The following is a 55,331-nucleotide window of genomic DNA, read 5'->3' on the forward strand; positions in this document are numbered from 1 at the left end:
ACAGGTCGTTGGCGGTGGCGAGCAGATCGTGCCGCTTGCTCACGAAGGTCGCGAGCGTCGGCCGGGTGGCAAACAGCGAGCCCCTTTTCGAAAGCTCCAGCAGGTCGAAATTCCTGATCGCCCCGGAGGCGTTGCCGAACGACACCCACAGGCCGAGCGGCTTCAGGCAGTCGAGCGAAGCGGGATAGGTCGCCTGGCCGATGCCGTCATAGACCACGTCGCACAATTTGCCGGAGGTGATCTCCTTGACCCGGTGCACGAAATCCTCGTCGCGATAGAGGATGACGTGGTCGCAGCCATGGGCGCGGGCAAGCTCGGCCTTGGCCTTCGATCCCACGGTGCCGATGACGGTGGCGCCCAGCTGGCGCGCCCACTGGCACAGGATGAGGCCGACGCCGCCGGCGGCGGCCTGAACCAGGATCACGTCGCCCGGCTTCACATGGTGCGTGCGCTTGACCAGATACTGCGCGGTCATGCCCTTCAGCATCATGGCCGCGGCGGTGTGGTCGTCGATGGCGGCGGGCAGGTGCACCAGCATGGCGGCGGGGATGTTGCGCAGCTCGGCATAGGCCCCCGGCGCCATGGCATAGGCGACGCGGTCGCCGGCATGGAAGCCGTCCACCTGGGGGCCGACCGCCTCCACCACGCCCGCGCCCTCGCTGCCCGGCACGAACGGCAGCTGCGGCGCCTTGTAGAGGCCGGTGCGGAAATAGACGTCGATGAAATTGAGGCCGATGGCGGTCTGCCGGATCTGGACCTCGCCGGGTCCGGGCGCGGGAACGGCGACCTCCTCGTAAGCGAGGACTTCGGGGCCTCCCGTCTGGTGAACCCTTACCGCGTGGACCATGGCGCTCGGCTCCCTATCCGCCTTGAAGGCCAGGGATAATAGGGCCGAGCGAGGCGCCCGCAAGCGCCGTCACCGCCCGCCCGAAATGTTGAGCACCGCGCCCGTCACATAGGACGCCGCCTCCGACAGCAGCCAGAGGATGGCGCGCGCCACCTCGTCCGGGGTGCCGGGGCGGCCGAGCGGGATGCTGGGCGCGAGCCGCGCCAGCCGGTCCGGCTGGCCGCTGCGCGCATGGATGCCGGTCTCGATCAGACCCGGCGCCACGGCGTTCACCCGCACCCCCTCTTTGCCCAGCTCGCGCGCGAGGCCCACGGTCAGGCTGTCGATCGCCCCCTTGGAGGCGGCGTACCAGACATATTCACCCGGCGCGCCGAGCCGGGCCGCCATGGAGGAGACGTTGACGATCGCCCCGCCCGCGCCGCCGTAAGCGGGGGAGATGCGCCGCACCGCCGCCTGCGCCACCAGCAGCGCGCCGGTGACGTTGAGGTCGAGCACGCGGGCGAGCTCGGCCGGCGCGATGTCGGCGAACCGGCTGGCCGGGCCGGTGATGCCGGCATTGTTCACCAGATGGGTGAGGCGGCCGAGCCGCGCGTCGATCTGCGCGAACAGGCGCTCCACCTCGTCGGCGCGCGCGACGTCGGCCTTGAACAGCGCCACCTCGGCGCCGGCGGCGCGGGCGGCGGCGGCGGTCTCCTCCGCCTCCTTGTCCGCCGAGGCGTAGTTGAGGGCGATCCGGTAGCCCTCCTGCGCCGCCAGGCGGACGGTGGCGGCACCGATTCCCCGGCTCGCGCCGGTCACCAGCAGCACGCGATCTGCCATTCGATCCTCCCTGTCGTTCCTCTCCGGCAGGCCGTCACATCCGGGTCCTGCGGGCCTCCCTGCGCCGGCGGCGGCGCCCCGATGCCGCCACGTTCAGCACCTCCACCGTCACCGAGAAGGCCATGGCGGCATAGATGTAGCCCTTGGGCACATGGACGCCGAAGCCGTCGGCGACCAGCGTCACGCCGATCAGCACCAGGAAGGCGAGCGCCAGCATCTTGGTGGTGGGGTGGGAGGCGATGAAGGTGCTCAGCGGCCCGGACGACACGAACATGATCGCCACGGCGATGACCACCGCCAGGACCATGATCTCCACGTGCTCGGCCATGCCGATGGCGGTGAGGATGGAATCCACCGAGAACACGATGTCGATGATGACGATCTGCCCCACGAGGAGGAAGAAGCTGCGGGTGGCGCGCTCGGCGACGCCCATCTCCTCGTCGAGTTCGTCCTCGCCCTCCACCGCCGAATGCATCTCGTGCGTCGCCTTGGCGATCAGGAAGCCGCCGCCGGCGATGAGGATGAGGTCGCGCCAGGAGAAGCCGTAGCCGAAGGCGGAGAACAGCGGCTCCTTCAGGCCGATGAGCCAGGACAGCGCGAACAGGAGCCCGATCCGCATGACGAGCGCGGCGGAAAGGCCGATCTGCCGCGCCCTGAGCGCCATGGCGGGCGGCAGGCCCTGCACCAGCAGCGAGATGAAGACCACGTTGTCGATGCCGAGCACGATCTCCATGGCCGTGAGCGTCACGAGCGCCGCCCAGGCCTCCGGCGAAGCGATCCAATCCATCTGCGACCCCCTGATGTCCCGGCATTTTCCGCGCTTCCGGTCCGTCAGCAAGCGAACTTTCGGCCCCCGCCGCCCTGCGGGGGCTGGGTCAACCGGCCACGCGACCGCACGCACGGTCTGGCCTATCATGGAGCGACGCCGCCGGACCCGCTCCGGCGGCAGGCGGAACCTGGGAGAGGCGCATGGGCGAGCGGACGAGCTTCGACGTGGCGGTGGTGGGCGCAGGACCGGCGGGGCTCGCGCTGGCGCTCGGCCTCGCGCGCGGGGGCGTCTCGACCGCGCTCGTCACCGGGCCGGAACGCGGGGTGGACCACCGCACCACCGCGCTGCTGGACGGCTCGGTGCGCATCCTCGCGCAGTTCGGGGTCTGGGAGGCGGTCGCGGCCAAGGCGGCGCCGCTGCGGGACCTGCGCATCGTCGACGCCACCCGGCGCCTGGTGCGCGCGCCGGAGGTGAACTTCCGCTCGGCGGAGATCGACCTTCCCGCCTTCGGCTACAACGTGGCCAATGACGACCTGCGGCTCGCCCTGCGCGCCGCCGCGGAGGCCGAGCCGGCGCTCACGCTGTTGCGCACCTCGCTCGCCGACCTCGCGGTCGGCGACGCGGCGGCGCAGCTTTCGCTTACCGACGGCGGCGCGGTTTGCGCCCGGCTCGTGGCGGCGGCGGACGGGCGCGCCTCGCGGGTGCGGGAGGCCTGCGGCATCGCCATGCGCAAGCGCGACTATCCGCAGGTGGCCTTCACCGCCACCGTGCGCCATGCGCGGCCGCACGAGGACACCTCCACCGAATTCCACACCGAGAGCGGCCCGTTCACTTTGGTGCCGCTGCCGGGAAACCGCTCCTCCATCGTCTGCGTGGTGGGCGACCGGGAGGCGGTGCGCCTCATGGGCCTGCCGGACGCGGCGCTGGCGCGGGAGCTGGAGGCGCGCTGCTTCTCGCTGCTCGGCGCGTTCGAGATGGAGGAGGGCCGCGGCGCCTTCCCGCTGGCGGCCGAGACCGCCCGCAGGCTGGTCGCCCCGCGCGTGGCGCTGACCGCCGAGGCGGCGCACATCATGCCGCCCATCGGCGCGCAGGGGCTCAATCTCGGCCTGCGCGACGCCGCGGCGCTGGTGGAGATCGCCGTCGAGGCGGTGGCGCGCGGGCGCGATCCGGGCGAAGAGGCGCCGCTCGCCCGCTTTGAGGCCGCCCGCCGCCGCGACATCGACGCGCGCATGGCCGCGGTGGACCTGCTCAACCGCTCGCTGCTCTCCGAATTCCTGCCGGTGCAGAGCATGCGCGGCTTCGGCCTCTATCTGCTCGACCGGGTGGGGCCGCTGCGGCGCGCGGTGATGCGCCTCGGCGTCGGCGCCCGCGCGGCGTGAAACGCCCTTTCCGCCGTCACAGCTTTCCCTGCCGTCGCCCTCCGGCTTGACTGGAGGGCCCACGGACGGCGGCGCGCCCAGCCGGCGCAGTGGATGCTCCGGTCAAGCCGGAGCATGACGGCGGTTTTCAGGGGCTACCGTTCTCCTCTATCCCGCCGTCTCCGCCCTCGCGCCGTCGCCCTCCGGCTTGACCGGAGGGCCCATCGGCGGCGGGGGCCGGCGCTGCCTCAGGGGAACAAATCGAGCGGGATCAGCTGCTCGCGCAGCAGATAGAGCATGCCCGTCACCGTCACCACCGAGGCGAGCGTGCCCACCAGGACCGCGGCGGAGGCCTCCTCCACATAGATGTGGTACTGGCGCGCCAGCACGAAGCAGTTGAGCGCCGGCGGCAGCGCCGCCATCAGCAGCAACGTCTGGGTCCATGCGGGCGAGAAGCCGCCGAAGATGGACAGCGACACCAAAGCGATGGCCGGATGCACCAGGAGCTTGAGGCCGAGCAGCGGACCGAGCTCCACGGGCATGCGCTTCAGCGGCCGCAGCGCCACCGTCACGCCGAGCGTGAACAGCGCGCAGGGCGCGGCGGCGTTCTTCAGGAAGTCCAGCATCTTGGCGATGGCCGCCGGCTCCTGGAACTTGATCGCGGCGGCCAGCACCCCGAGCAAGGTGGCGATGTTGAACGGGTGGGTGAGCACCCGCTTCACGATGATGCCGAAGGTGGCCAGGAGGCTCTCGTGCTGGCCGCCGCGCATGGCCATCAGCAGCGGCACCAGCGTGAAGAAGAACACGCTGTCGCAGGCGAAAATCAGCGCCGCCGGCGTCGCCGCCCCCTGGCCGAGCGCCGCCAGCGTGAGGCCCGGGCCCATATATCCCACGTTCGCATAGGCGCCGACCGTGGTGGCGATGGCCGCCTCGCCCACATTGCCCCTGCGGAAGAACAGGCCGAGCGCCAAGGCGATGGCGGCGCAGGTGGTGGTGGAGGCGATGACGGCGAGGATGAAGGCGCCGTTGGCCAGCTCCTCGAACGGGGTCTGGGCGACGATGCGGTAGAACAGCGCCGGCAGCGCCACATAGATGATGAAGAAGGACAGCCAGGCGAGCCCCGCCTCCGGCAGCTTCACCACCCGGCCGCAGAAATAGCCGAGGAAAATCAGGCCGAAGAACGGAAAGGCGAGGCCGATGAGGTCGGTCACGGGCGGTCCTGGTGCGGGAGGCCGGCGGCGCGGGCGGGTGGCGGGACGCTAGCCGCCCGGCCGGCCGATGAAAAGCGCGCCGGCGGAATGGCTCTGCCCGCGCTCATGCGCGGCCGGGCGCCCGAGACGAACGGCCTTACCGTCCGCACCCCCTTTCATCACCGCCGTCATCCCCCGGCTTGTCCGGGGGATCCACCGGCGCACATGCGCTGGCGGTGGCCGTCCGGGCGGCGCGGCGTCCCGTGGTGGATGCCCCGGACAAGCCGGGGCATGACGGGGCGCGAGGCGCGCCGTCGTCGGCATTGAGCGCAGGCCCCGCCGTTCGCGCCCCTCTCCCCTCGCGGGAGAGGGGCGGGGTGAGGGGTTCCACGCCGCGCGGAACACCGCCGCGCGGAGCCGCGCCCTACTTCAGCTTCTCCACCAATGCGAGGCCGCCCATATAGGCCTTCAGCGCCTCGGGGACGGCGATGGCGCCGTTTTCCTGCTGGTAGGTCTCCATCACCGCCACCAAAGCGCGGCCCACCGCCACGCCCGAGCCGTTGAGCGTGTGGACGAAGCGCGGGCCTTTGCCCTCCGCCGGCCGGTAGCGGGCATTCATGCGGCGCGCCTGGAAGTCGCCGCACACCGAGCAGGAGGAGATTTCGCGGTAGGCCCCCTGTCCCGGCAGCCAGACCTCGATGTCGTAGGTCTTCTGCGAGGCAAAGCCCATGTCGCCGGTGCACAGCGTGACCACGCGGTAGGCGAGATCCAGCTTCTTGAGCACCGCCTCGGCGCAGGCGAGCATGCGCTCGTGCTCCTCGGCTGACTTCTCCGGCGTGGTGATGGAGACCAGCTCCACCTTGGTGAACTGGTGCTGGCGGATCATGCCGCGCGTGTCCCGCCCGGCCGCGCCGGCTTCCGCGCGGAAGCAGGGGGTGCAGGCGGTGAGGCGCAGGGGGAGTTCTTCCTCGGAGAGGATGGACTCGCGGACGAGGTTGGTCAGCGGGACTTCGGCGGTGGGGATGAGCCAGAAAGGAATATCATGTTCGATAGGCTCGTTTGGATCGCGATCCGCTAGCACCGAAGCTCCGCCCATCCATTCGTCGACCGCATTCCGCATGAATTGAAGAGCCGCCGAGCGAACTTTCGGCGTATCGATCAGTCGGCCATCTTTCGAGCGTTCGAACTGCGCGTTCAAAGCAAACTGCTTCATCGCGCCCTGCATAACGAGGGTCACGTCGTCAATCGTGGCCCCTTTTTTTGTCTTGAACTGATCCTCCCGAAACTTCGGCAATTGCGCCGTCCCGAACATCGCCTCATCCCGCACCAGCAGCGGCGGGTTCACCTCCATGTAGCCGTGCTCGCTCGTGTGCACGTCCAGGAAGAACTGCCCCAGCGCCCGCTCCAGCCGTGCCAGCGGCCCCTTGTTCACGACGAAGCGCGCGCCGGAGAGCTTGGCGGCGGTCTCGAAATCCATCTGGCCGAGCGCCTCGCCGAGCTCAAAATGCTGCTTCGGCGTGAAACCCATGCTCTCGGCAGTCTTCTTGGTGCCGAACCGATGGTCCTCTCGCTCCACGTTGTCGTGCTCGTCCTTGCCGTCCGGCACGTCGGGAAGCGGCACGTTGGGGATGGCGGCGAGCTCGGCCTCCAGCACGGCGTCGATGCGCTTCACCTCGGCTTCCAGCGCCGGCACGTCCTCCTTGAGCTTGGCCACCTCGGCCATGAGGGCGGACGCCTTGGCCTCGTCCTTCTGCGCCTTGGCCTGGCCGATCTCCTTGGAGGCGGCGTTGCGGCGCGCCAGAAGGCCTTCGAGCTTCGTGAGGGTGGCCCGGCGCTCCTCGTCGAGGCCCATGAGCTTGGCCACCAGCGCCTCGCCGGCCGCCTTCGCCTCGGCGGACCCGCCGCCGCGCCGCGCCAGCGCGGCGATGAGGACCTGCGGCTCCTCGCGGATCCATTTGATGTCGTGCATGAGACGCTCCGCCGTGGCCTTTCGGGGGCCGATGAGGCGGCGCGGCGCCCCCACCACCGTCATGCTCCGGCTTGACCGGAGCATCCATCGCGCCGCCGAGCGCCGGCTCGCACGGATGCGTGGATCCCCCGGTCAAGCCGGGGGATGACGGGCGGAAGGAGGAGCCCCGCGCCCAAAAAACCAATGATCCGGAAAGGCCCGCCGCCGGTCAGCTGGCCGAGGACGCGGCGTCCGCCGCGTTGCGCGCCGCCTCTTCCGCCGCCCGCCGCCGCTCGACGATGCCCACCAGATAGACCGACACCTCGTAGAGAAGCAGCGTCGGCAGGGCAAGGGAGAGCTGGCTGATGACGTCCGGCGGGGTGAGCACGGCGGCGGCCACGAACACGCCGACGATGGCGTAGCGCCGCGCCTTGCGCAGCATGTCCTGCGTCACGATGCCGATGCGCGCGAGCAGCGTCAGCACCACCGGAAGCTGGAAGCAGATGCCGAAGGCGAGGATCAAAGTGGTGATGAGCGAAAGATATTCCGACACCTTCGGCAGCAGCGAAATTTCCGCCTGCCCCTCGCCGCCCACCTGCTGCATGCCCAGGAAGTAGGACATGGCGAGCGGCATGGCGATGAAATAGACGAAGGCGGCGCCGATCAGGAAGCAGATGGGGGTGGCGATGAGATAGGGCCGGAAGGCGTTCTTCTCGTGCTTGTAGAGGCCGGGCGCCACGAACATGTAGAGCTGGGTCGCCACCACGGGAAACGAGATGAACGCCGCCCCGAACATGCCGAGCTTGATCTGGGTGAACAGGAATTCCTGCGGCGCCGTATAGATCAGCTTCACCCCCGGCGCGAAGCCCGAGGCGAACTCGTAGGGCCAGAGCAAGATGTTGTAGATCTGCTTGGCGAAGGTGAAGCACAGGAAGAAGGCGATGAGGAACGCCACCGCCGACTTGATCAGCCGCGCGCGCAGCTCGATCAAATGCTCGATGAGCGGGGCCTTCGAGGCGTCGATTTCGTCTTCCTCGCTCATGAGGCGCTCTTGTTGGCCTCGGGCGCGGGCGCGGCCTCAGGCGTCGGCGGATCGAAGATGGGCGGCGCGAGCGGCTCGGCGGCGGGCGGCGCCACGAGCCCGGCCGGGGCCGGCGCGGCGCTGGCGCCGGCAACCGGCTCCTCCGGCCGCGGCGCGGACGGCTCGGCTTTGCTGCCGCCCTCCACCGTGGAGCGGATCTCCTCGCGGATGGATTTCAGCGGGTCGAACATCTCCGCGCTCGCCAGGGTCGTGCGGGCGCTGTCGGTGACGTCGGAAATCTCCTTGCGCATGTCGGCGAGGTCCGCCTCGCGCAAAGCTTCCTGGAACTGGCCCTGGAACTCGCCGGCCATGCGGCGCAGCTTGGTCACGGTCTTGCCCACGGTGCGCAGGACCGTGGGCAGCTCATGCGGGCCGATCACGATCAGCGCCACGATGCCGATGAGCATCAGCTCCGACCAGCCGATTTCGAACATATGCGCGCCAAGCCGACGGCGGAGCCGCCGCCCTCCTCAAGGGGTTGTGGTGGGCCGGCCTGAGATCAGACGGGCTTCTTCTCGGCCTCGGGGGCGCTCGCGGTCTGGTGCGGGATCGGGCGCGGAGCCTCGGGCGGGGCGGCCGTCTTCGCCGGCTCGTCGTCCTCAGCCATGCCCTTCTTGAAGGATTTGATGCCCTTCGCCACGTCACCCATGAGGTCGGAGATCTTGCCCCGGCCGAACAGGAGGAGCACCACGGCCAGCACTATGATCCAGTGCCAGATGCTCAACGAACCCATTTACCGTCCTCCAGATTGTCTTTTTGCCCGGCGCGCGGCGCCGGGGCATGCGTGGGGCGAAGACTAGGCGTCGGTCGCGGCGAAAACAAGGACCTCGGCCGGATCGGCGGCAACGCCCACCTCCTGGCCCCGCGCCGCCTCGCCCGCGTCCCTCAGCCGGGCGACGACCGGGCGGGGGATGCCCTCCACCATCACTTCCACGAGATCGAGCTCGCCGAGAAAGCGCCGGTCGAGGATCCGCCCCGGCCGGCCGCAGCCGCGCGGGCCGATGCGGATGCCCGCCGGCCGCACCACGGCCACCACCGGCCCGTCCGGCACGCCGGGCGGCACGGCAAAGGTGCCGAGCGCGGTCTCCACCCGCCCGCCCGCGGCGATGCCAGGCACCTCGTTGGTCTCGCAGAAGAACCGCGCCACGTTGAGGTCGGCGGGGCCGCGGTAGAGCTCGGCCGGCGGCCCCACCTGCACCAGCTCGCCCTTGCGCACCAGCGCGATGCGGTCGGCAAGGCGCATCGCCTCCTCGGGGTCGTGGGTGACGACGATCGAGGTCGCCTTGGCGTCGCGCAGCACGGCGAGGGTATCGGCGCGGACCTGGTCGCGCAGGCGCCGATCGAGGCCGGAGAACGGCTCGTCCAGCAGAAGGATTCCGGGCCGGGGCGCCATGGCGCGGGCGAGCGCGACGCGCTGCTGCTGGCCGCCGGACAATTCGTGCGGATAAGCGAGCGCCACCTCCTCGAGGTCCACCCGCGCGAGCGCGCGCCGCGCCTCGGCGCGGGCATCCGCGCGCGGCAGGGCGCCGAGCCCGAACATCACGTTTTCGAGGTTCGTGAGGTGCGGGAACAGCGCAAAATCCTGGAACACCAGGCCGACGCCGCGCTGTTCCGGCGGCACGAAGGTGGTGCGCGACGCGATCTCCCGGCCGTCCAGCAGGATGCGGCCGCTATCCGGCCGCTCGATGCCGGCGGCGAGCCGCAGCAGCGAGGTCTTGCCGCAGCCCGAATGGCCGAGCAGGCAGACCACCTCCCCCGGCGCGATGTCGAGCGAGACGTTCCGCACCGCCGGAACGCCGCCGTAGGACAGGCTGACATCCTCGAAGGCGAGCCGGTTGGGGATCGCGGCGGGGGTGCGGGCGCGCACGCCCAGGCTCGCGCGCGCGCTCACCCTTCCCCGTCCTCCTCTTGGTCGCCGGTCTCGTCTTCGTCGGAGGGCGGCGGCGTCAAGGCGAAGTCCAGCGGCTCGTTCTCCAGCGCCTCCTCGTCCTCGTGGAGCTGGGGGTCGTCCGACGGCAGCGGGATGGCGAAGCCGGCGGGCAGGCGGCCGTCCATGAGGCCGGCGCCCTTCATCTCGTCGAGGCCCGGCAGGTCCTGCACCTGATCGAGGCCGAACTGCACCAGGAAAGCGGGCGTGGTGCCGTAGGTGACCGGCCGGCCGGGCGCCTTGCGGCGGCCGCGCAGGCGTATCCAGCCGGTCTCCAGCAGCACGTCCAGCGTGCCCTTGGAGGTGGAGACGCCGCGAATCTCCTCGATCTCCGCGCGGGTCACCGGCTGGTGGTAGGCGACGATGGCGAGCACCTCGATCGCGGCGCGCGAGAGCCGGCGCGGCTCCGGCGCGCGGGCCGCCACCACGGGGGCGAGGTCCGGCGCGGTGCGCAGCATGAAGCCGCCCGCCGCCTTCACGAGGTTCACGCCGCGCCGCGCATAATCCGCCTGGAGCGCGTCCATCAGCGCGCCGATGTCCGCCTCCTTGGGCAGATGGGCGGAAAGGCTCGCCGCGTCCAGCGGCACCGAGGAGGTGAACAGCAGCGCCTCGACCACGCGCAAATCGCGCACGAACGCCACCGCGCGCTCGTCGTCCGGACGCACGTCGAACAGGTCGATGCGCGGGGCGGCCTTGTTCATGCGCCCTCCCCGGCCGGCCCGCTTTCGGCACGATGCGGCCGCAGCCAGAGCGGCGCGAAGGGCGCGTCCTGGCGGATGTCCAGCATGCCCTCGCGCACCATCTCGAGGCTCGCCGAGAAGCTGGAGGCGAGCGCGGAGGCGCGCTCGGCGGGCTCGGCGACATAGTCGAGGAGGAATTGGTCGAGCCGCATCCAGTCGTCGACGTCGGCACGGCCGATCAGCCGTTCCAGCCGCTCGCGCGCCTCGGCCAGCGACCAGACCGCGCGCGTCTTGAACGTGACATGGGAGAGCGCCCTCACCTGGCGCTGGCGGGCATAAGCGGAGAGCAAATCGTAGAGCGTCGCGGTGTAGCTCACCGGGCCGCGCGGCAGGTCCTTCGTCTCCGGCAGCGCCCGGGCGAGCACGTCGCGTCCCATCTGCGGGCGCGCCATGAGGTCTTCCGCGGCCCGGCGGATGCGCTCCAGATGCCGCAGGCGCCGGGCGAAGGCGTCGGCCAGCTCCTGCGCGCTCGGGCCGTCCTCCTTCGGCGGCGCCGGCAGCAGCAGCCGCGACTTGAGGTAAGCAAGCCAGGCCGCCATCACGAGATAATCGGCGGCAAGCTCCAGCCGGCCGCGCCGCGCCGCCTCGATGAAGGCGAGATACTGATCCGCCAAAGCCAGGATGGAGATGCGGGTGAGGTCCACCTTCTGCGTGCGGGCGAGCGCCAGAAGCAGGTCGAGCGGCCCCTCGAAGCCGTCGACATCCACCACGAAGGCGCCCTCCCCGCCTTTGGGAAGCTCGTCCTCGGCAAAGCTCGGCGCCGCGTCAACGGCCATGGCTCGTCATGCCTCCCGCGAGAGCAGATGCTGCACCTCGGCGCGCAGCGCCGCAACATCTCGAGGCTCGGCCTTTCGGCGCAGCGCCAGCGCCCGGTCGGCCCGCTGCGCGGCCGGCCCCGACAGAGCGGGCGAGACCGACGCCACCTCCGCCATCTCCGCCAGCACGCCGTTGCAGTGGAGCAGCATGTCGCAGCCGGCGGCGAGCGCCGCACGCCCGCGCTCGGCGAGGCTCCCGGCGAGCGCGCCCATGGAAAGGTCGTCGCTCATCAGCAGGCCGGAAAAGCCGATGTCGCGGCGGATCACCTCGCCGATCATCACCGGCGAGGTGGTGGCGGGATGGTCCGGATCGATGTCGCGATAGACCACGTGGGCGGTCATGGCGAGCGGCAGATCGGCGAGCGCGCGGAAGGCGGCGAAGTCCTCCCGCTCGAGCACCCCGCGCGGCGCCGCCACCACCGGCAGGCGCTCGTGGCTGTCGGCGGGCGCGCGGCCATGGCCGGGAATGTGCTTGACCACCGGCAGGACCCCGCCGTCGAGCAGCCCCTCGGCGGCGGCGCGGGCGAGCGCGGCCACCTTCTGCGGCGTCTCGCCATAGGCCCGGTTGCCGATGATGCCGTGCCCGTCGGGATGGCGCAGGTCCGCCACCGGCAGGCAGTCCACATCGATGCCGAGCGCGGAAAGGTCGCCGGCCATGGCGCGCGAATTGAGCCGCACCGCGGTCAGCGCCGCCGCCGCGTCGCGCGCATAGAGGTCGCCGAACACTTCCGCCGGGGGATATTCGGGCCAGAACGGCGGCCGCAGACGCTGCACCCGTCCCCCCTCCTGGTCGATCAGCACCGGCGCCGCGCGTCCCACCGCCGCCCGCAGCGCGTCCACCAAGGCGCGCACCTGCGCCGGGTCCTCGACGTTGCGGGCGAACAGGATGAAGCCCCAGGGATCGGCCTCGGCAAAGAAGGCGCGCTCCTGCGGCGTGATGCGGGCCCCGGCGCAACCGGAGATGAAGGCGCGGACAGTCATGGCTTGCCCCTATAAGCGGCCTCGCGCCCCGTCAAGCCGCTGGCTCGGCACGGACGGGCCGGACACAAGAAAACGGCCGGGCAAGCCCGGCCGTCCCAGATGCGCGTCGTGCGGCGCAGGAAATCAGGCGCGGCTCACAGGCCGGCCACGTAGCGGCTCGGGTCCACCGGCTGGTTGCCCTTGCGGATCTCGAAATGCAGCTGCGGGGTGGAGACGTTGCCGCTCTGCCCGGCCTTGGCGATCACCTGGCCGCGGCGCACCTGGTCGCCGCGCTTCACGTCGATCTCGCTGGCATGGGCATAGGCGGTGACGTAGCCGTCGGAATGCTTGATCAGCACCAGGTTGCCGAAGCCCTTCAGCTCGTTGCCGGCATAAGCGACGACGCCGTCCTCGGCGGCGCGCACCGCGGTGCCCTCGGGCACGGCGAAGTTCACGCCGTCATTGTGGGTGCCGCCCGGCTTGGGGCCATAGCCGGCGATCACGCGGCCGCGCACCGGGGCGCGGAATTGCGGGCCGGAGCCGGCGGCGCGCGGCGCGTCGTCGGCGTCGGTGACCTGGGTCAATTTGGCGGCGGTCTCGACCTTGGCGTCCGCCTTCGGGGCGGCGGCGACCGGCGGCGCGGGCGCCGCAGTGACGGGGGCGGTCTTGGCGGCGACCTTGGGATCGGCCGGCTTGGGCTGGGCGGTGGCCACCTGCGCCGGCTTGGCGACCGGTGCCGGAGCCGGAGCGGTCGCACGGGGCGCGGACGGGGGTGCCGCCTGGGCGACGCTGGAGCGGGGCGGAATGGTCAGCCTCTGCCCTGTGCGCACGGTCATGCCGGGCGCGATGCCGTTGGCGGCGCCAAGCTGCTCGGGGCTGACGCCGTAGGTGCGGGCGACCGACCCCAGCGTCTCGCCGGCCTGGACCATATGGGTCCCCGGCTGCGCCGGCGCCGCGCCATAGCTCGGAGCGCCGCTATAGGACGGCGCGCCGTAGAGCGGCTGGCTTCCCGAGGCGGAGGCATAGGACGAAGGCGAGCCCTGGCCGGGCGGAGGCAGCGGGCTCGCGACCACGGCGCCGGACGGCGCGGCGGGACGCAGCGAGCCGGTCACTTCCGGGGCCGGCTGTCCACCATAGGGCGCAACGCCCGTCCCCATGGGGGCGCCGGTCTCGGCGGCAAAGCGGTTGGTGTCGGAACTGCACCCGGCGACGGCGCCGGACACGAGCCCGACCACCGCCAATCGCACCAGGACATTGCGCCCGAAAGTCTCGTTGGAGCTACGCATGTGATCGAACTCGCACGCAACAGAACATGACCCGCACTAAAGGGCCGCAGCCGTAAACGGCGGCTTAAGTCCGGGGCGCGGAAGCCCGATCTTGCAAGGTTCTGCTGGCGCGTGGCGAAATTGCAACAGCGCGGTCTTCCGGTAGGGGCGCCGCCTCCGGCACGCCTACGGGCCGGCTCAGCCGCCGCGTTCGGAACGGCTGAAATTGCTGAGATGGCCTTCGCGCGCCGCCTGGGCGCGGGCCGACTGGACGATGGCGCGGCTCTTGCCTTCGGGGGCGATGCGCGAGAGCAGGCGCTCCATCCGCGTGCCGCCGCAGGCCGGGCAGGCGGGCGTGTCGGAAGCCCCCATCAGCAGCTCGCTGGCCTTGTCGCAATCCTGACAATGATAGGTGTAGAGCGGCATCCCGGCCTCGCCCGTCCATTCGTGGAAATCGACTGTTCCGCCAGAGGTTTGCGGCACCGGCGCGGGATCTTTCCCAGGCCCTGCGCCGCCGGTCCGGCGGGCTTGGCCCGGTCAATGCACGATCCTTGCCAGCGGCCGGCCGCGCCCGCCCGCCGCACGGGCACGCGCCGATCAACCGGGAGGAATCCAATGTTCACGCGCGTCTGCAGGCTGGAGACCATCCCCGAGGGCGGCATGCGGCTCGTGATCGCCGCCAGCCGGCACGTCATCCTGGCCTGGCCCGACGATGGCGTGCTGCGCGCCTTCCAGGGGGTGTGCCCCCATTCCGGCACGCCCCTGGCCGAGGCGGAATTCGACGGCACGGTGCTCACCTGCCCCAGCCACTTCTGGACCTGGGACCTGAATTCCGGAGCCCCGATCGAGCCCCGCGAGAGCGCCCTCGCCGAATATCCGGTGAAGGTGGAGGACGGGATCGTCTATGTGGACGCGGAGGCGACCGCCCCACTCTTCGCCCCGCCGTGAGGCTGCGGTGACCTCGGCCCCGCGCCGGCCCGCGACCGGCGCCCCTTCCCGTTCGCCCCGCCGGACGTGATGGATTTTTCGAGGCGGAGCCAGCGCCGCGGCCCCCGGCCATAGGCGCTTTGGGGCATAGTTGCGGACGCGGCCAGCGGGCGGCCCCCGTGAGGGCCGCAGGAGAGGAGTTCCGAGCTTGAGCACAGACGTCGCCATCATCGTCGGCGCCGGGCCCGGCCTCAGCGCCGCCCTCGCCCGCCGCCTGGCGCGGGAGGGCTTCCGCCTCGCCCTCGTCGCCCGGAACGTGGAGAAGCTCGAGCCGCTTGTCGCCAGCCTGTCGGCGCAGACCAAGGTGGTGGCGCTCGCGGCCGACGCCGCCGACCCGGTGCGGATCGAGGACGCCTTTGCGCGGGCTGAAGGGGCGCTCGGCACGCCGGACCTGGCGGTGTTCAACGCCGCCCAGCGCCTCCGCGGGCCGATCGAGGACCTCGACCCGGCAGCGGTGATGGCCGCCTACCAGGCCGGCGCCTTCGCCGGCTTTCTCACCGCCCAGGCGGCGGCGCGGCGCATGCTCGGGCGCGGCTCCGGCACCATCCTGTTCACCGGCGCCACCGCCTCGGTGAAGGCGATGCCGCAATCCACCCCCTTCGCCATGGCCAAGTTCGCGCTGCGCGCCTTGGCGCAGGGCCTGGCGCGCGAATTGGGCCCGCGCGGCATCCATGTGGCGCATGTCCTCATCGACGGCGGCATCGCCTCGTCCTGGGCGCGGCCGGGGGATGCCGGGCCGCCCGACAAGTGGCTCGATCCGGACGCCATCGCCGCGAGCTATCTCGCCTTGCACCGCCAGCATCGTTCGGCCTGGACCGCCGAGATGGACCTGCGCCCCTGGGTCGAGACCTTCTGAGCGGGCCTGCCGCCGCACCCCGAAGCCACAATTTGCCCTGCCGGAGCGGCATTGTGCCTGCCGCCGGCGCATGGCATCCTCCCGGCGGTTCGGGGAGGTTCGCGATTGCCGCCATCCAAGGTTACAGGCCGCCAGATCAAGGCGGGACGCGCACTGCTCGGCTGGAAGCGCAAGGAACTCGCCACCCGCGCCGGCCTTGCTGAAGCGGAGGTGCGGGCCGCCGAGGCAGACGATGCGCCCCATGATCCCCTCGCGCTCACGCGCAGCCGCCTCGCCGACACCCTGGCGGACGCCGGCATCGCCTTCACCAATGGCGGGGCGTTCGGCGTGATGCTGCGGCCGCGGTCCGAGGGCCTTCGCCCCGAGGACCTCAACGCCTCCAACGACGACTGACCCGGGACGGGATCTCCACCATGATCTTGCACAATTTCGCCGCGCGCCACTGGATCGTCGTGGCCGCCATCCTGGTGGTCGCGGTGCTCGCCTATCTCGGCAGCTGGTCCTGACACCAGCATGCTCCGCGCGGTCGGCGACGCCGCGCCTGGCGGGGCGCCGCCGCGCCCTCGCCATGCCTTGCCCCTGGCCGATCAGCCGGCGTCGCTCTCCTGCGCCGCCTTGATGGACAGCACCGCATAGGCCCCCACCAGGGCGAGCTCGGCCATGGTGAAGATGAGGATGCGCGTCATCCCGGCGGGCGCCCAGGCGCCGAGCATCACCTGCGTCAACGTGGCGATCAGCCAGAGCACCACCGCCCAGCCCGCGCGCAGCCACAGCCCCACCCCGGCGATGGGATCGATGATGGCGGCCCAGATCACCGCCGCCTGCGCCGCCATGGGCATGGCCTCGAACCGGGACGGCGTGGCTTCGCCGATGCCGAGAATCACCGCCCAGTGGATCACCCCCTCGAGCAGCAGGAAGGCCGCCACCGCGCGCAGGAACAGGAACAGCCGCCGCCGCCAGGGCGGCAGGCTCTCCAGCGTGGCGCGGGCGCTGGCGTCGATCGGCTCGTACTGGCTCATGTGCCCGGCACCAGAAGTTCGAGTTCGTCATCCACCGGGGCGAAATGGGCGGCGATGACGTCGGGGTCCACCTCGGCCAGCGTCGCGGGGCGCCAGCGCGGGGCGTGGTCGCGGTCGATCAGCGCGGCGCGCACGCCCTCGTAGAAATCGTGGCCGACGGCGACCCGGCTCACCGCACGGTATTCCAGCTTCAGGCAGCCGGCGAGGTCGAGCGCCGGGCCGCGCCGGATCTGCTCCATGGCGATGGAGAGCGAGGTGGGCGACTTGGTGCGGATGTCGGCCGCCGTCGCGGCGGCAAATTCCCCGTCCGGCCCGCCGAAGGCCGCCGCCTCGTCCAGCGCCGCCAGGATCGAAGGCACGTCCGGGCGCGAGAAGGCTGCGGCGATGAAGGCGCGCCGCTCGGCGAGCGGGCCGGGGCCGGGATCGATGCGGTGATCGGCGATGGTGCGCTCCACCTCGCTGCCGGCGACGAGCGCCTCCTCCAGCGCCGGGAAGGCGGCGGAGGGCACCACGTCGGTGGCGAGGCCCACCGCATGGGCGTCGGCGGCGCGGATGCGCGCGCCGGTGAGCGCGAGATAGGTGCCGAACGCCCCCGGAAGGCGCGGCAGCACGTGGGTGCCGCCCACGTCCGGGAACAGGCCGATCCCCACCTCCGGCATGGCGAAGAGATAGCGGTCCCCCGCCACCCGGTGCGCGCCATGGGCCGAGATGCCGAAGCCGCCGCCCATGCAGATGCCGTCGATCAGCGAGACATAGGGCTTGGGGAAGCCGCCGATATAGTGGTTGAGAACATATTCCTCGCGCCAGAAGGCGAGCGCGTCGGCGACCCGGCCGCTGCTGCCGGCGTCGCTGAGCCAGCGCACGTCGCCGCCGGCGCAGAACGCCTTCTCCCCTGCCCCCTTGATGACGACGCGGGTGATGGCGGGGTCGGCCGCCCATCGGCGCAGGCGCGGCAGCATCTCCCGCACCATGGGCAGGGTCAGCGCGTTGAGCGCCTTCGGCCGGTTGAGCGTGATGACGCCTGCGACGCCCTTCTCCTCCAGGATGACCTCGGGCTCCATGGCGTTTGCGCCCCCCTCTTCGCATCTGTCCGGATTTGCCCGGCGACCGCGCCGCAGGACACGGCGGCGATGGGCAAGCCGAGCGTTATGCTCGGCGCGCGCCAGCGTCAACGTGTTGCCGCCGCGCCACCCTCGCGAGGACGCGCCGCAGGCGCTATAAAGGCGCGGCGGCGCCCCGGCGCCGCGCGCCACGAGCCGGGTGGAAGCGCCCGCGCGAAAGCCGGCCGCGCCAGCAGCGGCCGCCGGAAAGACCGATCATGCCCATGACCACGCCCCGCATCCGCCCCGCCGCCGAGATCGCCCCAGCGCCCGAGCGCCCGGTCCATCGGCTCGATCTTTCCGTGCGCATGCGCCGCAACCGCAAGGCCGACTGGTCGCGCCGCCTGGTGCGCGAGAACACGCTCACCGTCGACGACCTGATCTGGCCGCTCTTCGTCATGGACGGCCGGGCGACCCGCACCCCCATCGCCTCCATGCCGGGCATCGAGCGCCTCACGGTGGACGAGGCGGTGCGCGCGGCCGAGGGGGCGGCGAAGCTGAAGATTCCGGCGCTCGCCATCTTCCCCTATGTGGACCCGGCCCGGCGCGACGCCATGGGCTCGGAGGCGCTGAACGGCGAGAACGTGGTGTGCCGGGCGCTCGCCGCCATCAAGGCCGAGGTGCCGGACATCGGCCTCATCACCGACGTGGCGCTCGACCCCTTCACGAGCCACGGCCATGACGGCCTCCTGGAGGACGGGCGCATCCTCAACGACGCCACCGTGGACGTGCTGGTGCGCCAGGCCATCACCCAGGCGGCCGCGGGCGCCGACGTGATCGCCCCCTCCGACATGATGGACGGGCGCGTCGGCGCGATCCGCGCCGGGCTCGACGCCGCCGGCTTCGAGGATGTGCAGATCATGTCCTATGCGGCGAAGTACGCCTCCGCCTTCTACGGCCCGTTCCGCGACGCCATCGGCACCGCCAAGACGCTGACCGGCGACAAGCGCACCTACCAGATGGACCCCGGCAACGGCGCCGAGGCGCTGCGCGAGGCGGCGCTCGACGTGGCGGAAGGCGCCGACATGCTGATGGTGAAGCCGGGCCTGCCCTATCTCGACATCGTCTGGCGCGTGAAGGAGGCGTTCGGCCTGCCCACCTACGCCTATCAGGTGTCCGGCGAATACGCGATGATCGAGGGCGCCGCCCGCAACGGCTGGGTGGAGGGCGAGCGGATCATGCTGGAGAGCCTGATGGCGTTCAAGCGCGCCGGCGCCGACGGCATTCTCACCTATTTCGCGCCGCGCGTGGCGGAGCGGCTGAAGGCGGGTTAGGGGCGGTTCCCCGGCCAAGCGACGGCGCAGCCGGAGCGCCGAGCCGGGGTCCAGGGGAAATTCCGGCGCAGCCGGCAATCCCAACATCCCTCCGCCTGCGGCGGGAGTTGCCGCCTGCGGCGAACCCCTTGCGCTGGGCCCCGGCTCTCCTTCCGCTGACGCTTCAGTCGGCCGGGGCACGGGGGTGCGACCGTTCCCAGCCGAGCGCCGGCACCAACGGTGCCGTTCCCCGGCCCAGCGCAAGCGAAGCTTGAGCCTCGTTCCCCCGGCCAAGCGACACCGAAGGTGGAGCATTGTTCCCCGGCCCAGCGACGGCGCAGCCGGAGCGCCGAGCCGGGGTCCAGGGGAGGCTCCGGCGCAGCCGGCGATCCCAACATACCTCCGCCGGCGGCGGGAGCTGCCGCCTCCTGCGCACCCCTTGCGCTGGGCCCCGGCTCTCCTTGCACTGACGCTTCAGTCGGCCGGGGCGCGCGGGTGCGCTCAGGCGAGCGCCTTCAGCGCCGCCTTGCCGGCATAGCGCGCCTCGTTGCCGAGCTCCTGCTCGATGCGCAGCAGCTGGTTGTACTTGGCGGTGCGGTCGGCGCGGGCGAGCGAGCCGGTCTTGATCTGCCCGCAATTGGTCGCCACCGCGAGGTCGGCGATGGTCGCGTCCTCGGTCTCGCCGGAGCGGTGGGACATCACCGCGCGATAGCCCGCTTTGTGGGCCATCTCCACCGCGTCGAGGGTCTCGGTCAGCGTGCCGATCTGGTTCACCTTGACGAGGATCGCGTTGCCCACCCCGTCCTTGATGCCGCGCGAGAGGCGCGCCACGTTGGTGACGAACAGGTCGTCGCCCACCAGCTGGCACTTCGGACCGATCGCGTCCGTGAGCCGCTTCCAGCCCGCCCAGTCGTCCTCGGCCATGCCGTCTTCGATGGTGACGATGGGGTAGCGGGACACGAGGTCGGCGAGATAGGCCACCTGCTCCTCGAGGGAGCGCGTCTTCCCTTCGCCCTCATAATGGTAGGCGCCGTCCTTGAAGAACTCGGTGGCGGCGCAGTCGAGGCCGAGAAAGATGTCCTCGCCCGGCGTGAAGCCGGCCTTCTCGATCGCGGTCATGACGAAGTCGAGCGCCGCGTCGGCGGTGGGCAGGTTCGGCGCGAAGCCGCCCTCGTCGCCCACATTGGTGTTGTGGCCGGCGGCCTTCAGCCCCTTCTTCAGGGTGTGGAACACCTCGGCGCCCCAGCGCAGGCCTTCCGCGAAGGACGGCGCGCCGGCGGGCAGGATCATGAATTCCTGGAAGTCGATGGGGTTGTCCGCATGGGCGCCGCCATTGATGATGTTCATCATCGGCACCGGCAGCACCCGGGCATTGACGCCGCCCACATAGCGGTAGAGCGGCAGGTCGGAGGCCACCGCCGCCGCCTTGGCCACCGCCAGCGACACGCCGAGGATGGCGTTGGCGCCGAGGCGCGCTTTGTTCGGCGTGCCGTCGAGGCCGATCAGCACGGTGTCGATATGCGCCTGGTCCTCGGCCTCGTAGCCGCCGATGGCGTCGAAGATCTCGCCGTTGACGGCCTCCACCGCCTTCTCGACCCCCTTGCCGAGATAGCGCTCCGCATCGCCGTCGCGCAGCTCCACCGCCTCATGGGCGCCGGTGGAGGCGCCGGAGGGCACCGCCGCACGGCCGAAGGAGCCGTCCTCCAGCACCACGTCCACCTCCACCGTAGGGTTGCCGCGGCTGTCGAGGATTTCCCGGCCGATGATGTCGACGATGGCGGTCATGAAGCGGTCCTTCCCTGATCTCCTGCGTGCGCCGAGGGCGCACGCGGCTTCCCCGTGGCGTCCGCCTGCCGCGCGCGGCACGCCCGCCCCCGGGCGCGCCGCTTCTAGAGCATTTTCGGCGCACATTGAAACGGGAAAACGCCGCGCCCCGCGCGGCGCGCGGTACCGGCCGCGACCAGGGCTCCGCAAGGCCTGGGCGCGCGGCCAGCGGCCCGCTCTCCCCGCCGGACCCCCTTGTGTTTCGCAACGTCAAGTTGTTATCACCAAACGAAAGAGTCCAATGATGGCCAGGCTGCGGCGTCCGCCCATGCCGCCAATCACCGGGGGGAGTGCCATGACCCAGGAGCAGAGCCCAAACGACGCCGGACCACCGGCCGAAGACGAGCGGCTCTATCCGGACGGCCATCCCTTCGACGAGGTCCACTATCTCGAAGCGAAGGTCATTCTGCAGGGCCTGCGCTTCACCTCGGTGCAGAGCTTCTTCGACTTCGCGAAGATCGTCGCGCGGGTCGCCAAGCGCGAGGGGATCGATTTCGACCCCCGGCCGGCCCAGGGGGTGAAGCCGCAGATTCGCGAGGTGCTGTTCCTCGATACCGAGGACTTCAAGCTCTACAACAACGGCTTCATCCTGCGCCGGCGCTTCACCTATGAGGACGGCTTTCCGGTGGGCGACCCGGAGATCGTGTTCAAGTTCCGCCACCCGGACCAGGACACCGCCGCCGCGCTCGACGTCCGGCCGCAGATCGCCGGCAACTACCGCATCAAGTTCAAGGAGGAGATCCTGCCGCTGAAGAACCGGCTCGGCGGGGTGCGCTCCTTGTTCTCGCACAATGTGGAGTTTCCCTATCATCCGCGCGCGGTGGTCGATCCGACCGCGCCGGAGACCCTGATCCGGGTGTTTCCCGCCCTCGGGCCGGTCCTTCGGCTGACCGACGGGCATGTGCAGATGGTCAACCACACGGCGGTGGAGGAGGTGCTGCAGCAGCTCGGCACTTTGGACTTCGGCAAGGGCATGCTCGCGGCCTGCAACGTCTCGGTGTGGCGCACCCGGGGCGAGCAGTTCCAGCTGGTGGGCGAGTTCGCCTATCAGGTCCGCTACGAGCGCCGCTCGGACCTCGGCGCCAAGGCGCTGCAGCGCAGCGACGCCTTCTTTCGCGCACTCCAGGACGAGGCCAAGGACTGGATCCTGCTCGGCACCACCAAGACCGCGGCGGTCTACCGCCTGAAGGGCAACCCGCCGCAAAGCCATGAGTGAGGCGCCCGCTCCCCTTCCTCACGGCGCTCCGGCGACCGACCCGGCCACCCTGGCGCCCGGCACGCCTGTCAGCCTGCGTGAGATCTTCACCGGCTTCCTCATCATCGGCGCCACCAGTTTCGGCGGCGGCGTCGTCGCCTATCTGCGCGCCGGCCTGGTGGGGCGGCGCAAATGGCTCGAGGACGACACCTTCCTGGAGCTGCTCTCCATCTGCCAGACCCTGCCGGGGCTCAACGCCTCCAACATGGCGATCCTGGTGGGCGACCGGCTGCGCGGCACCGCCGGCGCGGCCGTCGCCCTGGCCGGCATCTGCCTGCCCGGCGGGCTGATGATGACCGCCGCGGCCATGGCCTATGCCGCCTCCCAGGGCGCCCACGCGGGCATCGGCGCCGCTTTGCACGGCATCTCGGCGGCGGCGGTGGGCCTGGTGCTGTCGGTGACCCTCCAATTGGGGCGCAAGTCGCTCACCCAGTGGGCGGATTTCCTGTTCGTGGCGCTCACCGTCATCGGCGTGAACGTGCTGCACCAGTCGGTGCTGCTGGTGCTCGTGGTCGTGGGCGGACTGGCCATTCTCTGGTACCGGCCGAGCCACCTGCCGCCCGCCGGGCACGCGCCATGAACCAGATTCCCGCGCTCATCGGCGTCTTCGCCTATCTGTCGCTGCTCACGGTGGGCGGCGGCATGGCCGCGTTCCCGGAAATGAAGACGCTGGTGGTGGACACTTTCCACTGGATGACCTTTCCGCAGCTCATCCACCTTTATTCCGTGGGGCAGATGGCGCCCGGCCCGAACATGATGATGATCGCCGGCGTCGGCCAATGGGTGGCCGGCCCGCTCGGCGCGCTGGTCGTGGTGCTCGCCTTCTTCCTGCCCACCGGGCTCTTTACCTGGTGGGTGGGCCGGCTGTGGAAGCGGCTCGACCACTGGCCGTGGCGCGCCTCGATCCAGCGCGGTCTCGCCCCGGTCTCCATCGGCCTGCTGCTGGCCGGCGCGATCACCATCGCCAAGGGCACGCTCACGGGCGTGGACAGCGCGCTGCTGGCCGCGGCGGTCTGCGGCCTCCTGCTGGCCACCCGCATGAACCCGCTGCCCCTCATCGCCGGCTCGGCGGTGATCGGCTTCTTCCTGTTCCGCTGAGGCGGCGCGCCGATCCTGCGCCCGTTGTCGGCGGGGTTGGGCGCGCGGCCGGCGTGCTCTACAAGGCGAGCGGCCCCGGTCGCGGGGCGGCGGGGCGGCGGCATCGCGCCCGCGTGGCAAGGACCGACCGAACCATGACCGACCGTCCGCTCCAGCTCGGCGCACAGACCGCCCTTCCCGCCTCGCCCGAGGAAGCGGTGCTCGACCGCGTGCCGAACCCCCATGCCGACACCGACTATGTGGCGCGCTTCACCTGCCCGGAATTCACCTCGCTCTGCCCGGTGACCGGCCAGCCGGACTTCGCGCACCTCGTGATCGACTACGTGCCCGACCAATTCCTGGTGGAATCCAAGTCGCTGAAGCTCTATTTCGCCGCTTTCCGCAACCATGGTGCGTTCCACGAGGACTGCACGGTGGCCATCGGCAAGCGCCTCGCAGGCCTGCTGGCGCCGCGCTTTCTGCGCATTGCCGGCTACTGGTATCCCAGGGGGGGCATCCCCATCGACGTTTTCTGGCAGACTGGCACCCTGCCTCCCGGGACCTGGCTTCCCGACACGGGCGTGGCGCCTTATCGTGGGCGCGGTTGACAGCGGGGCACGGTTCGGGGCGCCCCTGCGCCCCCGGAAAGGCAGGCCTCCATGCCGAAGCTCATCATCACCAACGGCGACGCCGCCGCCGCGCGCATCCGCGCGGCGGGCCTGAAGGGCCATCTCGTTCCCTGGCAGGACATGCTCCATGACGGCCCGGTGCCGGCCGACGCCGATCTCGACCGGGTCTCGGACGTGCGCGCCGAGTTCCTCGCCGAGGCGCTCGGCATGGAGCTCGACGCGGTGCGCGCGGACTTCGCCCACCGCGACGCCCAGATCGAGGTGCACGGCGCCTATGGCGAGGTGGAGCTGTGGTTCGAGCATGATCTTTACGATCAGCTGCAACTCATTCAGATTTTGAACTATTTTTCCGATCAACCGGAACGCATGGGGCTGTTCCTGCTGCAGGCCTCGCATTATCTCGGCGTCATGGAGCCGAGCGCGGTTTCCGCCCTTGCCGAGGCCCGCGCGCCGCTCTCCCAGGTGCAGATGGAGACCGCCCGCCAGGCGTGGGAGGCGTTCACCGCCCCCACGCCGAGCGCGCTCGCCGGCTTCGCCCATGCCCGGCACGACAGCCTGCCGCACCTCGTTCCCGCGCTCCGGCGGCTGCTCGCGGAGTTTCCGGCGCCCCGGTCCGGCCTCTCCCTGACCGAGGAGCGCATCCTGCGCCAGCTCGCCGACGGCCCGGCCAAGGTGGCGAAGGTGTTCGCCGCCGTCCACTCCATGGACGAGGCGCAGTTCCTGGCGGACCTGCCGTTCTTCCTGCGGCTCGACGGGCTCGCCTTCGCCCACGAGCCGCTGATCGAGGGCCTGCCCTTCCGCACCAGCGACTGCGGCCCGCTCGCCGTCACGCCGGGCGAGACCGGCGCGGGAGAGACCGCCTACCGCGCTTATGCGGGGGCCGAGATCGCCCTCACCAAGGCCGGGGCGGCGGCGCTGGCGGGGCGCTTCGACCATGCCAGCGAAAACCAGGTGGAGCGCGCCATCGGCGGCACCCGCATCGGCCCGGGCGCCATGTGGCGCTACGAGCGCGCGTCCGGCGACCTGGTGGCGCCGAACTGAGGCGCCTTGGCGCGCGATCCGACCATGGGGAACCGCGCGGTGCCCTATGGCGGTGCATCAACCGCCAGCCTTATGGGACACTGACGGCTCTAGATTTCGACCGGGTTCGCCTTGGCGAGCGCGTCGAACGCCTGGAGCGTGGCGATGAGCCCCTCGATCTGTTTGAGCGGCACCATGTTGGGCCCGTCGGAGGGGGCCCTGTCCGGATCGGGATGGGTCTCGATGAACACCGCCGCCACCCCCACCGCGACGGCGGCGCGCGCCAGCACCGGCACGAACTCGCGCTGGCCGCCCGAGGAGGTGCCCTGCCCGCCCGGCTGCTGCACCGAATGGGTGGCGTCGAACACCACCGGCGCGCCCGTGGTCTTGGCGAGGATCGGCAGCCCGCGCATGTCCGAGACCAGCGTGTTGTAGCCGAACGAGACGCCGCGCTCGGTGACCAGCACGCGGCCGTTGCCGGCGCCGGTGAGCTTGGCCACCACGTTCGTCATGTCCCAGGGGGCGAGGAACTGGCCCTTCTTCACGTTCACCACCTTCCCGGTGCGCGCGGCGGCGACCAGCAGGTCGGTCTGGCGGCACAGGAAAGCGGGGATCTGCAGCACGTCCACCGCCGCCGCAGCAGCAGCGCACTGGTCGATCTCGTGCACGTCGGTGAGCGTCGGCAGGCCGAGCGTCGCGCCGATCTCGGCGAACACCGGCAGCGCCGCCTCGAGCCCCATGCCGCGCTGGGCCGAGAGCGAGGTGCGGTTGGCCTTGTCGAACGAGGTCTTGAAGATCAGCGGGATGCGCCGGCGCGCGGCGATTTCCTTGAGCGCTGAGGCCACCTCCAGCGCGTGGGCGCGGCTCTCCATCTGGCAGGGGCCGGCGATGAGGGCGAGCGGCAAGGCATTGCCGATCCTCACGTCGCCGATGGCGACGACGGCCTCGGCCTCCACGGGCGGCGGCTGGATGGTCATCAAGCGTGGTCCTCGGGTGCCGGGCCTTGCCCGGCGGGCCGCCAAACTAGTGCGGCCCGGTCCCGGTGGGAAGCGGGCGCCGCGCGCAGCGGCGCCCGGCCGTCACTCAGCCCAGCAGGGCGGCAACGCCCTCGCGCTCTTCCAGGAGCTCGTTGAGGGTCTTGTCGAACATGGTCTTGGAGAAGTCGTCCATGGGCAGGCCCTGGACCACCTCGTAGGAACCGGCCGTGCACACCGCCGGCATGCCGAACACGATGCCCTCCGGCACCCCGTAGGAGCCATCCGAGGCAACGCCCATGGAGACCCACTTGCCGTTGGTGCCGTGGATCCAGTCGTGCATGTGGTCGATGGCGGCATTGGCGGCGGAGGCCGCCGACGACAGGCCGCGCGCCTCGATGATGGCGGCGCCGCGCTTGCCGACGGTGGGCAGCAGCACCTCGCGGTACCAGGTCTCGTCGTTGATCAGCGCCGGCAGCGGCTGGCCGTTCACGCTGGCGAAGCGGTAGTCGGCATACATGGTGGGCGAATGGTTGCCCCACACCGCCACCTTCTCGATGTCCTTGGAGGCGACGTTGGCCTTGGCGGCGAACTGGGACAGAGCGCGGTTGTGGTCGAGCCGCAGCATGGCGGTGATGTTGCCCGCCGGCAGGTCCGGGGCGCTCTTGGCGGTGATGTAGGCATTGGTGTTGGCCGGATTGCCCACCACCAGCACCTTCACGTCGCGCTTCGCCACCTCGTTCAGCGCCTTGCCCTGGACCTTGAAGATCTCGGCGTTGGCGGACAGCAGATCGGCGCGCTCCATGCCCTTCGAGCGCGGGCGGGCGCCCACCAGGATCGCGGCATCGATGTCCTTGAAGGCCACCTTCGGATCGTCGGTGATGACCACGCCGGCGAAGTTCGGGAACGCGCAGTCCTCGATCTCCATCACCACGCCCTTCACAGCGCCCTGGGCCTGGGGCAGATCGAGCAGCTGGAGGATGACGGGCTGGTCCTTGCCGAACAGGTCGCCGTTGGCGATGCGGAACAAGAGAGAATAGCAGATCTGACCGGCGGCGCCCGTGACGGCGACGCGAACGGCGGGTTTGGTCATGGAAGAAGGCCCCTTGCCTAGTCAGAGCCCCGGTCGGCTCGGGCGCGCAATCTATGCCGCCGTGCAGCAGAATGAAAGCCGGCTCGGGCGGGGACGAAAGTCGGACCGCGGCCGGAAATTTTCCGCTTCCCCGTCGCCCGGCCTGGCCGGGGGATCCATGCTGCGGCGGGCGCAGGCCCGGTCCTTGGAGCCCCGGGCGGGCGGGCCGCTGGGCGCTCCGGACGCCGGGGGCGTCGGGGACCGGCCGCCGTCCCCGTCACATGATGATGACGTGGTTCGCGAGCTCGCTGCGCTCGCCCGGCTTGGACGGCAGCGGGCCGGCAAGCAGGTCGCCCGCCTTCTGCACGCCGGCGATGAGGCCCTCGGAAAGGCTGCCCTTCTTGGCCTGGTCGGCCACGCGCTCGCAGATGTCGCGCCAGGCGCCGTGGCCGAGCGGCGTGTGCACGCCCTCGTCCGCCACCACCTCGATCAGGTGCTCCTGGGAGGCGGCGAAGATGAGGATGCCGGTGCGCCCCTTGGTCTGCGGGATGCCGTGGGCGAGGAACATCTCGATCGCGGCGGAGCGCGCGGCCGCCTTGAGCGCCAGCCGCGGGACCACCTTCTGCGCCATGTTCGGCAGCATCAGCACGCCCGCGAACACCATGAACATGGCGGCCTGGATGCCCAGGAGCTGCATCGGCCGCATGGGGGTGATGAACACCAGGATCCACGGCAGCGCGAGGGCCGCCAGCGCCGCATACATCACCGAATAGAACGGATGCTGGATCAGCGGCTCGCGCGCCACCACCACCCGGATCTCCGCCGAGGTCTTCGCCTCGGCCGCGGCGACGGCGGCGGCGATGCGCTGGAGCGCCTCCGGGCCGAGCGGCGTCTCCTGCGCGTCCTCGGCGACGGCTGAGGGGGGAAAGAGCTTCATCCCAAGTCTCCCGATGCGCGAGCCTGCAACGCAGGGCCGTGCTTTTCTATCATATCCCACGACGGCGCTGGCGAAAACTCGCGCCGCGGCCGCCGCCACGTCCCTTGACAAGGCGTACCTGAATTGAATGGGTTAGGCGAGTTGCGCGCTGCCAGGGACGGATTGTGACAAAGCCAGTCAAGGTTCTCGACGCCAAGTCTGCGGAATCCCTGTCATCGGAGGCTTTTCGGGCGATCGAGGAGCGCATCGTGACCTTGGCCTTCGCGCCCGGAAGCACATGGTCGGAAGCCGCCATCGCGGAGGCTGTCGCCATCGGCCGCACGCCGGTGCGCGAGGCGCTCCAGCGGCTGGCGGTGGGCCATGTGGTGAAGATCGTGCGCGGGCACGGCATCGTCATTTCGCCCATCGACCTGCAGACCCAGTTGCTGGTCATCGAGACCCGCCGCGAGCTGGAGCGCCTCGTCGCCGTCCGCGCGGCGCGGCGCGTGCTGGCGTCCGACAAGCGGGAGTTGCGGCAGATCGCCGACGAGCTGGAGGTGATCGGCCGCACCCAGCAGATCAAGGAATTCCTGAGCAAGCAGTTCGTCTACAAGCACCTGCTCGCGGACATCGCCGGCAACCCGTTCGCGGCCGCGGCGCTGGAGCCGCTGCACATCCTCACCCGCCGCTTCTATTTCCGCTACCACCCCGATCTCGAGGACCTGCCCCAGGTGACCGCGGTCCACGCCGCGCTCCTGCGCGCGGTGGCGAGCGGCGACGAGACGGCGACCGCGAGCGCGGTGAACAACATGATCGACTATGCCGAGCAGCTGACCCGCCGGATCGTCGAGCGCGAGCGGTAAGGGCCTATTTATCAGCACATGGCGCTGATCCGGAGCGCCCCGTTCGGGGCCGCTTGACGGTCGCCGATTTTTGGATATTTTTGCGATATATTACAAAAATATCCGGAGCGAAGCGCGTGGAACACGGACGGCAGGGCCGGGACGACCGCCCCCCCATCGAGCTTGGCAGCGACGTGCTGGTGGTGGGTGGCGGCGCGGCCGGCCTGGCGGCGGCGGTCACGGCCGCCCGCCAGGGGCTCAAGGTCACGCTGCTGGAGCGCTACGGCTTCTGCGGCGGCGCCGCGGTGGCCGGCCTCTCCGGCACCGTGTGCGGCATGTACGAGGCCTCCGAGGACGACGCCCGCCCGCCGGTCCAGGCGGTGTTCGGCTTCCTGGACGAGTTCGTGGCCCGCATGGAGGCGCGCGGCGGCCTCACCGGGCCGATCCGCTACGGCAAGACCTTCACCCGCGTCCATGACCCGCTGGCCTGGCGCGAGACCGCGGATGACCTGCTGGCGGATGCGGGGGTCGACGTCGTCTACCACACCGTGGTGACGCAGGCGCTGTGCGACGGCGCGCGCCTGGAGGGCGTGCGCGGCTACACCAAGCAGGGCCCGATCACGGTGCGGGCGAAGCTCGTCATCGACGCCTCGGGCGATGCCGACCTCGCCGTCATGGCGGGCCTGCCCTGCACGGTGGGCGACGAAGGCCGGGTGCAGAACCCGACCATGATCTTCCGCATGATGGGCGCCGACGTGGACCGCCTGAAGGCGGCGGAAGGCGAGGATTCCATCCTCGGACCGCACGTCTCCGAATTGATCGCGAAGCTGCACGCCCAGGGGGCATACGTCCTCCCCCGCTCGAAGATCTTCCTGTTCCCGACGCCACGGCCCAACGAGATCCTGTGCAACGTCACCCGCATCATCGGCCGCGACGGGCGCGAGCTGAACCCGCTGATCGCCGCCGACCTCACCGAGGCGGAGATCGAGGGCCGCAAGCAGGTCCGCCAGTACGAGCGGTTCCTCAAGAACCACATCGCCGGCTGCGAGGCGGCCTTCGTCAACGACACCGGCGTGCAGGTGGGCGTGCGCCAGACCCGGCAGATCGTCGGCACGCGCCGCCTTGCCAATGCGGACGTTCTCGCCGGCCGCAAGTTCGCCGACGGCATCGCCCGCTCCCCGTGGCCGATCGAGCTGCATTCGGGCGCAAAGCCCAAGCTCGAGTGGCTCATGGAGGACGTCTACGAGGTGCCCTACGGCTGCTTCGTGCCGGAGCGCGGCGAGGGAATCCTCGTCACCGGCCGCTGCCTGTCGGCCGAGCACGAGGCGCTCGCCTCGGCCCGCGTCACCGCCCAGTGCTTTTCCTACGGCCACGCCATCGGACACGCGGCGGCGATCGCCGTGAAGCACGGCGCCCGCCCCCGCGACATCGACGGCCGCGACCTGCGCCAGGTTCTGAACCGCGACGGCGCGCGGCTCGACTGACCCCCTTCGAAGAGGAGCCATCAATGATCAAGGAAGATCGCCGCGGGACGGTCTGCATCATCGAGATCGACCGTCCGCGCCGGCGCAACGCCCTCGACCATGCCACCGTCGCCGCCTTGCGGGCGCGCTTTGCCGCCCTGGACAGCGATCCGGCGGTGTCCGCCATCGTGCTCGGGGGAACGGCGCCCGGCTTCTGCGCCGGCTCGGACCTCAAGGAGCTCGCCACCCTCGACCGGGACGGCATGGCCGAGCACGAGGCGGAGACCGCGGCCTTCGCCCGCGCCCTCTCCTTCCTGTCCAAGCCGGTGGTGGCGGCGGTGTCCGGCTTCGCGCTCGGCGGCGGCTTCATCCTCGCCGCCTCCTGCGACGTGGTGGCCACCGAGCCGGCGGCCCGCTGGCACCTGCCGGAGGTGTCCAACGGATGGATTCCGCCGTGGGGCCTGACGGTGCTCTCCGCCCGGTGCGGGCCGGTGGCGGCGCGCCGCCTCACCTGGGGCGCCCGGCCCATCGACGGCACCGAGGCGTATCGGCTCGGCGTCGCCGACATCGTCGCCGCCGACGCCCTCGACGCGGCGGTGGCGGAGGCCGAGGCGCTCGCGCGCCTTCCCGCCGAGGCCGTGGCCTCCACCAAGCGCTTCTTCGCCCGGCAGATCATGGCCGCGGGCGAGGCGGAGGACATGGAGGCCAACCGCCTGTTCGTCGAGGACTGCCGCAGCGCCGCGGCGACCGCCACCTTCCAGCGATTCGGAATGACCGCATGAACGCCCCCCATTCCCATGCCCGCAGCAAGGTGGTCTCCGCCGAGGAGGCCGCCGGCCTGATCCGCGACGGCGACACGGTGGCCTGCGTCGGCGTGATCGGCTGGATCACCCCGGACCTTGTGCTCAAGGCGGTGGGCGAACGCTTCTCAGCCTCCGGCACGCCGCGCGGCCTCACCTTCTATTTCCCGGTGGGCACGGGCGACGCGGTGGACATCCGGGGCATGGACCATGTGGCCCAGGAAGGCCTCATGAAGCGCATCGTCTCCGGCTCCTACATCAACCCTCTGAATCCACGGACGGGCGAGCGCCCCGCGCTCATGGGGCTGATCCGCGAGAACAAGGTGGAGGCCTATTCCTGGCCCATCGGCGCCACCATGCACTGGCTGCGCGAGGTGGCGCGCCGCTCGCCCGGCTATCTCACCAGGATCGGCCTCGGCACCTATGCCGATCCGCGCCACGGCGGCGGCAAGTTCACCGCCCGCTGCCAGGACGATCTGATCGAGGTGGTGGACTTCCGCGGCGAGGAGCACCTGTTCTATCCCTCCTGGCCGCTCGACGTGGGCATCATCCGCGCCTCCTCCGCCGACGAGTTCGGCAACCTTTCGTGGGAGGACGAGCCGCTGCTCTCCAGCAACCTGCAGATCGCCCTGGCGGTGAAGGCCTCCGGCGGAAAGGTGATCGCCCAGGTGCGGCGCATCGTGCCGCGGCATTCGCGCCCGGTGTCCTCGGTGCGGGTACCCGGCGTGCTGGTGGATGCGGTGGTGGTGGACCCGAAGATGGTCATGAGCACCGGCGTCGACTACGACCCGGGCTATCTCGGAATGGCGAACCATCCCCTGGAGCTCGGCCCGCTGCCGATCTCGCCGGACAAGGTAATCGCCCGGCGCGCGGCGCGGGAAGTGCGGCCGGGCGAGGTCTCGATCTTCGGCTTCGGCGCCTCCTCCGACACGCCGCAAGTGATGGCCGAGGACGGCCTGCTCACCGGCGACAAGCTCTACGACTACAACTTCACCACCGAGCACGGTCCGTTCGGCGGCTTCGTGATGAGCGGCTGGCAGTTCTCGGCCAATTGGAACCCGGACGCGCTGCTCGACGGGCCGACCCAGTTCGACTTCATCGACGGCGGGCTGTGCCCGTTCGCGGCCCTCGCCTTCGCCCAGTTCGACGCGGCGGGCTGCGTCAACGTCAGCAAATTCGGCGCCGCCAATCCTGGCGCCGGCGGCTTCATCGACATCGCCGCGAACGCGCGCCGCCTGGTCTTCACCGGCACCTTCACCACGGCGGGCCTCGAATGCGGCTTCCAGGACGGGCGGCTCTCCATCCTCAGGGAGGGCAAGGTGGGCAAGTTCGTCCAGGCCGCCGACAGCATCACCTACCGCGTGCGGGACGGGGTGCGCCAGCTCGGCCAGGAGGCGCTGATCATCACCGAGCGGGCGGTGTTCCGGGTCGAGGCCGACGGGCTCGTCCTCGCAGAGGTGGCCGACGGCATCGACGTGAAGACCCAGATCCTGGACCTCATGGCGTACCAGCCCGTAAGGATCGCCGATCCCCTGCCCAAGATGGATCCGGCGCTGTTCAAATAAGACCAAGAAGACAAATGCACAAATACAATGGGCATAATCCGACTCGACGACACAAAAAAATTGGGAGGAGCACATGGTTACGAGACGCAACATGATCGCGGGCGGAGCTGCGCTGGCCGCCTCGGCGACGCTGGCCGCCCCGGCCATCGCCCAGAAGACCCACCGCTGGCGCATCCAGACGCTGTGGCAGGCGGGCACGGTGAACCAGCAGGCGTTCGAGCGCTTCTGCGAGAACGTCAAGGCCATGACCGACGGGCGCTTGCAGATCACCCCCCTCGCCTCCGGCGCGGCGGTGGGCCAGCAGGAGACGCTCGACGCCGTCTCGCGCGGCCTGCTCGACGGCCACCATCCGGCGACGGTCTATTGGACCGGCCGCAACCCGGCGTTCGGCGTCATCGGCGACCTCAACGGCGCCTATGACACGCCCTACCAGGCGCAGGACTATTTCGAGAATTACGGCGGCCTCGATCTGCTGAAGGAGATCTACAAGCCGTTCAAGATCTACCCCATCGGCGTCGCCTGGTGGGGCATGGAATCGATCCCGGTCGCCCGTCCGGTGAGGAGCCCCGACGACCTCAAGGGTCTCAAGATGCGCCTGCCCCAGGGCATGTCGGCGGACATCTTCGCCAAGTTCGGCGTGGTGGCGGTGAACCTGCCCGGCACCGAGGTGTTCAGCGGCCTCGACCGCGGCGTCATCGAGGGGGCCGACTGGGGCACCCTCGGCATGAACGCCGAGATCGGCCTCCACGAGAAGGCCAAGTGGGCGCTGTTTCCGGGCTTCCATTCCATGCCGGTGGGCGACGTCTCGGTGAACCAGGACCGCTGGGACGCGCTGCCTGCCGACATCAAGGCCATCCTGACGGTGGCGGTGCGCGACTTCTGCCGCGACATGGTCCAGTCGGTGGCGCGCCAGGACGCCGCCACCGCCGTCGCCCTCGCCGACAAGAAGGTGGAGCTGATCGCCTGGACCCCCGAGGGGCGGCGCAAGTTCCGCACCGTGGCCGAGGAGGTTTGGCAGCAGTACGCCCAGAAGAACGAGCTCTGCAAGAAGGCGGTGGACGGCCAGGTCGCCTACCTGAAGAGCCGCGGCCTCATCGGCTAGAGCGCGATCCGGGCAGATCGACTCCGTCGGCCTGGTGAACTGCCCTCAACTCTAAGATCGAGAACGCGATTTCCCGTCAGCTTGCGGGCCAAGCTGACGGCCGCGTGCTCCAGCACGTGGGAGGCGGGACCTTCCCGCGCCCTCGTCCCCGGAGGAGAGCCCCATGAACAGGTTCGACCGCGCCAGCGCCGCCTTCAGCGACGCCATCGCCTGGATCTACTTCGCCGTGTTCCTGATCACCGCCTACGACGTGGCGGCGCGCTACATCTTCAACGCGCCGACCGTGTGGGGCGCCGACCTCGTGATCGCGATCGCCGGCATCCACTACATGCTCTCGGGCGCCGGCGCGCTCCTGCGCGGCGACCACGTGCGCATCGACGTGATCTACAACATCTTGCCCAAGCGCCTGAAATTCCTGTCGGACATCGCCTCCGACATCATCATCATCGCGGTGCTCGTGGCGCTGGTCTGGTTCGGCATCGCCCAGGCGCTGCCCTCGATCCACGATGTCGAGACCACCGGCACGGCCTGGAACGCGCCGACGCCCATGATCATGAAGATCGCCATCCCGGTCGGCGCCGCGCTCATGCTGGCCCAGGCCGTGGTGAACCTCGTCCGCCGCCTCGGCGGCGCGGAAGGTCCGCCGGCCGAGACCGCCGACGCCACATCCCGCCCGCTCGACTGAGCCCGCCTGCCCTCCGACCGGCACAGGTATCCCATGTCCATCGAATACGGCACGCTCTTGATCGTGACGCTCATGGTCGCGCTGATGGTGATCGGCCTTCCGCTCGCCTTCGTGACCGCGTTCACCGCGGGTGTCTTCGGCTTCATCCTCTTCGGCACCGATAGCTTCTTCCTGATCGTCAGCCGCATCTTCACGCTGATGAACAATTACGCGCTGATCTCGGTGCCCCTGTTCGTGCTCATGGGCTGCATCCTGGAGCGCAGCGGGCTGGTGGAAGGGATGTTCAAGTCGCTCCACCTGCTGGTGGGGCGCATCCCCGGCGGGCTCGCGGTGGCGACCATCTTCGCCTCCACCATCATGGCCGCCATGGTGGGCGTGATCGGCGCCGAGATCGTCACCCTCGGCCTCGTCTGCCTGCCGGCAATGCTCCGGCGCGGCTACGACAAGCGCCTCGTCAGCGGCGTGATCTGTGCCGGCGGCTCGCTCGGGACCATGATCCCGCCCTCGGTGGTGCTCATCGTCTACGGCCTCGTGGCGCAGGTCTCCATCGGCAAGCTGTTCATGGCCGCCATCGGGCCGGGCCTGCTGCTGGCCGGCCTCTATGCGGCCTACGCGGTGTTCATCTGCTGGAAGCGGCCGGAGCTCGCCCCGCCGCCGGACCCGCGCGAATACGACGTCCCGCTGTCCCAGCGCGTCGCCGAGATGCGCCAGCTGATCGCCCCGGCGCTGCTCATCGCGTTCGTGATGACCTGCTTCTACACCGGCATCGCCACCCCCACGGAGGTGGGCGCGCTGGGCACCCTCGGCGCCCTCGTGATCCTGGCGGTGAACGGCCAGTTCACCTTCGCGAACCTGCGCCATTCGGTGGTGCAGACCGGGCGCACGGTCGCCATGGTCACCTGGATCTTCTTCGGCGCCTCGGCGCTGGTGGGCATCTACACGCTGGCCGGCGGCACCGACTTCCTGCGCGCGGAGATCCTGGACCTCGGCTTCGGCCCGCTCGGCACGCTGCTGCTGATGATGGGCATCCTCATCGTGCTCGGCTGCTTCATCGACTGGATCGGCATCGCGCTGCTCACCATGCCGATCTTCGTGCCGATCATCAAAAGCCTCGGCTACGACCCGGTGTGGTTCGGCATCCTGTTCTGCATGAACATGCAGCTCTCCTATCTCTCGCCGCCGTTCGGGCCGGCCGCCTTCTACCTGAAGGGCGTGGCGCCGCCGGAAGTGTCGCTCTCCGACATCTTCGCCGGGGTGTGGCCCTTCATCCTGCTCCAGCTGCTGGCGCTGGGGATGGTGATCGCGCTGCCCGAGATCGCCATGTGGCTGCCGGCCCATACCCAGTGAGGGCGCCATGACCGACACGCATGGCATCCTCGCCGAAGAGGCCCACGGGGCGGTGCGCCGCCTCACCATCCTGCGGCCGCTGCGCCGCAACGCCATGGACGGCGCGCTGGTGGACGCCCTCGCCGCGGCGCTCCGGCGGCTCGACCGGGACGAGGCGGTGCGCGCCATCGTGCTCGACGGCGCAGCCCCCGGCTTCTGCGCCGGGAGCGATCTCAAATACATCAGCGCCATGGATCTCGACGCGATGCGCCGCTTCGAGCAGGCCTGCGGCGATCTCGGCCGCCTCATGAGCTTCCTCTCGAAGCCCGTGGTGGCGGCGGTGGAGGGCTTCGCCATCGGCGGCGGCCTCACGCTCGCCGCCTGCTGCGACCTGGTGGTGGCCGGCAGGGGCTCGCGCTGGAGCCTGCCGGAGGTGCCCATCGGCTGGCTCACCCCCTGGGGGCTGAAGGCGCTGGTGGCGCGCGTGGGCTTCGTGCGCGCCCGCACCCTGTGCTTCTGCCTGGAAGCCCTCTCGGGCGAGGAGGCGCTCGCCATCGGGCTCGCCGACCGGCTGGCGGAGGACGGCCAGTCGCTTTCTGGCGCGCTGCGCCATGCGGGGCTGCTCGCCGATCTGCCGCCGCCCGCCGTCGCCGCCACCAAGCGCTTCTTCGCCCGCCACGTGATGACCGATGGCGAGGCCATGGACGTGGAGGCGAACCACCTGTTCGCGGCCAACTGCGCCGCCCCGGCCGCCCGCGCCACTTTCGACACGTTCCGCGCCAAATCCCAGTGAGGATGCCATGCTGCTCGATCTGTCCGACGACGAGACCCTGTTGAAGTCGAGCCTGGAGGCGTTCTCCCAGCAGGTGCTCGCGCCCCGCATCAAGCCATTCGTCGACCGCCACGAATTCCCGACCGCGCTGGTGAAGGAGTTTCTCGCCCTCGGCTTCATGGGCACGGCCTATGAGGAGGCCTATGACGGCGGCGGCATGGGCACACGCGGCGCCGCCATCGTGGCGGAGACGCTGGCGCGGGTGGAGCCGGGGTTCGCCGCCATCTATCTGTGCAACAGCGCGCCCATGACGGTGATCTCCCGCTACGGTTCGCCGGAGCAGAAGGAGAAATGGCTGGCGCCGCTCTGCCGGGGCGAGATGGTGGCCTCCTTCGGCGTCACCGAGCCCCAGGGCGGCTCGGACGTGGCCGCAACCCGCACCCGCGCGGTGGAGGACGGCGACCACTTCGTGCTCACCGGCGCCAAGATCTTCTCCACCAACGGCGGCACGCCGCTCCACGGCCTTTCCACCATCATCGCGGTGACCGATCCCGAGAAGGGCGCCAAGGGCCTGTCCACCTTCGTGGTGCCGGTGGGCACGCCGGGCTTCCGGGTGGGCAAAGCGGGGCGCAAGATCGGCTGGCGCATCGCCGATTCCGTCGAGCTCTATCTCGACGAATGCCGCATCCCCAAGGCCAACATGGTGGGCAACCGGGGCGACGGGCTGAAGCAGATCCTCACCACGCTCTCCATCGGCCGCATCCTGGTGGCAGCCACCGGGCTCGGCCTGTCGCGCAAGGCGGTGGACCTCGCCCGCGCCTATGCCGCCCAGCGCAAGGTGGGCGGCGTGCCGATCCTGGCGAACCAGGGCGTCGCCTTCCCGCTCGCCGACGCGCTCACCAAGATCCATGCCGCCGAGCTGATGGTGCGCAACGCCGCCGCCATCTCCGACGCCGGCCGGCCGTTCCGCACCGAAACCTCGATGGTGAAGCTGTTCGCCAGCGAGATGGCGAGCGAGATCGCCGACATCGCCATCCAGGTGCACGGCGGCTACGGCGTGTTCGAGGAGTTCGAGGTGTCGGGCCTGCTGGGCGAGGCGAAGGTGCTGCGGATCGTCGAGGGCACGAGCGAGGTGCAGCGCCTCATCATCGCCCGCGAGCTGGCGCATTAAAACGCGATCCGGCCCCGTGGAACCGCACCGCGGTTCCACGGGTTCGGCGAGCCGCTCGCTCTTTCAAGTTCGAGAACGCGCCCCGCGCGCCGCTACGGCGACAGGGCGATCTGCTCGAGCCCCAGGGTCTCGGGGAAACCGAGCACCAGGTTCATGTTCTGGACCGCCTGGCCGGACGCCCCCTTCACCAGATTGTCCAGCGTCGAGACGATGATGGCGCGACCGGCGACCCGGTCCGCCACCACGCCGATGAGCACCATGTTCGAGCCGCGCGTGTGCCGCGAGAGCGGCACCTGCCCCATCGGCAGGACGTGTACGAAGGGCTCGCCCTTGTAATAGGTGGCGAGGATCTGGTGCAGGTCCTCGGCCTTGGCGCCGGTGGTGCGCACATAGAGGGTGGCGTAGATGCCCCGGTTCATGGGCGCGAGCACGGGCACGAACATGGGCGCCACCGGGCGGCCGGCGGCCTTGGAATATTCCTGGTCGAGCTCGCCCATGTGCCGGTGCGAGCCGACCGAATAGGCGAAGATGCCCTCGGACACCTCCGAGAACAGCATCGCCTCCTTGGCGGTGCGGCCCGCCCCCGACATGCCGGTCTTGGAATCGATGACGATGGTGTCGGGGTCGATCGCCCCGGCCTCCAGCAGCGGCACGATGGGCAGGATGGCGGTGGTGGTGTGGCAGCCGGGATTGGCGACCAGCCGCGCCTTCCTGATCTCCTCGCGATAGATCTCCACCAGGCCGAACACCGCCTCCTTCTGCAGCTCCAGCGCCGCGTGCGGGTGGCCGTACCACTGCTCGTAGGCGCCGGGATCGGCGAGGCGGAAGTCGGCGGAGAGGTCGACCACCTTGAGGTTCGGGTGCTTCTCCAAAAGCCCCTTCACCACCTGCTGGGTGGTGGCGTGGGGCAGCGCGCAGAATACCAGGTCGACGCCCGAGAAGTCCGCCTCCTCGATGGTGACGAGCCGCGGCAGGGGGAACGGCGCGAACTGGGGGAACACGTCGGCCATGGCCTGTCCGGCCTTGCGGTCGGCGGTCAGCACCGTGATCTCGGCGCGCGGATGGCGCAGCAGCAGACGCACCAGCTCCGAGCCGGTATAGCCGGAGGCGCCGAGCACGGCGATGCGAGCCTTCTGATCCGCCATCTTCCTCTCCTGACGCAGCCGGCGCGCGCGGCGGCCGGCAAAGGGGGGCGAGGGTGTCTACACCCATCCCCCGGTCGGGGAAAGGCGGGAAGCGGGATCGGGTTCCCGTGCGCCGGCTCAGCATCCGATCACGCGGCCGGCGCCCTCGTCAGATGTTGATCTTCACCGACGCACCCTGCTGGGCGCAGCGGGCCGCGCCGCCGTCGCGATGGACCTGCGGCGCCTTGGACATGGCGGCCGCCGTCTGGCCCATGCACCATTTGGCGTGGCGCATGGGGGTCCACCCATTCGTTGGCGCGCTTCCAGTCGCAGCCAGGCGCCCCAGCGCCGATGCTCAAATGTCGAGCAATTCCTCGTCGGTGAAGGCGGCGCGCTCGGAGATGAAGGCGAAGCGGGCCTCGGGCTTGTTGCCCATGAGGCGCTCCACCAGATCGGCGGTCGCCGCCCGCTCGGCGTCCTCGATGCCGACCCGCTGCAGCGTGCGGGTGCGCGGGTCCATGGTGGTCTCCTTCAGCTGCGCCGGCATCATCTCGCCGAGGCCCTTGAAGCGGCCCACGTCCACCTTGCCTTTGCCCGTGAATTCCTTCTTCAGGAGCAGGTCCTTGTGGGCGTCGTCGCGGGCATAGAGGGTCTTCGGCCCTTGCGTGATGCGGTAGAGCGGCGGCACGGCGAGGAAGAGGTGGCCCTCCTCGATCAGCTTCGGCATCTGCCGGTAGAAATAGGTGACGAGCAGCGAGGCGATGTGCGCGCCGTCCACGTCCGCGTCGGTCATGATGATGACCTTCTCGTACCGCAGGTCCTGCTCGCGATAATGGGTGAGCGCGCCGCAGCCCAGCGCCTGGCCGAGGTCGGCCAGCTGCTGGTTCTGCGCGAGCTTGTCGCGCGTCGCGTTGGCGACGTTGAGGATCTTGCCGCGCAGGGGAAGCACCGCCTGGCTCTTCCTGTCGCGCGCCTGCTTGGCGGAGCCGCCGGCCGAATCGCCCTCGACGATGAAGATCTCCGATCCCGCCGCCTCGGTGTTGGAGCAGTCGGCAAGCTTGCCGGGCAGGCGCAGCTTGCGCACCGCGGTCTTGCGGGAGACCTCCTTCTCCTGGCGGCGGCGCAGCCGCTCCTCGGCCCGATCGATCACATGGTCGAGCAGGCGCATGGCCTGCACCGGATTGGCGGCGAGCCAGTGGTCGAAGGGATCGCGCAGCGCCTGCTCGACGATCCGGGCGGCCTCCTGGGTGGCGAGGCGGTCCTTGGTCTGGCCCTGGAATTCGGGCTCGCGCACGAACACCGAGAGCATGGCCGCGCAGCCGGCGATCACGTCGTCGCCGGTGACGATGCCGGCGCGCTTGCCCTGACCGGAGCGCTCGGCATGGTCCTTGAGGCCCTTCAGCAGCACCGCCCTGAGGCCGGTCTCGTGGGTGCCGCCGTCCGGGGTGGGGATGGTGTTGCAGTAGGAGGAGATGCCGCCGTCGGCATCCGCCACCCACGCCACCGCCCATTCCACCGAGCCGTGCCCGCCGGGCTTCTGGATGCGGCCGGAAAAGATGTCCTGGTGCACCAGCGTCTGGCCGTCCAGGTCGCCGGCGAGATAGTCGCGCAGCCCGCCGGGGAAGCGGAACACCATTTTCTCGGGCAGGTCCGTGCCCTTGACGAGCTCCGGCGCGCAGGACCAGCGGATCTCGACGCCGCCGAACAGGTAGGCCTTCGAGCGCGCCATGCGGAACACGCGGGCCGGCTCGAAATGGGCCGAGGGGCCGAAGATTTCCGGGTCGGGATGGAAGCGCACGCGGGTGCCGCGCCGGTTGGTGATCCGCCCCACCTCCTTCAGCGGGCCCTGGGGCACGCCCTTGGAGAAGCTCTGGCGGTAGAGGGTCTGGCCCCGGGCCACCTCCACCTCCAGGTCGTCGGAGAGCGCGTTCACCACCGAGACGCCGACGCCGTGCAGGCCGCCGGAGGTCTCGTAGACCTTGCTGTCGAACTTCCCGCCCGCGTGCAGCGTGGTCATGATGACCTCCAGCGCCGACTTGCCGGGGAATTTCGGGTGGTTCTCCACCGGGATGCCGCGCCCGTTGTCGGTCACGGTCAGGTAGCCGTCCGCTCCCAGTTCCACCTCGATGAAGGAGGCGTGGCCCGCCACCGCCTCGTCCATGGAATTGTCGATCACCTCGGCGAACAGGTGGTGCAGCGCCTTGGCATCGGTGCCGCCGATATACATGCCCGGCCGGCGCCGCACCGGCTCCAGGCCTTCCAGCACCTCGATATGGGCAGCGGTGTAGTCGCCAGCCATGGCGGGCACCGCGGCGGCCTTGGCCTTGCTTGCGGGCTTGGGGGCGGGACGGGGCGAGGACGCCCCGAAGAGGTCATCGGTATCGGACATGGATGCTCGATTAGCAGAAGCGCGGGGGCGGGCGCACGCGAATCGTTCCGCGCGCTTGGCCTGATCCACGCCATAGTGGCAGACCCGGCCGTTGAGGGGAACGGAAGGGAAACATGAAGGTCCCGGCCGCGATGGGGGCGGCTGGCGTTTTGGGGGGCGGCTGCGGCTTCACTTGGGTCGCAAGGGGTCGCCTGGTGCGCGGGGGTCCTGCGCTGAACCCTGGCTCGACGCTCCGGCTGCTTTGTCGCTTGGCCGGGGAACGGCGCCGGCTACGCCGTCGCTTGGCCGGGGACCCCACCCTCGCGCCCCGGCGACTGGAACGGCGCGCAGCGCCGTGGAAGGAGAGCCGGGGCCCAGCGCAAGGACCACGCCGCAGGCGACCACCTGCGCCGAAGGCGGCGTCCCCCTGATCGCGAGTGACCGCCCCTACAACGCCGTCAGCGCCGCCGGGCGCCCCGAGCGCGCCAGCCTCAGCACCACCTCAGCCGCCCTCACGCTCGGATGGTCGGCGCCGATGGCGAAGATGGCGTCCAGCCGGGCGAAGCCTTCGAGCTGGCGGGCGCGCTGCGGGGTATCGGCGATGGTGCGGGCGAGCGCGTCGGCGAGCACCGGGACGGTGAGGAATTCCTGCAGCAGCTCGGGCACCACGTCCTCGCCGATCACCCGGTTGGCGAGCACCACGCTGGTGCCCTGGAGCAGCCGCCGGCCGATCTGCGCCTCCAGCCAGCCGATGCGATAGGCCGCCACCATGGGCACGCCCGAGAGCGCCAGTTCCAGCGTCACGGTGCCGGACGCGGCGAGCGCGGCGCGGGCGCTGCGGAACGCCGCGAACTTCTCCGCCTCTCCCACCACGATGCGCGGCTGCACCGGCCAGCGGGCGACGGTGTCCTCGATGAGGCCGCGCAGATGCGGCAAAGTGGGCAGCACCAGCTCCATGGGCCGGGTCTGCGCCAGGCGGCCGAGCGCCCAGCCGAAATCCGCGCCCAGCCGGGTGATCTCGCGCCGCCGGCTGCCGGGCAGCACCAGGACCACGGGCGGGTCGGCGGCGCGGCGCGCCGCCTCCTCCGGGCCCGGCCGCAACGCGCCGAGCCGCTCCAGCAGCGGATGGCCCACATAGGTGGTGGGCGGCCCGCCGAGCTCGCGGTGCACGTCCGGCTCGAACGGCAGCAGCGCCAGGAGATGGTCCACATAAGGCCGCATGGCCGCCGCCCGCCCCGAGCGCCACACCCAGACCGTGGGTGACACATATTTCACGATCGGGATGTGCGGATGGGCGGCGCGCACCCGCGCGGCGACCCGGTGCGTGAAATCCGGCGCGTCGATGAGCACCAGCACGTCCGGGGGATCGGCGAGCACCGCCTCGACCGTCTGCCGCAGCCGCCCGAGGATGCGCGGCAGGCGCGCGAGGACGGCGGCGACGCCGATGGCGGTGAGGTCCTCCATGGGAAACAGGCTCGCGAGCCCAGCTTTCGCCATGCGCGCGCCGCCAATGCCGGAAAAGGCGATGCCTTCGGGGGCGCGCGCGGCGAGCGCCTCCATGAGCGCGCCGCCCAGCTGGTCGCCCGATTCCTCGCCCGCCACCAGGAACAGCCGGAGCGGCCGGCCCGCGTCAGATTTCGCCATCGCCGCCCGATCCCGCTAGCCGCCCCGCGCTTGGCGGCGACATGCCCACCACGAACAGTCCGGCGCCGTCGGCGGCCTGCACCAGCGTCTCCACGTCCGGAACGATGGCGCCGCGCGCCTCGAAGGCGATGCCCGCCAGCCCCACCTCGGCCGCGCGGCGCACCGTGTGCGGCCCGAGCGAGGGCAGATCGACGCGCCGGTCCTGACCGGGCTTGGGCGCCTTCACCAGCACGCCGTGCCGTTCCGGAAACCGCAACCGGCCGGAGCGGCGCAGCGCGCCGAAGCGCGCCAGCATCTGGTCGGTGCCCTCGGCCGCCTCCACCGCCACCACCCAGCCGTCGGCGACGATCACCGCCTGGCCGACGTCGAACGGACCGAGCGTGCGGATCACCGCGAGGCCTTTCGCCATGTCCCCCTCCTGGTCCGCGGTGGGCCGGCAGGAGCCCAGCACCCCTTCCGGCAGCAGCAGGGACGGCGCGGCCTCGTGCGCGCCGATCAGGTGGAAGCCCTGCTCCTGCACCAGCTCCAGCACGCCCGACAGGAGGTGGTTGTCGCCGCCCCGGAACAGCCGGGCGATGCGCGGCAGGAGGCGCAGCATGGTGAGGTCGAAGCCGAGGTCGCGCATCCGCGGCCGGGTGAGCCCGCCCACCATGACGAGGTCGCGGATGCCGCGCGCGCGCCCCCTGGCGGCGACCTTGCCCAGCGAGCCGAGGCGGAACCAGACATGCTCGTAGCGCTCCAGCGCCGGATCGGCGAAGCCCTGGATCAGGAACAGCACCACCTCGCGCCCCTCGGCGGCGACGGCCTCGGCCACGGCGCCGGGAAACGCGCCGCTGCCGGCGACGATGCCGAGCGGCCCGCGGCCGGCGCGCGCGGCCTCGGCGCGGGGCGGCGGCCGCCCGGCCCCCGGCCCGGCGGCCGGCGCCTGCGTTCCCGGGGGCGGCGGCTCGCTCACGGCTAGGCCTCCTGGACGACGCCCCGCGAGGGCTGGCACAGGGGGCGCGAACGGTCCTGGTCGACGAAGGCGACCACCTGCGCGGCGAAGTCCGACTGGCCGGTCATGGCGCGCACCCGATCGAGGCGCTGCTCGAACGTGCCGGCGCCGAAGAACAGGTCGCGATAGACCGCGCGGGCCTCGTGGAGCTGGGTCTTGGTGAAGCCGCGCCGGCGCATGCCGATGACGTTGAGCCCCACCAGCTTGCCGGCCTGGCCGAGCACGTTGCCGAACGGGATCACGTCCTCGCGCACGCCGGTGAGGCCCGAAATCATGCATTGGGCGCCGATGCGCGTGTATTGGTGCACCGCGCACAGGCCGCCGAGGAAGGTGAAGTCGCCCACCGACACATGGCCCGCCAAGGTGGCGTTGTTGGCGAACACCACGCTTTCGCCGATCAGGCAGTCATGGCCCACATGGGCGCCCACCATCAGCATGCAGCGGGCGCCGATCACCGTCTGCCCGCGCCCGCCGGCGGTGCCGGTATTGGCGGTGACGTGCTCGCGGATGACGCAGTCCTCGCCGATGAGGAGACGGGTCTTCTCGCCCTTGTAGTGCACCGATTGCGGCGGCGTGCCGAGCGAGGCGAAGGGGTAGACGACGGTGCGCGCGCCGATCGCGGTGGCGCCGGTGACGTTCACATGGGAGACGAGCCGCACCCCGGCGGCAAGCTCCACTTCCGGCCCCACGCTCGAGAACGGGCCGATCTCAACGTCGTCGGCGAGGCGGGCCCCCTTGTCCACCATGGCGGAGGGGTGGATGTTCGGCACGCCTCACGTCTCCATGATCATGGCGCCAAGGCGCGCCTCGGCCACCAGCTCGCCGCGCACTTTCGCCTCGCCGCGATACCACCACATGTTGCGGCGGCGGGTGATGCGGGTCATGTGGTATTCCAGCACGTCCCCAGGCACCACGGGCCGGCGGAACTTGGCCTCGTCAATGGTCATGAAATACACCAGAGACGGCGTTTCCCGTTCCTTGCCGAGCACGCAGATGACCCCCGCGGTCTGCGCCATGCCCTCCATGATGAGCACGCCGGGCATCACCGGATTGCCCGGGAAATGGCCCTGGAAATGGGGTTCGTTGGCGGTGACGTTCTTGATGCCCACGCAGGAGAGATCGCCGTCGATCCGCTCCACCCGGTCCACCATCAGGAACGGATAGCGATGGGGCAGGCAGGCGAGCACGCGCTGGATGTCCACGCTCTGGAGCGTCCTGGGCGCCTCGGCCAGCGATCCGGCCCCGGTCCCCGCATCCCCCTCCGCCTTCCGCTCGGCCATCCCCTGCGACGTGTCGCTCATGCGCCCCTTCCCTCGTCATTCCCCGGCTCGCTTGCGTCGGGATCAGCGGTGCGGCGCTGGGCGAGACGCTTCACGGTCATCACCTCGCGGAACCAATCGCGCACCGGCTTGGCCGGCGAGCCGCCCCAGCGCACGCCGGGCGGCACGTCGCCCGCCACATTGCTGGAGGCGGCGATCTGCGCACCGGCGCCGACCGTGACATGCCCCACCACGCCCACCTGGCCGCCGAGCATCACGAAGTCGCCCAGCGTCGCCGAGCCCGATATGCCGGTCTGGGAGACGATGATGCAATGGCGGCCGATCACCACGTTGTGGGCAATCTGCACCAGATTGTCGATCTTGGTGCCCTCGCCGATCACCGTGTCCTTGAGGGCGCCGCGATCCACCGTGGTGTTGGCGCCGATCTCCACGTCGTCCTGGATCACCACGCGGCCGATCTGCGGGATCTTGAGATGCCCCTTCGCGCTCGGCTGGTAGCCGAAGCCGTCGCCGCCGATGCGCGCGCCCGCCTGGAGGATGACATTGTTGCCGATCAGAGCGTGGGTGACGCTCGATCCCGGACCGACGGCGCAGTTGCGGCCGATGCGCACCTCGGCGCCGATCACCGCGCCGGCGCAGATCACCGTGCCGGTCCCCACCTGGGCGCCGGCGCCGATGACGGCGCCGGGATCGACCGTGACGCCGTCCTCGAGGCGCGCGGTGGGATGGACCAGGGCGCCCGGCGCGATGCCCTCATGGGCAAACAGCGCCTGCGGCCGCAGGGCCGTGGGATAAAGGGCCCGCGTCACCAGCGCGAAAGCGAGCGCCGGCCGCGCCGCGATCAGCACCGGCAACCCGGGCGGCGCCCGGGAGGCGAAACGCTCGGAGGTGATGCAGGCGCCGGCGCCGGTGGTGGCGATGCGGTCGGCGAACAGGAAGGTGTCGCAGAAGGCGAGGTCCTGGGGGCCCGCCACGTCGAGGCTGGCCACCGAGGTGATGGTGCGTGCGCCCCACGCCGCGACCGCCGCGCCGTCGCCAGCGAGCCGGGCGCCGCTGATCCGGGCCACCTCGGCGAGGGTGATCGGCGGGGGGATGGGGAAGAAGGCCGTCTGGCTCATGGATCAACAGGCTCGGGCGCCGCTGATCCGGGCCACCTCGGCGAGGGTGATCGGCGCGGGGATGGGGAAGAAGGCCGTCTGGCTCATGGATCAACAGGCTCGGGCGCCGAGGGGCTTGTGCACCTCGACGCCCGCGATGGGAGGATGGGCGATCAGAAGCGGGTGCCGCCGGAGAAGCGGAACGCCTGGGTCTGATCGTAGGACGCCTGCGAGAGCACCCACGCATAGTCGAAGCGCAGCGGGCCGAAGGGCGACTGCCAGATCAGGCTGGCGCCGATGGAGGAGCGCACCACGTCCTCGTCCGCCACGCAGACGTTGCCGGAGACATTCTTGGTGGCGTAGCCCGTGGTGGCGCAGTTCACGAAGTTGGGCCTGCCGTAAATGTTGTTGCCGTTCCAGTTGATCACGTTCGGGAACGCCGTCGGGCCGCCGTAATTGAACAGCGAGCCGGCGTCCGCGAAGATCGCGCCCTTCATGCCGATGTCCTTGGGCAGGAAGGAGAACGGGAACTGGATCTCGGCGGAGACGCCCCAATAGGTGGTGCCGCCGAGCGCGTTGGTGGTGTCCGCAATGCAGTTGGCGTAGGGCAGCGTGCCGAGATTGCTGGCGGCGCAGGGCGCCACGTCGCGCGGGCCGATGCCGGAGGGCGCGAAGCCGCGCACCAGGTTCGGACCCATGAAGAAGTTGTCCATGATGTCCAAATCGTCGTCGCCCCAGGCCTGCACATAGCCGCCCTGGGCCCGCAGGACGAGCACCGAGTCCATGATCAGAGGCGTGTAGTGGCGGATGTCGCCGGTGGTGCGCAGGAAATTCACGTCGCCGCCCACGCCGGCCAGATCCTGCTTGAACTCGGCATAAAGGCCCTGGGTCGGGTTCAGATTGTTGTCGAGGCCGTTGAAGGACAGCGTGTAGCCCACCGCGGAGGTGATGGTCGCGCCCTGCGCCACCGCGTCGCGGATCGCCCACGACACGTCCTGCATGCATTGCAGGTAGAGGCCGCCGCCTTCCGTATAGCTGTCGCAGATCGACAGTTCGCGCTGATAGAGGTTGTAGCGCAGCGCCAGGGTCACCTCGTCGGTGATCGGCAGGCCGAACCGCAGGCCACCGCCGACGATGGTGGAGTTGTAGGCGGTGTAGCTGGTGGCCTGCGACTCCTTCCAGTAGAGGTCGACGCCCGCCGCCAGCCGGTAGCCCAGGAAATAGGGCTCGGTGAACGAGAATTCCGCGCCCTGGGCGTTCTGGCCGAACGAGCCGGAAATCTTCACATACTGGCCGCGGCCGAGGAAGTTCTTCTCGCCCAGCGAGATCTCACCGATGATGCCGTCCTGGGTCGAGTAGCCGCCCGACACCGCGAACTCGCCGGTGGGCTGGTCTTCCACGTCCACCACCAAGATGACGCGGTCGGGCGCCGAGCCCGGCTCGTTGGTGATCTTCACGTTCTTGAAGTAGCCGAGATTGCGCAGGCGCCGCTCGGCGCGATCGACGAGCACGCGGTTATAGGCGTCGCCCTCGCCGAGGTCGAACTCGCGACGGATCACCCAGTCGCGGGTGCGGGTGTTGCCGCGGATATCGATGCGCTCGATATAGACCCGCGGGCCTTCCTCGACCACGAACACGATGTTGATGCGCTTGTTCTCGAAATCACGGTCGCCGCGCGGCCGCACCTGGGCGAACGCATAGCCGTTCTTGGACACCTCGATGGTGACGTTCTCCACCGACTTCTCGACCAGTTCGGCGTTGTAGACCTGGCCGTCGGCGACGCGCAGCGCGCCCTTGAGCGACTGGGCCGGCACGTCGCGGATGTTGGACACCAAATCCACCTTGCCGAACTTATACTGGTCGCCCTCGTCGAGGGTGAAGGTGATGATGAAGCCGTCCGGCGTCTGCTCGGCGGTGGCCGCGAGGATGCGGAAGTCGGCATAGCCGTTCTTCAGATAGAAGCGGCGCAGCAATTCCTGGTCCGAATTGACCCGGTCGGGATCGTACACGTCCGTGGACTTGAGGAACGACAGCCAGTTGGTGACGGTCGTCGAGACCACGTCCTTCAGCTTGTAGTCCGAGAAGGCCTTGTTGCCGACGAACCGGATGTCCTTGACGCCGGTCTTCTCGCCCTCGTTGATCTCGAAGACGAGGTCGACGCGGCCGTTGCCGCGGTCGATGGTGACCGGGTTGACCCGCACGTTCTGGCGGCCCGAGCGGCGATAGACCTCGATGACGCGCTGGGTATCGGCCTGCACGGTGGCCTTGGAGAGGGTGCCGCGGGGCTTGGACTGCACCTCGCCGGCCAGAACCTCGTCCTTGATCTTGGTGTTGCCCTCGAAGGCGACCTTGTTGATCACCTCGTTCTCCGACACCCGCACGACGATGCGCCCGCCGGCCTGCGAGATCTGCACGTCGGAGAACAGGCCGGTGGCGTAGAGCGCCTTCCAGGCCTCGTCGATCTTGGCGGCGGTGTAGGGGCCGGTGCCGAAATAGGAGCGGATGGTCTGCGCGTCGACCCGGCGATTGCCCTCGACCACGATGGAGCTGGACTGGGCCGCCGCCTGTGACGCACCCGCCAGGGACCCGGCTACCGCCCCGACCGCGACGCAAGCGGCGATACCGAGCGCGGCGGCCAGCGTTCTCAACACCTGGAGCGGAGCAGTCATGTGGCGCGCAACCTTACGATTTCGTTGTTCTCAAACCGGCACGGCAACCCGTACAGATTCTCACCCTGCGAAGCCGCTTGTACAGGCTTTTACCTGCGGTGCAAACCAAACCCACCCCGCAGCGCCCGCTTTTCTGAGCGACCGTTGCGCTCACGCCACGACCCCCTGCCCGTCAGGCACGAGCCCTTACATCATCGGGATTCTAACGACGTCGTTCCAGGTCGCGAAGATCATCAGCATAAGCACGATGGCAAGCCCGATGCGGAAGCCGATGTCCTGGATCCGTGCGCTCAGGGGGCGCCCGCGTACCGCCTCGAACGCGTAGAACAGGAGGTGACCCCCGTCGAGCAACGGTATGGGGAAAAGGTTAAGAATTCCGATCGAGACCGAGAGCACGGCGGCCAGAGACAGAAGTGCCCCGATACCAAACGTGGCGACCTGGCCGGAAACTTGGGCGATGCGGATGGGTCCGCCGATCTGGTCCGCCGATTCCCGGCCGGTGATCAGGCCCGAAAGGTAGTCGAAGGTGCGGGCGACGATGAACCAGGTCTCCTGGGCTCCCATGCCCACGGCCTCGACCGGCCCGTAGCGGCGCACCGTCACGTCGCCGGCGGTGATCGGGCGGGAGATGCCGAGCAGGCCGGTGCGGTGCACGTTGCCGAACGCGTCCTTGACTTCCTTCAGCTCGGGCGTGGCGGCGAGGGTCAGCTCCTGGTCGCCGCGCTGCACGCGGAACTCGAGTGTGCGGCCGGCCTGCGCGCCGACGATGCGCTGCATGTCGGAGAAGCTCTCCACCGGCTCCCCGTCGATGGACAGAACCAGGTCTCCGGGCTTGAAGCCGGCGCGCTCGGCGGCGCTGGCGGGGCTCACCTGATCCGCGCGCGGCAGCGTCACCTGCTTGCCGAACGCCATGAAGACGAAGGCGAAAATCACGATGGCGAGGATGAAGTTGGCGATCGGTCCGGCCGCCACGATGGCGGCGCGCCACCCCACCGGCTGCCAGAAGAAGCTCTCGCGGCGCTCCTTGGCGCCCATCTGGGCGAGCTTCTCGTGGTCCGGCGTGGAGGCCGCGTCCTCGTCGCCGAAGAAGCGCACATAGCCGCCGAGCGGGACCGCCGCGAGACGCCAGCGCGTGCCGTGGCGGTCCGTGTACCCGGCGATCTCGGGACCGAAGCCGAGCGAGAAGGTGAGCACCCGCACGCCGGCCCAGCGGGCCACCAGGAAATGGCCGAGCTCATGGAAGAACACGACGATGGTGAGGACGAAGAGGAAGGGAACGAGATAACCAAGGAGGGATGAACCGGCGCCGCTCAGACTGGAAAGCACATCCATCACTTGCGTCCTCGCATTTTTAGGCGGCTCGCGCGCGCCGCGCCGGACGCGCGACGGCAGCCCAGCCATCGCTTTGGTTCGGCGGCCGGGTGGCGGAGCCGCCCGCACCGGAAGCCCTGACGCCGCGCGCGGCGTCCTCCGCCTCCGGGCCGGCCGCAGCCCGCGCCCGCCCTGCCCCGTCTCCGGGTGCAGAACCTCTCAGGACGCCTTCGCAGCAAAGTTGGGCAAGAGCGCGGCGGTGACGGCGCGCGCCTCGGCATCCACAGCCAGCGCCTCCTCGACCGAGGCCGGCGCCGGGCCGGCGCTCGCCCGCTCCAGCGTGCCGGCCACCGCGTCGGTGATTCCGTAAAAGCCGATCCGCCCCTCGAGGAACGCCGCCACGGCCACCTCGTTGGCCGCGTTGAGCACGCAGGTCGCCCGGCCGCCCGCCGCCATGGCCGCCCGGGCGAGCGCGAGGGCGGGAAACCGCGCCTCGTCCGGCGCCTCGAAGGTGAGCCGGCCGAGGGCCACGAGGTCGAGCCGGCGGCACGCGGTCGCCAGCCGGTCCGGAAAGGCGAGGCAATGGGCGATGGGCACGCACATGTCCGGCAGGGCGAGCCCGGCCACCACCGAGCCGTCCTCGTAGGCGACCAGGCCGTGCACCACGGATTCGGGATGCACCACCGCATCGAGCCGCTCCGGCGGCAGGCCGAAGAGGTGGTGCGCCTCGATCAGTTCGAGGCCCTTGTTCATGAGGGTCGCCGAATCGATGGTGACCTTGGCGCCCATGGTCCAGTTGGGATGCTTCAAGGCATCGGCCGGGGTGGCGCGCGCCGCCTCCTCCCGGCTCTTCAGGCGGAACGGGCCGCCCGAGGCGGTGAGCGTCACCTTTTCCACCGCCCGCGCCGGGGCAGCGGCAAGCGCCTGGAAGATGGCGTTGTGCTCGCTGTCCATGGGCAGCAGCTCGACCTGCTGGCGCGCCGCCTCGGCCATGAAGAAGTGGCCCGCGGCCACCAGGCATTCCTTGTTGGCGAGCGCCACGCGCCGTCCGGCGCCGAAGGCGGCCACGGTGGGCGCGAGCCCGGCGACGCCGACGATGGCGCTCACCACGATGTCGGCGTCCCGCTGCGCCGCCTCGGCCACCGCCGAGGGCCCCGCGCCACAGGCGATGCCGCTGCCGGACAGCAGCTCGGCGAGCGCGCGGTGGGCGGTCGGGTCGGCGATGGCGGCGAAGCGCGCGCCAAGGGCGAGTGCGGTCTGCGCCAGCCCGCGCGCATCGCGCCCCCCCACCACCGCCTCCATCTGGAAGCGGCCCGGCGCGCCGGCGATCACCTGGGCGACGCTGCGGCCGATGGAGCCCGTGGCGCCGAGGAGCGTCAGGCGTTGGGGGGAGCGTTTCATGAGATGGGTTTCATGAGGAGCGTTTCATCACCGGAGATGTTCGGGGCGCCACCCCTACGCGGCAATCCCTTGCTGCGCCTTCCTACCACAGGAGCAGCCCCGCCGCAGGCTCGGCCGCATCGCGCAGCAGACCCACCGCCAACGCCACCAGGGAGGCGGCGGCGAAGCCGTCCAGCCGGTCCAGCAGGCCGCCATGGCCGGGAATGAGCCGGCCGGCATCCTTCACGCCGAACGCGCGCTTGGCGGCCGATTCGGCAAGATCGCCGCCCTGCGCGGCAACGCTCATGAAGAGCGCCAGCACCCCGAGCGGCAGCACCGAAGGCAGGCCGGCGATGAGCCCGACGGCGATGCCGGCCGCCATGCCGGCGAGCGCGCCGCCGATGGACCCGGCCCAGGTCTTGTTGGGCGAGACCCGCGGCCAAAGGCGCCGGCCGCCGATCAGGCGGCCCACGAAATAGGCGAAGATGTCGGTGGCCCAGACCACCGCATAGAGGAACAGCACCGCCACCATTCCCAGCGCCCCGCCCTGGCGGAGCGCCATCACCGGCAGGCAGGCCGCGCCCGCCACCAGCACGCCCATGAGCGCGAACCCGCTCTGGCGCGGCACCACGAAGACCGCGACAGCCGCGCCGAGGAACACAAGGCTCGAAGCCGCCTGCCCCAGCCCGAGATGGAGCGCGAGGCTCGCCGCCGCCAGCGCCGCGCCGGCAAGGCCGAGCCAGGCCCGGCGCCGGTCGAGCCGGGCGATCTCGGCCCATTCCAGCAGGATGGCGAAGCCGGCGAGCGTCCACAGCAGCGCGAACGGCACCCCGCCGAACACGGTCGCGGCCAGCACCACGGGCGCGAGCACCAGGGAGGAAAGGGCGCGCCGGCCGAGATCGCGGCCTCCGGGAAGGAGCATCTAGGCGCCGGCGTGCTTGGTGATGCCGCCGAACCTGCGGTCGCGCCGGTTGAACTCCTCGAGCGCGGCGGTAAGCGCCACGCGGTCGAAGTCGGGCCAGTAGATGGGCAGGAAGACGAACTCCGCATAGGCCGCCTGCCACAGCAGGAAGTTCGAGAGCCGCTGCTCGCCCGAGGTGCGGATGATGAGGTCAGGGTCGGGGATGCCGGCGGTGTCGAGCCGCTCGGAGATCATGGCGACGCTGACGTCCTCGGGCCGGATGCGGCCGGCCGCCGCATCGGCGGCGATGCGCGCCACCGCGGCGGCGATCTCCTGCCGCGAGCCGTAGTTGAACGCCACCACCAAAGTGAGCCCGCCGTTGCGGCAGGTGAGCTGCTCGGCCTCCTGCAGCAGGTTGCGGATGTCGGGCGCGAGGCTCTCGCGCTCGCCGATCACCCGGATCCGCACCCCGGCCGCGTGCAGCTCGGCGAGGTCGTGGCGCAGGAACAGCTTCAGCAGGCTCATGAGCTCGGAGACCTCGCTCAGGGGCCGCGACCAGTTCTCGCTGGAGAAGCTGTAGATGGTCAGGAAGCGGATGCCGATCTCGCGCGCCGCGCGCACGCAGCGGCGCAGCGCCTCCACCCCGCGCCGGTGGCCTTCCACCCGCGGCAGCCCGCGCGAGGTCGCCCAGCGCCCGTTGCCGTCCATGATGATGCCCACGTGCGCCGGGACGCGCGCTGCGCCCGGCGCGGTGGCGCCGAGGTCCGTCGCGGCGGAAGGCAAGGTCATGGCAGGCTCGGGGCTCACGTGGCGCCTCAAACGGAAAGGATTTCCTTTTCCTTCTGCGCCAAGGTCTGGTCGATCTCGGCGATCGTCTCGTCGGTGGCCTTCTGCACGTCCTTGGACAGGCGATCGAAGTCATCGGAACTCATTTCGCCGTCCTTTTCCACCTTCTTGAGGTGGTCGAGGCCATCGCGGCGCACATGACGCACCGCCACGCGCGCCTGCTCGGCGTATTTGTGCGCCACCTTCACCAGTTCCTGCCGGCGCTCCTGGTTGAGCTCGGGGATGCGCAGGCGCAGCACCTGACCCTCGGTAGAGGGGTTGAGGCCGAGATTCGAGTCGCGGATCGCCTTCTCCACCGCGCCCACCATGCCGCGGTCCCACACCTGGACCGAGAGCAGGCGCGCCTCGGGCACCGACACGGTGGCCACCTGGTTGAGCGGCATGCGGGCGCCATAGGCCTCCACGGTGATCGGCTCCAGCAGGCTGGCGGAGGCGCGCCCGGTGCGCAAGCCACCTAGCTCCTCCCGCAATACGCCGACCGCGCCGTGCATGCGGCGCTTCAGGTCGGCCATGTCGAACCCCTCGGTGCTCATTGGCAACTATCCTCTTTTTCTCATCCGGCCGCAGCCGGCGGTGCTTGCGGCGCCCCGCCCCCGGCCCGGATCCGGGACCCTCGTTCAGATGCGCTCCCGCGGCAGGAGCATGCACTTCGCCCGCACTCCTCTCGCGCCACTCGCGCCGGATGGCAAGCGCGACCTTGCCCGCTCGCGGCGAAATGGACCGTCCACGGCGCCCCGCCCGCGTGGCAGGCGCGATGCCCGGGCCGCCCGCGCCGCACGGACCCAAGGTCGTGCGCGGCCTCGGCCAATCGCTGGAGAATGCTCCCGTTCCCCGTCGTCCCACCGGCCGGGGCGCATGGGCGCCCCGCCCGTCCGATCGGGGAGGCCCGGCCTCAGGGGGCGACGATGGTCACCCGTCCCTCGCCTTTGGCCGCCGCCGCGATCGCCCCCGCCTCGCGTATGGAGAACACGATTATCGGCAACGCGGCCTCGCGGGCAAGGGCGAAGGCCGCCGCATCCATCACCTTGAGATCGCGGGCGATCGCTTCGTCATGGGTGAGGCGGTCGTAGCGGGTGGCCGTCGGGTCCAGCTTCGGGTCGGCGGTATAGACGCCGTCGACATTGGTCGCCTTCAGCACCACGTCGCAGTCGAGCTCGGCGGCGCGCAGGACCGCGCCGGTATCGGTGGTAAAATAGGGGTTTCCGGTGCCGCCGGTGAGCACCACGATGCGGCCGCGCCGCAGATGGCGCTGCGCCGGCTGGCGGGCATAGGGCTCGCACACGGTGGGCATGGGGATGGCCGAGAGCGTGCGCGCCGGGGCGCCCGCCGCCTCGATCGCCCGCTCCAGAGCGAGGCCGTTCATGACGGTGGCGAGCATGCCCATGTGGTCGGCGGTGGCGCGGTCGAGATGCTCGTCGGCCACCCGCGCCCCGCGCAGGATGTTGCCGCCGCCCACCACCACCGCCACCTCGCAGCCGAGCGCGCGCGCCGCCACCAGGTCGCGGGCGATGCCGGCGACGGTCGGGGGATGCAGGCCGAAGGGCTCGGCGCCCATGAGCGCCTCGCCCGACACCTTCACCAGGATGCGGGGATAGGGCAGGCCGGACGCCGCGAACGGCGTCCCGGCTTCGGGATAATCCGAATCGTCGGCGGACACGCCCATCACGCCCCCTCCCCTGTCCTCAGGACTGGCCGGCGGCGGCGGCCACCTCGGCGGCGAAGTCGGTCTCTTCCTTCTCGATGCCCTCGCCGAGCGCATAGCGCACGAAGCCCGTGAGCGTCACCGGCGCGCCGACCTGGCCCTCGGCCTCCTTCAGCACCTGGCTGACCGACTTGGAGCCGTCGTGGACGAAAGGCTGGTCGAGGAGGGTGTTCTCCTTGAAGAAGCTCTTCATACCGCTCTCGGCGATCTTGTCCTGCACGTTGGCGGGCTTGCCCTGGTGCTTCTCGAGCAGGATCGCCTTCTCGCGGGCGATGGTCTCCTCGGAGATGCCGGAGGCGTCCAGCGCCAGCGGGTTGAGCGCCGCCACGTGCATGGCGATCTGGCGGCCCAGGGTCGAGAGCTTGTCGACGTCGCCCTTCGACTCGAGCGCCACCAGCACGCCGATGCGGCCCTGGCCCTCCACCACGGCGCCGTGCACGTAGGTGGCGATGACGCCGTGCGGGACCGAGAGCTTGGCCGAGCGGCGCAGCGTCATGTTCTCGCCGATGGTGGCGATCAGCGCGGTCAGGCGCTCGGCGACCGTGACGCTCTCGCCCGGGAACTTGGCGCCGGCGATGGCCGCGAGCG

Annotated in this window: 55 protein-coding genes (2 of these 55 only partly in view); 19 read left to right on the plus strand and 36 right to left on the minus strand. The window is 70.5% G+C overall.

Features of this window, described 5'->3' with window-relative positions:
* The 3 genes from ABLE88_RS01130 to ABLE88_RS01140 all read right to left on the minus strand — a co-directional run.
* Positions 1-847 carry the 5' portion of a quinone oxidoreductase family protein gene (locus ABLE88_RS01130; protein ID WP_348829521.1) on the minus strand. It extends 128 nt beyond the left edge of the window, so the window shows 847 of its 975 coding nt (coding positions 1-847); its start codon is at positions 845-847; its stop codon lies off the left edge, out of view.
* 69 nt (positions 848-916) lie between these two features.
* The gene (locus tag ABLE88_RS01135; protein WP_348829522.1) at positions 917-1,666 is read right to left on the minus strand and encodes an SDR family oxidoreductase; all 750 of its coding nucleotides are present in this window, start codon (positions 1,664-1,666) and stop codon (positions 917-919) included.
* 34 nt (positions 1,667-1,700) lie between these two features.
* The gene (locus ABLE88_RS01140; protein ID WP_348829524.1) at positions 1,701-2,453 is read right to left on the minus strand and encodes a TerC family protein; all 753 of its coding nucleotides are present in this window, start codon (positions 2,451-2,453) and stop codon (positions 1,701-1,703) included.
* Between the two features lie 182 nt (positions 2,454-2,635).
* On the opposite strand from ABLE88_RS01140, the gene ABLE88_RS01145 reads away from it, so the two are divergent.
* Entirely contained in the window at positions 2,636-3,814 is a 1,179-nt protein-coding gene (locus ABLE88_RS01145) for a UbiH/UbiF family hydroxylase (protein WP_348829525.1), read from the plus strand.
* Between the two features lie 227 nt (positions 3,815-4,041).
* On the opposite strand, the gene ABLE88_RS01150 is transcribed toward ABLE88_RS01145, so the two are convergent.
* The 11 genes from ABLE88_RS01150 to ABLE88_RS01200 form a co-directional block, all read right to left on the minus strand.
* On the minus strand, positions 4,042-5,004 hold the full coding sequence (locus tag ABLE88_RS01150) for an AEC family transporter (protein WP_348829526.1): 963 nt from the start codon (positions 5,002-5,004) through the stop codon (positions 4,042-4,044).
* A 403-nt stretch (positions 5,005-5,407) separates the two neighbouring features.
* Positions 5,408-6,952, minus strand: a complete 1,545-nt coding sequence (gene serS, locus ABLE88_RS01155) for a serine--tRNA ligase (protein WP_348829527.1) — start codon at positions 6,950-6,952, stop codon at positions 5,408-5,410.
* Positions 6,953-7,160: 208 nt separating this feature from the next.
* On the minus strand, positions 7,161-7,973 hold the full coding sequence (gene tatC, locus ABLE88_RS01160) for a twin-arginine translocase subunit TatC (protein ID WP_348829528.1): 813 nt from the start codon (positions 7,971-7,973) through the stop codon (positions 7,161-7,163).
* Entirely contained in the window at positions 7,970-8,446 is a 477-nt protein-coding gene (gene tatB / locus ABLE88_RS01165) for a Sec-independent protein translocase protein TatB (protein WP_348829529.1), read from the minus strand. Before tatB ends, tatC begins: the two co-directional genes overlap by 4 nt.
* A 65-nt stretch (positions 8,447-8,511) precedes the next feature.
* The gene (locus tag ABLE88_RS01170) at positions 8,512-8,745 is read right to left on the minus strand and encodes a twin-arginine translocase TatA/TatE family subunit (protein WP_348829531.1); all 234 of its coding nucleotides are present in this window, start codon (positions 8,743-8,745) and stop codon (positions 8,512-8,514) included.
* A 63-nt stretch (positions 8,746-8,808) separates the two neighbouring features.
* On the minus strand, positions 8,809-9,903 hold the full coding sequence (locus ABLE88_RS01175; RefSeq protein ID WP_348829532.1) for an ABC transporter ATP-binding protein: 1,095 nt from the start codon (positions 9,901-9,903) through the stop codon (positions 8,809-8,811).
* Positions 9,900-10,640: an SMC-Scp complex subunit ScpB gene (gene scpB, locus ABLE88_RS01180; protein ID WP_348829533.1), complete on the minus strand. Its 741-nt coding sequence runs from the start codon at positions 10,638-10,640 to the stop codon at positions 9,900-9,902. Before scpB ends, ABLE88_RS01175 begins: the two co-directional genes overlap by 4 nt.
* Positions 10,637-11,455 carry a segregation and condensation protein A gene (locus ABLE88_RS01185; protein ID WP_348829535.1) on the minus strand — a complete coding sequence of 273 codons (819 nt, stop codon included), beginning with the start codon at positions 11,453-11,455 and terminating at the stop codon, positions 10,637-10,639. Before ABLE88_RS01185 ends, scpB begins: the two co-directional genes overlap by 4 nt.
* 6 nt (positions 11,456-11,461) lie before the next feature.
* On the minus strand, positions 11,462-12,475 hold the full coding sequence (gene nagZ, locus ABLE88_RS01190; protein ID WP_348829536.1) for a beta-N-acetylhexosaminidase: 1,014 nt from the start codon (positions 12,473-12,475) through the stop codon (positions 11,462-11,464).
* A 134-nt stretch (positions 12,476-12,609) separates the two neighbouring features.
* The gene (locus ABLE88_RS01195) at positions 12,610-13,740 is read right to left on the minus strand and encodes a peptidoglycan DD-metalloendopeptidase family protein (protein WP_348829537.1); all 1,131 of its coding nucleotides are present in this window, start codon (positions 13,738-13,740) and stop codon (positions 12,610-12,612) included.
* Positions 13,741-13,917: 177 nt separating this feature from the next.
* Positions 13,918-14,145 carry an FmdB family zinc ribbon protein gene (locus tag ABLE88_RS01200; protein ID WP_348831055.1) on the minus strand — a complete coding sequence of 76 codons (228 nt, stop codon included), beginning with the start codon at positions 14,143-14,145 and terminating at the stop codon, positions 13,918-13,920.
* Positions 14,146-14,334: 189 nt separating this feature from the next.
* Here ABLE88_RS01200 and ABLE88_RS01205 point away from each other — a divergent pair, with 189 nt between their 5' ends.
* The 3 genes from ABLE88_RS01205 (at position 14,335) to ABLE88_RS01215 (ending at position 15,955) form a co-directional block, all read left to right on the plus strand.
* Positions 14,335-14,667 carry a monooxygenase system ferredoxin subunit gene (locus ABLE88_RS01205; protein WP_348829538.1) on the plus strand — a complete coding sequence of 111 codons (333 nt, stop codon included), beginning with the start codon at positions 14,335-14,337 and terminating at the stop codon, positions 14,665-14,667.
* A gap of 187 nt (positions 14,668-14,854) precedes the next feature.
* The gene (locus ABLE88_RS01210) at positions 14,855-15,562 is read left to right on the plus strand and encodes an SDR family NAD(P)-dependent oxidoreductase (RefSeq protein ID WP_348829539.1); all 708 of its coding nucleotides are present in this window, start codon (positions 14,855-14,857) and stop codon (positions 15,560-15,562) included.
* A 105-nt stretch (positions 15,563-15,667) separates the two neighbouring features.
* Entirely contained in the window at positions 15,668-15,955 is a 288-nt protein-coding gene (locus ABLE88_RS01215) for a DNA-binding protein (protein ID WP_348829540.1), read from the plus strand.
* A 194-nt stretch (positions 15,956-16,149) separates the two neighbouring features.
* Here the strand turns inward: ABLE88_RS01215 and ABLE88_RS01220 are convergent, their stop codons facing one another.
* Positions 16,150-16,581 carry a DUF6163 family protein gene (locus tag ABLE88_RS01220; protein ID WP_348829541.1) on the minus strand — a complete coding sequence of 144 codons (432 nt, stop codon included), beginning with the start codon at positions 16,579-16,581 and terminating at the stop codon, positions 16,150-16,152.
* Complete coding sequence (locus ABLE88_RS01225) at positions 16,578-17,642, minus strand: enoyl-CoA hydratase/isomerase family protein (protein WP_348829542.1); 1,065 nt, start codon at positions 17,640-17,642, stop codon at positions 16,578-16,580. The genes ABLE88_RS01220 and ABLE88_RS01225 overlap by 4 nt, the downstream gene beginning before the upstream one ends.
* A gap of 257 nt (positions 17,643-17,899) precedes the next feature.
* Between ABLE88_RS01225 and hemB the strand changes: the two genes are divergently transcribed.
* The gene (gene hemB / locus ABLE88_RS01230) at positions 17,900-18,955 is read left to right on the plus strand and encodes a porphobilinogen synthase (RefSeq protein WP_510182835.1); all 1,056 of its coding nucleotides are present in this window, start codon (positions 17,900-17,902) and stop codon (positions 18,953-18,955) included.
* A gap of 480 nt (positions 18,956-19,435) precedes the next feature.
* Here the strand turns inward: hemB and eno are convergent, their stop codons facing one another.
* Positions 19,436-20,719: a phosphopyruvate hydratase gene (eno, locus tag ABLE88_RS01235; RefSeq protein ID WP_348829544.1), complete on the minus strand. Its 1,284-nt coding sequence runs from the start codon at positions 20,717-20,719 to the stop codon at positions 19,436-19,438.
* 334 nt (positions 20,720-21,053) lie between these two features.
* On the opposite strand from eno, the gene ABLE88_RS01240 reads away from it, so the two are divergent.
* The 5 genes from ABLE88_RS01240 to ABLE88_RS01260 all read left to right on the plus strand — a co-directional run bounded on the left by ABLE88_RS01240 (position 21,054) and on the right by ABLE88_RS01260 (position 24,760).
* Entirely contained in the window at positions 21,054-21,974 is a 921-nt protein-coding gene (locus ABLE88_RS01240; RefSeq protein WP_348829545.1) for a hypothetical protein, read from the plus strand.
* Complete coding sequence (locus ABLE88_RS01245) at positions 21,967-22,593, plus strand: chromate transporter (RefSeq protein ID WP_348829546.1); 627 nt, start codon at positions 21,967-21,969, stop codon at positions 22,591-22,593. Before ABLE88_RS01240 ends, ABLE88_RS01245 begins: the two co-directional genes overlap by 8 nt.
* Complete coding sequence (locus ABLE88_RS01250; RefSeq protein ID WP_348829547.1) at positions 22,590-23,111, plus strand: chromate transporter; 522 nt, start codon at positions 22,590-22,592, stop codon at positions 23,109-23,111. The genes ABLE88_RS01245 and ABLE88_RS01250 overlap by 4 nt, the downstream gene beginning before the upstream one ends.
* A gap of 134 nt (positions 23,112-23,245) precedes the next feature.
* The gene (gene queF / locus ABLE88_RS01255) at positions 23,246-23,698 is read left to right on the plus strand and encodes a preQ(1) synthase (protein ID WP_348829548.1); all 453 of its coding nucleotides are present in this window, start codon (positions 23,246-23,248) and stop codon (positions 23,696-23,698) included.
* 51 nt (positions 23,699-23,749) lie between these two features.
* Complete coding sequence (locus ABLE88_RS01260) at positions 23,750-24,760, plus strand: DUF1835 domain-containing protein (protein ID WP_348829549.1); 1,011 nt, start codon at positions 23,750-23,752, stop codon at positions 24,758-24,760.
* Positions 24,761-24,849: 89 nt separating this feature from the next.
* Here the strand turns inward: ABLE88_RS01260 and kdsA are convergent, their stop codons facing one another.
* From kdsA to ABLE88_RS01275, 3 genes are all read right to left on the minus strand, one after another.
* Complete coding sequence (kdsA, locus tag ABLE88_RS01265; RefSeq protein WP_348829550.1) at positions 24,850-25,716, minus strand: 3-deoxy-8-phosphooctulonate synthase; 867 nt, start codon at positions 25,714-25,716, stop codon at positions 24,850-24,852.
* A 106-nt stretch (positions 25,717-25,822) separates the two neighbouring features.
* Positions 25,823-26,806, minus strand: coding sequence for a malate dehydrogenase (locus ABLE88_RS01270; protein ID WP_348829551.1), 984 nt, complete (start codon positions 26,804-26,806; stop codon positions 25,823-25,825).
* Positions 26,807-27,062: 256 nt separating this feature from the next.
* Positions 27,063-27,722, minus strand: coding sequence for a TPM domain-containing protein (locus tag ABLE88_RS01275; RefSeq protein WP_348829553.1), 660 nt, complete (start codon positions 27,720-27,722; stop codon positions 27,063-27,065).
* Positions 27,723-27,886: 164 nt separating this feature from the next.
* Here ABLE88_RS01275 and ABLE88_RS01280 point away from each other — a divergent pair, with 164 nt between their 5' ends.
* The 9 genes from ABLE88_RS01280 to ABLE88_RS01320 all read left to right on the plus strand — a co-directional run bounded on the left by ABLE88_RS01280 (position 27,887) and on the right by ABLE88_RS01320 (position 37,427).
* Positions 27,887-28,564 (plus strand): GntR family transcriptional regulator, encoded by a 678-nt coding sequence (locus ABLE88_RS01280; RefSeq protein WP_348829555.1) that lies wholly within the window; start codon positions 27,887-27,889, stop codon positions 28,562-28,564.
* A gap of 116 nt (positions 28,565-28,680) precedes the next feature.
* Complete coding sequence (locus ABLE88_RS01285; protein WP_348829556.1) at positions 28,681-30,027, plus strand: FAD-dependent oxidoreductase; 1,347 nt, start codon at positions 28,681-28,683, stop codon at positions 30,025-30,027.
* Positions 30,028-30,050: 23 nt separating this feature from the next.
* Complete coding sequence (locus ABLE88_RS01290) at positions 30,051-30,788, plus strand: enoyl-CoA hydratase/isomerase family protein (RefSeq protein WP_348829557.1); 738 nt, start codon at positions 30,051-30,053, stop codon at positions 30,786-30,788.
* Positions 30,785-32,371 (plus strand): acyl CoA:acetate/3-ketoacid CoA transferase, encoded by a 1,587-nt coding sequence (locus ABLE88_RS01295; RefSeq protein WP_348829558.1) that lies wholly within the window; start codon positions 30,785-30,787, stop codon positions 32,369-32,371. The genes ABLE88_RS01290 and ABLE88_RS01295 overlap by 4 nt, the downstream gene beginning before the upstream one ends.
* Before the next feature lie 73 nt (positions 32,372-32,444).
* The gene (locus tag ABLE88_RS01300) at positions 32,445-33,473 is read left to right on the plus strand and encodes a TRAP transporter substrate-binding protein (protein WP_348829559.1); all 1,029 of its coding nucleotides are present in this window, start codon (positions 32,445-32,447) and stop codon (positions 33,471-33,473) included.
* 163 nt (positions 33,474-33,636) lie between these two features.
* Complete coding sequence (locus ABLE88_RS01305) at positions 33,637-34,158, plus strand: TRAP transporter small permease subunit (RefSeq protein WP_348829560.1); 522 nt, start codon at positions 33,637-33,639, stop codon at positions 34,156-34,158.
* A 33-nt stretch (positions 34,159-34,191) separates the two neighbouring features.
* A complete protein-coding gene (locus ABLE88_RS01310; protein WP_348829561.1) occupies positions 34,192-35,505 on the plus strand; it encodes a TRAP transporter large permease in 1,314 nt (437 codons plus the stop codon).
* A gap of 7 nt (positions 35,506-35,512) precedes the next feature.
* Positions 35,513-36,277, plus strand: coding sequence for an enoyl-CoA hydratase/isomerase family protein (locus ABLE88_RS01315; protein ID WP_348829562.1), 765 nt, complete (start codon positions 35,513-35,515; stop codon positions 36,275-36,277).
* A gap of 7 nt (positions 36,278-36,284) precedes the next feature.
* A complete protein-coding gene (locus tag ABLE88_RS01320) occupies positions 36,285-37,427 on the plus strand; it encodes an acyl-CoA dehydrogenase family protein (RefSeq protein ID WP_348829563.1) in 1,143 nt (380 codons plus the stop codon).
* Positions 37,428-37,519: 92 nt separating this feature from the next.
* Here the strand turns inward: ABLE88_RS01320 and argC are convergent, their stop codons facing one another.
* From argC to tsf, 16 genes are all read right to left on the minus strand, one after another.
* Complete coding sequence (argC, locus tag ABLE88_RS01325) at positions 37,520-38,572, minus strand: N-acetyl-gamma-glutamyl-phosphate reductase (protein ID WP_348829564.1); 1,053 nt, start codon at positions 38,570-38,572, stop codon at positions 37,520-37,522.
* 148 nt (positions 38,573-38,720) lie between these two features.
* Positions 38,721-38,846, minus strand: coding sequence for a hypothetical protein (locus tag ABLE88_RS01330; protein WP_348829565.1), 126 nt, complete (start codon positions 38,844-38,846; stop codon positions 38,721-38,723).
* A gap of 60 nt (positions 38,847-38,906) precedes the next feature.
* Positions 38,907-40,940 carry a DNA topoisomerase IV subunit B gene (gene parE / locus ABLE88_RS01335; RefSeq protein ID WP_348829567.1) on the minus strand — a complete coding sequence of 678 codons (2,034 nt, stop codon included), beginning with the start codon at positions 40,938-40,940 and terminating at the stop codon, positions 38,907-38,909.
* Between the two features lie 426 nt (positions 40,941-41,366).
* Complete coding sequence (lpxB, locus tag ABLE88_RS01340) at positions 41,367-42,563, minus strand: lipid-A-disaccharide synthase (RefSeq protein ID WP_348829568.1); 1,197 nt, start codon at positions 42,561-42,563, stop codon at positions 41,367-41,369.
* Positions 42,550-43,518: an LpxI family protein gene (locus ABLE88_RS01345; RefSeq protein WP_348829569.1), complete on the minus strand. Its 969-nt coding sequence runs from the start codon at positions 43,516-43,518 to the stop codon at positions 42,550-42,552. The genes lpxB and ABLE88_RS01345 overlap by 14 nt, the downstream gene beginning before the upstream one ends.
* A gap of 2 nt (positions 43,519-43,520) precedes the next feature.
* A complete protein-coding gene (lpxA, locus tag ABLE88_RS01350; protein ID WP_348829571.1) occupies positions 43,521-44,327 on the minus strand; it encodes an acyl-ACP--UDP-N-acetylglucosamine O-acyltransferase in 807 nt (268 codons plus the stop codon).
* Positions 44,328-44,330: 3 nt separating this feature from the next.
* A complete protein-coding gene (gene fabZ, locus ABLE88_RS01355) occupies positions 44,331-44,837 on the minus strand; it encodes a 3-hydroxyacyl-ACP dehydratase FabZ (RefSeq protein ID WP_348831056.1) in 507 nt (168 codons plus the stop codon).
* Positions 44,838-44,854: 17 nt separating this feature from the next.
* The gene (lpxD, locus tag ABLE88_RS01360; RefSeq protein WP_348829572.1) at positions 44,855-45,955 is read right to left on the minus strand and encodes a UDP-3-O-(3-hydroxymyristoyl)glucosamine N-acyltransferase; all 1,101 of its coding nucleotides are present in this window, start codon (positions 45,953-45,955) and stop codon (positions 44,855-44,857) included.
* A gap of 152 nt (positions 45,956-46,107) precedes the next feature.
* The gene (bamA, locus tag ABLE88_RS01365; protein WP_348829574.1) at positions 46,108-48,603 is read right to left on the minus strand and encodes an outer membrane protein assembly factor BamA; all 2,496 of its coding nucleotides are present in this window, start codon (positions 48,601-48,603) and stop codon (positions 46,108-46,110) included.
* Between the two features lie 186 nt (positions 48,604-48,789).
* On the minus strand, positions 48,790-49,935 hold the full coding sequence (gene rseP, locus ABLE88_RS01370) for an RIP metalloprotease RseP (protein WP_348829576.1): 1,146 nt from the start codon (positions 49,933-49,935) through the stop codon (positions 48,790-48,792).
* A 198-nt stretch (positions 49,936-50,133) separates the two neighbouring features.
* The gene (gene dxr, locus ABLE88_RS01375; RefSeq protein ID WP_348829577.1) at positions 50,134-51,315 is read right to left on the minus strand and encodes a 1-deoxy-D-xylulose-5-phosphate reductoisomerase; all 1,182 of its coding nucleotides are present in this window, start codon (positions 51,313-51,315) and stop codon (positions 50,134-50,136) included.
* 82 nt (positions 51,316-51,397) lie between these two features.
* Positions 51,398-52,216: a phosphatidate cytidylyltransferase gene (locus ABLE88_RS01380; RefSeq protein WP_348829579.1), complete on the minus strand. Its 819-nt coding sequence runs from the start codon at positions 52,214-52,216 to the stop codon at positions 51,398-51,400.
* Positions 52,217-52,984: an isoprenyl transferase gene (locus ABLE88_RS01385; RefSeq protein WP_348829580.1), complete on the minus strand. Its 768-nt coding sequence runs from the start codon at positions 52,982-52,984 to the stop codon at positions 52,217-52,219.
* Positions 52,985-53,010: 26 nt separating this feature from the next.
* The gene (gene frr, locus ABLE88_RS01390) at positions 53,011-53,574 is read right to left on the minus strand and encodes a ribosome recycling factor (RefSeq protein ID WP_348829581.1); all 564 of its coding nucleotides are present in this window, start codon (positions 53,572-53,574) and stop codon (positions 53,011-53,013) included.
* Positions 53,575-53,933: 359 nt separating this feature from the next.
* On the minus strand, positions 53,934-54,704 hold the full coding sequence (gene pyrH / locus ABLE88_RS01395) for a UMP kinase (RefSeq protein ID WP_348829582.1): 771 nt from the start codon (positions 54,702-54,704) through the stop codon (positions 53,934-53,936).
* A 19-nt stretch (positions 54,705-54,723) separates the two neighbouring features.
* Positions 54,724-55,331: the 3' portion of a translation elongation factor Ts gene (tsf, locus tag ABLE88_RS01400; RefSeq protein WP_348829583.1), read on the minus strand. The gene runs 316 nt beyond the window's last position; the window shows 608 of its 924 coding nt (coding positions 317-924); the start codon falls outside the window, past its right edge; the stop codon is at positions 54,724-54,726.

The sequence above is a fragment of the Xanthobacter luteus genome (genome assembly GCF_040049235.1).
In the GTDB taxonomy this organism is placed as follows: Bacteria; Pseudomonadota; Alphaproteobacteria; order Rhizobiales; family Xanthobacteraceae; genus Xanthobacter.

What these genes read in the sequence shown, in the direction of transcription:
- ABLE88_RS01135 (WP_348829522.1), bottom strand. Translation starts at nt 1,666, where the DNA reads ATGGCAGATCGCGTGCTGCTGGTGACCGGCGCGAGCCGGGGAATCGGT.
- ABLE88_RS01140 (WP_348829524.1), bottom strand. Translation starts at nt 2,453, where the DNA reads ATGGATTGGATCGCTTCGCCGGAGGCCTGGGCGGCGCTCGTGACGCTC.
- ABLE88_RS01145 (WP_348829525.1), top strand. Translation starts at nt 2,636, where the DNA reads ATGGGCGAGCGGACGAGCTTCGACGTGGCGGTGGTGGGCGCAGGACCG.
- serS (WP_348829527.1), bottom strand. Translation starts at nt 6,952, where the DNA reads ATGCACGACATCAAATGGATCCGCGAGGAGCCGCAGGTCCTCATCGCC.
- tatC (WP_348829528.1), bottom strand. Translation starts at nt 7,973, where the DNA reads ATGAGCGAGGAAGACGAAATCGACGCCTCGAAGGCCCCGCTCATCGAG.
- tatB (WP_348829529.1), bottom strand. Translation starts at nt 8,446, where the DNA reads ATGTTCGAAATCGGCTGGTCGGAGCTGATGCTCATCGGCATCGTGGCG.
- ABLE88_RS01170 (WP_348829531.1), bottom strand. Translation starts at nt 8,745, where the DNA reads ATGGGTTCGTTGAGCATCTGGCACTGGATCATAGTGCTGGCCGTGGTG.
- scpB (WP_348829533.1), bottom strand. Translation starts at nt 10,640, where the DNA reads ATGAACAAGGCCGCCCCGCGCATCGACCTGTTCGACGTGCGTCCGGAC.
- ABLE88_RS01185 (WP_348829535.1), bottom strand. Translation starts at nt 11,455, where the DNA reads ATGGCCGTTGACGCGGCGCCGAGCTTTGCCGAGGACGAGCTTCCCAAA.
- nagZ (WP_348829536.1), bottom strand. Translation starts at nt 12,475, where the DNA reads ATGACTGTCCGCGCCTTCATCTCCGGTTGCGCCGGGGCCCGCATCACG.
- ABLE88_RS01195 (WP_348829537.1), bottom strand. Translation starts at nt 13,740, where the DNA reads ATGCGTAGCTCCAACGAGACTTTCGGGCGCAATGTCCTGGTGCGATTG.
- ABLE88_RS01200 (WP_348831055.1), bottom strand. Translation starts at nt 14,145, where the DNA reads ATGCCGCTCTACACCTATCATTGTCAGGATTGCGACAAGGCCAGCGAG.
- ABLE88_RS01205 (WP_348829538.1), top strand. Translation starts at nt 14,335, where the DNA reads ATGTTCACGCGCGTCTGCAGGCTGGAGACCATCCCCGAGGGCGGCATG.
- ABLE88_RS01220 (WP_348829541.1), bottom strand. Translation starts at nt 16,581, where the DNA reads ATGAGCCAGTACGAGCCGATCGACGCCAGCGCCCGCGCCACGCTGGAG.
- ABLE88_RS01225 (WP_348829542.1), bottom strand. Translation starts at nt 17,642, where the DNA reads ATGGAGCCCGAGGTCATCCTGGAGGAGAAGGGCGTCGCAGGCGTCATC.
- hemB (WP_510182835.1), top strand. Translation starts at nt 17,900, where the DNA reads ATGCCCATGACCACGCCCCGCATCCGCCCCGCCGCCGAGATCGCCCCA.
- eno (WP_348829544.1), bottom strand. Translation starts at nt 20,719, where the DNA reads ATGACCGCCATCGTCGACATCATCGGCCGGGAAATCCTCGACAGCCGC.
- ABLE88_RS01240 (WP_348829545.1), top strand. Translation starts at nt 21,054, where the DNA reads ATGACCCAGGAGCAGAGCCCAAACGACGCCGGACCACCGGCCGAAGAC.
- ABLE88_RS01245 (WP_348829546.1), top strand. Translation starts at nt 21,967, where the DNA reads ATGAGTGAGGCGCCCGCTCCCCTTCCTCACGGCGCTCCGGCGACCGAC.
- ABLE88_RS01250 (WP_348829547.1), top strand. Translation starts at nt 22,590, where the DNA reads ATGAACCAGATTCCCGCGCTCATCGGCGTCTTCGCCTATCTGTCGCTG.
- queF (WP_348829548.1), top strand. Translation starts at nt 23,246, where the DNA reads ATGACCGACCGTCCGCTCCAGCTCGGCGCACAGACCGCCCTTCCCGCC.
- ABLE88_RS01260 (WP_348829549.1), top strand. Translation starts at nt 23,750, where the DNA reads ATGCCGAAGCTCATCATCACCAACGGCGACGCCGCCGCCGCGCGCATC.
- kdsA (WP_348829550.1), bottom strand. Translation starts at nt 25,716, where the DNA reads ATGACCATCCAGCCGCCGCCCGTGGAGGCCGAGGCCGTCGTCGCCATC.
- ABLE88_RS01270 (WP_348829551.1), bottom strand. Translation starts at nt 26,806, where the DNA reads ATGACCAAACCCGCCGTTCGCGTCGCCGTCACGGGCGCCGCCGGTCAG.
- ABLE88_RS01275 (WP_348829553.1), bottom strand. Translation starts at nt 27,722, where the DNA reads ATGAAGCTCTTTCCCCCCTCAGCCGTCGCCGAGGACGCGCAGGAGACG.
- ABLE88_RS01290 (WP_348829557.1), top strand. Translation starts at nt 30,051, where the DNA reads ATGATCAAGGAAGATCGCCGCGGGACGGTCTGCATCATCGAGATCGAC.
- ABLE88_RS01295 (WP_348829558.1), top strand. Translation starts at nt 30,785, where the DNA reads ATGAACGCCCCCCATTCCCATGCCCGCAGCAAGGTGGTCTCCGCCGAG.
- ABLE88_RS01300 (WP_348829559.1), top strand. Translation starts at nt 32,445, where the DNA reads ATGGTTACGAGACGCAACATGATCGCGGGCGGAGCTGCGCTGGCCGCC.
- ABLE88_RS01305 (WP_348829560.1), top strand. Translation starts at nt 33,637, where the DNA reads ATGAACAGGTTCGACCGCGCCAGCGCCGCCTTCAGCGACGCCATCGCC.
- ABLE88_RS01310 (WP_348829561.1), top strand. Translation starts at nt 34,192, where the DNA reads ATGTCCATCGAATACGGCACGCTCTTGATCGTGACGCTCATGGTCGCG.
- ABLE88_RS01315 (WP_348829562.1), top strand. Translation starts at nt 35,513, where the DNA reads ATGACCGACACGCATGGCATCCTCGCCGAAGAGGCCCACGGGGCGGTG.
- ABLE88_RS01320 (WP_348829563.1), top strand. Translation starts at nt 36,285, where the DNA reads ATGCTGCTCGATCTGTCCGACGACGAGACCCTGTTGAAGTCGAGCCTG.
- argC (WP_348829564.1), bottom strand. Translation starts at nt 38,572, where the DNA reads ATGGCGGATCAGAAGGCTCGCATCGCCGTGCTCGGCGCCTCCGGCTAT.
- ABLE88_RS01330 (WP_348829565.1), bottom strand. Translation starts at nt 38,846, where the DNA reads ATGCGCCACGCCAAATGGTGCATGGGCCAGACGGCGGCCGCCATGTCC.
- parE (WP_348829567.1), bottom strand. Translation starts at nt 40,940, where the DNA reads ATGTCCGATACCGATGACCTCTTCGGGGCGTCCTCGCCCCGTCCCGCC.
- lpxB (WP_348829568.1), bottom strand. Translation starts at nt 42,563, where the DNA reads ATGGCGAAATCTGACGCGGGCCGGCCGCTCCGGCTGTTCCTGGTGGCG.
- fabZ (WP_348831056.1), bottom strand. Translation starts at nt 44,837, where the DNA reads ATGGCCGAGCGGAAGGCGGAGGGGGATGCGGGGACCGGGGCCGGATCG.
- lpxD (WP_348829572.1), bottom strand. Translation starts at nt 45,955, where the DNA reads ATGAGCCAGACGGCCTTCTTCCCCATCCCCCCGCCGATCACCCTCGCC.
- bamA (WP_348829574.1), bottom strand. Translation starts at nt 48,603, where the DNA reads ATGACTGCTCCGCTCCAGGTGTTGAGAACGCTGGCCGCCGCGCTCGGT.
- rseP (WP_348829576.1), bottom strand. Translation starts at nt 49,935, where the DNA reads ATGGATGTGCTTTCCAGTCTGAGCGGCGCCGGTTCATCCCTCCTTGGT.
- dxr (WP_348829577.1), bottom strand. Translation starts at nt 51,315, where the DNA reads ATGAAACGCTCCCCCCAACGCCTGACGCTCCTCGGCGCCACGGGCTCC.
- ABLE88_RS01380 (WP_348829579.1), bottom strand. Translation starts at nt 52,216, where the DNA reads ATGCTCCTTCCCGGAGGCCGCGATCTCGGCCGGCGCGCCCTTTCCTCC.
- ABLE88_RS01385 (WP_348829580.1), bottom strand. Translation starts at nt 52,984, where the DNA reads ATGACCTTGCCTTCCGCCGCGACGGACCTCGGCGCCACCGCGCCGGGC.
- frr (WP_348829581.1), bottom strand. Translation starts at nt 53,574, where the DNA reads ATGAGCACCGAGGGGTTCGACATGGCCGACCTGAAGCGCCGCATGCAC.
- pyrH (WP_348829582.1), bottom strand. Translation starts at nt 54,704, where the DNA reads ATGGGCGTGTCCGCCGACGATTCGGATTATCCCGAAGCCGGGACGCCG.